This is a genomic window from Prauserella endophytica, assembly GCF_005146945.1.
GTDB lineage: Bacteria > Actinomycetota > Actinomycetes > Mycobacteriales > Pseudonocardiaceae > Prauserella_A > Prauserella_A endophytica.
Genome location: NZ_SWMS01000003.1, coordinates 337,709 through 392,463, shown reverse-complemented (window position 1 = coordinate 392,463; position 54,755 = coordinate 337,709). Strand labels below are relative to the sequence as shown.

Annotated in this window: 57 protein-coding genes (2 of these 57 running past the window's edge); 31 read left to right on the top strand and 26 right to left on the bottom strand. The window is 71.4% G+C overall.

The features are described from left to right. Nucleotides 1-52, bottom strand: the beginning of a protein-coding gene (locus FCN18_RS08980; RefSeq protein WP_228713780.1) for a 5'-3' exonuclease. It extends 896 nt beyond the left edge of the window; only the first 52 of its 948 coding nucleotides appear in the window; it begins with the start codon at nucleotides 50-52; the stop codon falls past the left edge of the window. 25 nt (nucleotides 53-77) lie between these two features. Between FCN18_RS08980 and FCN18_RS08975 the strand changes: the two genes are divergently transcribed. From FCN18_RS08975 to FCN18_RS08955, 5 genes are read left to right on the top strand one after another with little or no spacing between them, the layout of a single operon-like run. Further along, on the top strand, nucleotides 78-710 hold the full coding sequence (locus FCN18_RS08975; RefSeq protein WP_137094364.1) for a class I SAM-dependent methyltransferase: 633 nt from the start codon (nucleotides 78-80) through the stop codon (nucleotides 708-710). Nucleotides 711-748: 38 nt separating this feature from the next. Next, the gene (locus FCN18_RS08970) at nucleotides 749-1,897 is read left to right on the top strand and encodes a M24 family metallopeptidase (protein ID WP_137094362.1); all 1,149 of its coding nucleotides are present in this window, start codon (nucleotides 749-751) and stop codon (nucleotides 1,895-1,897) included. After that, complete coding sequence (locus FCN18_RS08965; protein WP_110336054.1) at nucleotides 1,894-2,349, top strand: Lrp/AsnC family transcriptional regulator; 456 nt, start codon at nucleotides 1,894-1,896, stop codon at nucleotides 2,347-2,349. The genes FCN18_RS08970 and FCN18_RS08965 overlap by 4 nt, the downstream gene beginning before the upstream one ends. 50 nt (nucleotides 2,350-2,399) lie before the next feature. Further along, complete coding sequence (locus FCN18_RS08960) at nucleotides 2,400-2,630, top strand: hypothetical protein (protein ID WP_110336053.1); 231 nt, start codon at nucleotides 2,400-2,402, stop codon at nucleotides 2,628-2,630. Continuing rightward, nucleotides 2,617-2,916: a hypothetical protein gene (locus FCN18_RS08955; protein ID WP_112270413.1), complete on the top strand. Its 300-nt coding sequence runs from the start codon at nucleotides 2,617-2,619 to the stop codon at nucleotides 2,914-2,916. Before FCN18_RS08960 ends, FCN18_RS08955 begins: the two co-directional genes overlap by 14 nt. 132 nt (nucleotides 2,917-3,048) lie before the next feature. On the opposite strand, the gene FCN18_RS08950 is transcribed toward FCN18_RS08955, so the two are convergent. Next, nucleotides 3,049-4,131, bottom strand: a complete 1,083-nt coding sequence (locus FCN18_RS08950; protein WP_137094360.1) for a GDSL-type esterase/lipase family protein — start codon at nucleotides 4,129-4,131, stop codon at nucleotides 3,049-3,051. Between the two features lie 62 nt (nucleotides 4,132-4,193). On the opposite strand from FCN18_RS08950, the gene FCN18_RS08945 reads away from it, so the two are divergent. Then, the gene (locus FCN18_RS08945) at nucleotides 4,194-4,892 is read left to right on the top strand and encodes an HAD family hydrolase (protein WP_137094358.1); all 699 of its coding nucleotides are present in this window, start codon (nucleotides 4,194-4,196) and stop codon (nucleotides 4,890-4,892) included. Nucleotides 4,893-4,898: 6 nt separating this feature from the next. Here FCN18_RS08945 and FCN18_RS08940 read toward each other — a convergent pair whose 3' ends face one another. Beyond that, the gene (locus FCN18_RS08940; protein WP_137094355.1) at nucleotides 4,899-6,284 is read right to left on the bottom strand and encodes a KamA family radical SAM protein; all 1,386 of its coding nucleotides are present in this window, start codon (nucleotides 6,282-6,284) and stop codon (nucleotides 4,899-4,901) included. Between the two features lie 99 nt (nucleotides 6,285-6,383). On the opposite strand from FCN18_RS08940, the gene FCN18_RS08935 reads away from it, so the two are divergent. Then, entirely contained in the window at nucleotides 6,384-7,982 is a 1,599-nt protein-coding gene (locus tag FCN18_RS08935) for an amidohydrolase (protein WP_137094353.1), read from the top strand. On the opposite strand, the gene FCN18_RS08930 is transcribed toward FCN18_RS08935, so the two are convergent. Beyond that, nucleotides 7,967-8,371 (bottom strand): hypothetical protein, encoded by a 405-nt coding sequence (locus FCN18_RS08930; protein WP_228713778.1) that lies wholly within the window; start codon nucleotides 8,369-8,371, stop codon nucleotides 7,967-7,969. The genes FCN18_RS08935 and FCN18_RS08930 overlap by 16 nt on opposite strands. Before the next feature lie 248 nt (nucleotides 8,372-8,619). Here FCN18_RS08930 and FCN18_RS08925 point away from each other — a divergent pair, with 248 nt between their 5' ends. Genes FCN18_RS08925 through FCN18_RS08915 form a run of 3 tightly spaced genes read left to right on the top strand, consistent with a single transcriptional unit; the run spans nucleotide 8,620 to nucleotide 11,847 of the window. Beyond that, the gene (locus FCN18_RS08925; RefSeq protein ID WP_137094351.1) at nucleotides 8,620-9,447 is read left to right on the top strand and encodes a helix-turn-helix transcriptional regulator; all 828 of its coding nucleotides are present in this window, start codon (nucleotides 8,620-8,622) and stop codon (nucleotides 9,445-9,447) included. 30 nt (nucleotides 9,448-9,477) lie between these two features. Then, nucleotides 9,478-11,070 (top strand): apolipoprotein N-acyltransferase, encoded by a 1,593-nt coding sequence (lnt, locus tag FCN18_RS08920; RefSeq protein ID WP_113642553.1) that lies wholly within the window; start codon nucleotides 9,478-9,480, stop codon nucleotides 11,068-11,070. Nucleotides 11,071-11,082: 12 nt separating this feature from the next. Further along, nucleotides 11,083-11,847: a polyprenol monophosphomannose synthase gene (locus tag FCN18_RS08915; RefSeq protein WP_112270426.1), complete on the top strand. Its 765-nt coding sequence runs from the start codon at nucleotides 11,083-11,085 to the stop codon at nucleotides 11,845-11,847. Nucleotides 11,848-11,934: 87 nt separating this feature from the next. Here FCN18_RS08915 and FCN18_RS08910 read toward each other — a convergent pair whose 3' ends face one another. From FCN18_RS08910 to FCN18_RS08900, 3 genes are all read right to left on the bottom strand, one after another. Continuing rightward, nucleotides 11,935-12,279, bottom strand: a complete 345-nt coding sequence (locus FCN18_RS08910) for an RNA polymerase-binding protein RbpA (protein WP_110336043.1) — start codon at nucleotides 12,277-12,279, stop codon at nucleotides 11,935-11,937. A 227-nt stretch (nucleotides 12,280-12,506) separates the two neighbouring features. Continuing rightward, nucleotides 12,507-13,277, bottom strand: coding sequence for a thymidine kinase (locus FCN18_RS08905; RefSeq protein ID WP_112270428.1), 771 nt, complete (start codon nucleotides 13,275-13,277; stop codon nucleotides 12,507-12,509). Between the two features lie 27 nt (nucleotides 13,278-13,304). Then, nucleotides 13,305-14,729 carry an MFS transporter gene (locus FCN18_RS08900; RefSeq protein ID WP_112270430.1) on the bottom strand — a complete coding sequence of 475 codons (1,425 nt, stop codon included), beginning with the start codon at nucleotides 14,727-14,729 and terminating at the stop codon, nucleotides 13,305-13,307. Between the two features lie 176 nt (nucleotides 14,730-14,905). Here FCN18_RS08900 and FCN18_RS08895 point away from each other — a divergent pair, with 176 nt between their 5' ends. Next, a complete protein-coding gene (locus tag FCN18_RS08895) occupies nucleotides 14,906-15,574 on the top strand; it encodes a transglycosylase family protein (RefSeq protein WP_112270432.1) in 669 nt (222 codons plus the stop codon). Here FCN18_RS08895 and FCN18_RS08890 read toward each other — a convergent pair. After that, nucleotides 15,571-16,371 (bottom strand): glycerophosphodiester phosphodiesterase, encoded by an 801-nt coding sequence (locus FCN18_RS08890; protein WP_112270434.1) that lies wholly within the window; start codon nucleotides 16,369-16,371, stop codon nucleotides 15,571-15,573. The two genes, FCN18_RS08895 and FCN18_RS08890, sit on opposite strands and share 4 nt — an antisense overlap. A gap of 66 nt (nucleotides 16,372-16,437) precedes the next feature. On the opposite strand from FCN18_RS08890, the gene FCN18_RS08885 reads away from it, so the two are divergent. From FCN18_RS08885 to FCN18_RS08870, 4 genes are all read left to right on the top strand, one after another. Then, nucleotides 16,438-16,818: a hypothetical protein gene (locus FCN18_RS08885; protein ID WP_199542812.1), complete on the top strand. Its 381-nt coding sequence runs from the start codon at nucleotides 16,438-16,440 to the stop codon at nucleotides 16,816-16,818. A gap of 148 nt (nucleotides 16,819-16,966) precedes the next feature. Continuing rightward, nucleotides 16,967-17,377 carry a VOC family protein gene (locus FCN18_RS08880; RefSeq protein ID WP_112270436.1) on the top strand — a complete coding sequence of 137 codons (411 nt, stop codon included), beginning with the start codon at nucleotides 16,967-16,969 and terminating at the stop codon, nucleotides 17,375-17,377. A 71-nt stretch (nucleotides 17,378-17,448) separates the two neighbouring features. Continuing rightward, on the top strand, nucleotides 17,449-19,863 hold the full coding sequence (locus FCN18_RS08875) for an ATP-binding cassette domain-containing protein (RefSeq protein WP_112270438.1): 2,415 nt from the start codon (nucleotides 17,449-17,451) through the stop codon (nucleotides 19,861-19,863). A 159-nt stretch (nucleotides 19,864-20,022) separates the two neighbouring features. Next, a complete protein-coding gene (locus FCN18_RS08870) occupies nucleotides 20,023-20,790 on the top strand; it encodes a putative protein N(5)-glutamine methyltransferase (protein ID WP_137094349.1) in 768 nt (255 codons plus the stop codon). Nucleotides 20,791-20,800: 10 nt separating this feature from the next. On the opposite strand, the gene FCN18_RS08865 is transcribed toward FCN18_RS08870, so the two are convergent. After that, nucleotides 20,801-21,445 (bottom strand): dihydrofolate reductase family protein, encoded by a 645-nt coding sequence (locus tag FCN18_RS08865; RefSeq protein WP_137094346.1) that lies wholly within the window; start codon nucleotides 21,443-21,445, stop codon nucleotides 20,801-20,803. Nucleotides 21,446-21,623: 178 nt separating this feature from the next. Between FCN18_RS08865 and FCN18_RS08860 the strand changes: the two genes are divergently transcribed. The 3 genes from FCN18_RS08860 (at nucleotide 21,624) to FCN18_RS08850 (ending at nucleotide 24,631) form a co-directional block, all read left to right on the top strand. After that, nucleotides 21,624-22,256, top strand: a complete 633-nt coding sequence (locus FCN18_RS08860) for an NAD(P)-dependent oxidoreductase (RefSeq protein ID WP_137094344.1) — start codon at nucleotides 21,624-21,626, stop codon at nucleotides 22,254-22,256. 81 nt (nucleotides 22,257-22,337) lie between these two features. After that, complete coding sequence (locus FCN18_RS08855; protein WP_113641555.1) at nucleotides 22,338-23,225, top strand: AAA family ATPase; 888 nt, start codon at nucleotides 22,338-22,340, stop codon at nucleotides 23,223-23,225. Beyond that, complete coding sequence (locus FCN18_RS08850) at nucleotides 23,222-24,631, top strand: vWA domain-containing protein (RefSeq protein WP_137094342.1); 1,410 nt, start codon at nucleotides 23,222-23,224, stop codon at nucleotides 24,629-24,631. Before FCN18_RS08855 ends, FCN18_RS08850 begins: the two co-directional genes overlap by 4 nt. 224 nt (nucleotides 24,632-24,855) lie before the next feature. Here the strand turns inward: FCN18_RS08850 and FCN18_RS08845 are convergent, their stop codons facing one another. Further along, entirely contained in the window at nucleotides 24,856-25,728 is an 873-nt protein-coding gene (locus tag FCN18_RS08845; protein ID WP_112270450.1) for an NAD(P)-dependent oxidoreductase, read from the bottom strand. Further along, nucleotides 25,725-26,612 (bottom strand): NAD(P)-dependent oxidoreductase, encoded by an 888-nt coding sequence (locus FCN18_RS08840; protein WP_137094340.1) that lies wholly within the window; start codon nucleotides 26,610-26,612, stop codon nucleotides 25,725-25,727. The genes FCN18_RS08845 and FCN18_RS08840 overlap by 4 nt, the downstream gene beginning before the upstream one ends. An 88-nt stretch (nucleotides 26,613-26,700) precedes the next feature. On the opposite strand from FCN18_RS08840, the gene FCN18_RS08835 reads away from it, so the two are divergent. After that, the gene (locus tag FCN18_RS08835) at nucleotides 26,701-29,940 is read left to right on the top strand and encodes an AfsR/SARP family transcriptional regulator (protein ID WP_137094338.1); all 3,240 of its coding nucleotides are present in this window, start codon (nucleotides 26,701-26,703) and stop codon (nucleotides 29,938-29,940) included. 103 nt (nucleotides 29,941-30,043) lie between these two features. Then, complete coding sequence (locus FCN18_RS08830; RefSeq protein WP_137094336.1) at nucleotides 30,044-32,359, top strand: MFS transporter; 2,316 nt, start codon at nucleotides 30,044-30,046, stop codon at nucleotides 32,357-32,359. A gap of 162 nt (nucleotides 32,360-32,521) precedes the next feature. Here the strand turns inward: FCN18_RS08830 and FCN18_RS08825 are convergent, their stop codons facing one another. Genes FCN18_RS08825 through FCN18_RS08815 form a run of 3 tightly spaced genes read right to left on the bottom strand, consistent with a single transcriptional unit; the run spans nucleotide 32,522 to nucleotide 34,447 of the window. Further along, nucleotides 32,522-33,016: an SRPBCC family protein gene (locus FCN18_RS08825; RefSeq protein ID WP_137094333.1), complete on the bottom strand. Its 495-nt coding sequence runs from the start codon at nucleotides 33,014-33,016 to the stop codon at nucleotides 32,522-32,524. Beyond that, nucleotides 33,003-33,332 carry an ArsR/SmtB family transcription factor gene (locus FCN18_RS08820; protein WP_137094331.1) on the bottom strand — a complete coding sequence of 110 codons (330 nt, stop codon included), beginning with the start codon at nucleotides 33,330-33,332 and terminating at the stop codon, nucleotides 33,003-33,005. The genes FCN18_RS08825 and FCN18_RS08820 overlap by 14 nt, the downstream gene beginning before the upstream one ends. A gap of 50 nt (nucleotides 33,333-33,382) precedes the next feature. Continuing rightward, a complete protein-coding gene (locus FCN18_RS08815) occupies nucleotides 33,383-34,447 on the bottom strand; it encodes a coiled-coil domain-containing protein (RefSeq protein ID WP_137094329.1) in 1,065 nt (354 codons plus the stop codon). Between the two features lie 155 nt (nucleotides 34,448-34,602). Between FCN18_RS08815 and FCN18_RS08810 the strand changes: the two genes are divergently transcribed. Continuing rightward, the gene (locus FCN18_RS08810; RefSeq protein ID WP_137094327.1) at nucleotides 34,603-35,406 is read left to right on the top strand and encodes an aminotransferase class IV family protein; all 804 of its coding nucleotides are present in this window, start codon (nucleotides 34,603-34,605) and stop codon (nucleotides 35,404-35,406) included. A 36-nt stretch (nucleotides 35,407-35,442) separates the two neighbouring features. Here the strand turns inward: FCN18_RS08810 and FCN18_RS08805 are convergent, their stop codons facing one another. Continuing rightward, on the bottom strand, nucleotides 35,443-36,606 hold the full coding sequence (locus FCN18_RS08805; RefSeq protein ID WP_112270464.1) for a Cmx/CmrA family chloramphenicol efflux MFS transporter: 1,164 nt from the start codon (nucleotides 36,604-36,606) through the stop codon (nucleotides 35,443-35,445). Nucleotides 36,607-36,928: 322 nt separating this feature from the next. Between FCN18_RS08805 and FCN18_RS08800 the strand changes: the two genes are divergently transcribed. Both FCN18_RS08800 and FCN18_RS08795 read left to right on the top strand, forming a co-directional pair. After that, on the top strand, nucleotides 36,929-38,356 hold the full coding sequence (locus FCN18_RS08800; RefSeq protein ID WP_228713776.1) for an MFS transporter: 1,428 nt from the start codon (nucleotides 36,929-36,931) through the stop codon (nucleotides 38,354-38,356). Beyond that, a complete protein-coding gene (locus FCN18_RS08795) occupies nucleotides 38,353-38,895 on the top strand; it encodes a TetR/AcrR family transcriptional regulator (RefSeq protein ID WP_112270466.1) in 543 nt (180 codons plus the stop codon). Before FCN18_RS08800 ends, FCN18_RS08795 begins: the two co-directional genes overlap by 4 nt. Here the strand turns inward: FCN18_RS08795 and FCN18_RS08790 are convergent. Next, on the bottom strand, nucleotides 38,859-39,482 hold the full coding sequence (locus FCN18_RS08790) for a DedA family protein (protein ID WP_112270468.1): 624 nt from the start codon (nucleotides 39,480-39,482) through the stop codon (nucleotides 38,859-38,861). The two genes, FCN18_RS08795 and FCN18_RS08790, sit on opposite strands and share 37 nt — an antisense overlap. After that, nucleotides 39,475-40,095, bottom strand: coding sequence for a class I SAM-dependent methyltransferase (locus FCN18_RS08785; protein ID WP_112270470.1), 621 nt, complete (start codon nucleotides 40,093-40,095; stop codon nucleotides 39,475-39,477). Before FCN18_RS08785 ends, FCN18_RS08790 begins: the two co-directional genes overlap by 8 nt. Before the next feature lie 129 nt (nucleotides 40,096-40,224). On the opposite strand from FCN18_RS08785, the gene FCN18_RS08780 reads away from it, so the two are divergent. The 3 genes from FCN18_RS08780 (at nucleotide 40,225) to FCN18_RS08770 (ending at nucleotide 43,182) form a co-directional block, all read left to right on the top strand. Continuing rightward, on the top strand, nucleotides 40,225-41,388 hold the full coding sequence (locus FCN18_RS08780; protein WP_113642056.1) for a sensor histidine kinase: 1,164 nt from the start codon (nucleotides 40,225-40,227) through the stop codon (nucleotides 41,386-41,388). Then, nucleotides 41,385-42,038, top strand: coding sequence for a response regulator (locus tag FCN18_RS08775; protein WP_112270474.1), 654 nt, complete (start codon nucleotides 41,385-41,387; stop codon nucleotides 42,036-42,038). Before FCN18_RS08780 ends, FCN18_RS08775 begins: the two co-directional genes overlap by 4 nt. 154 nt (nucleotides 42,039-42,192) lie before the next feature. After that, complete coding sequence (locus FCN18_RS08770; protein WP_137094324.1) at nucleotides 42,193-43,182, top strand: BtrH N-terminal domain-containing protein; 990 nt, start codon at nucleotides 42,193-42,195, stop codon at nucleotides 43,180-43,182. Here FCN18_RS08770 and FCN18_RS08765 read toward each other — a convergent pair. Further along, nucleotides 43,163-44,446 (bottom strand): RNA polymerase sigma factor, encoded by a 1,284-nt coding sequence (locus tag FCN18_RS08765; protein WP_112270478.1) that lies wholly within the window; start codon nucleotides 44,444-44,446, stop codon nucleotides 43,163-43,165. The genes FCN18_RS08770 and FCN18_RS08765 overlap by 20 nt on opposite strands. Before the next feature lie 34 nt (nucleotides 44,447-44,480). Next, complete coding sequence (locus FCN18_RS08760; RefSeq protein ID WP_137094322.1) at nucleotides 44,481-44,900, bottom strand: YciI family protein; 420 nt, start codon at nucleotides 44,898-44,900, stop codon at nucleotides 44,481-44,483. A 140-nt stretch (nucleotides 44,901-45,040) separates the two neighbouring features. Here FCN18_RS08760 and FCN18_RS08755 point away from each other — a divergent pair, with 140 nt between their 5' ends. Beyond that, nucleotides 45,041-46,138 carry a tyrosine-type recombinase/integrase gene (locus FCN18_RS08755; protein WP_137094319.1) on the top strand — a complete coding sequence of 366 codons (1,098 nt, stop codon included), beginning with the start codon at nucleotides 45,041-45,043 and terminating at the stop codon, nucleotides 46,136-46,138. Nucleotides 46,139-46,228: 90 nt separating this feature from the next. Here the strand turns inward: FCN18_RS08755 and FCN18_RS39465 are convergent, their stop codons facing one another. Continuing rightward, nucleotides 46,229-46,402: a hypothetical protein gene (locus FCN18_RS39465; protein WP_170200523.1), complete on the bottom strand. Its 174-nt coding sequence runs from the start codon at nucleotides 46,400-46,402 to the stop codon at nucleotides 46,229-46,231. Nucleotides 46,403-46,427: 25 nt separating this feature from the next. Between FCN18_RS39465 and FCN18_RS08750 the strand changes: the two genes are divergently transcribed. After that, on the top strand, nucleotides 46,428-46,943 hold the full coding sequence (locus FCN18_RS08750; protein WP_137094317.1) for a CGNR zinc finger domain-containing protein: 516 nt from the start codon (nucleotides 46,428-46,430) through the stop codon (nucleotides 46,941-46,943). Nucleotides 46,944-46,978: 35 nt separating this feature from the next. After that, nucleotides 46,979-47,749 (top strand): SGNH/GDSL hydrolase family protein, encoded by a 771-nt coding sequence (locus FCN18_RS08745; protein ID WP_112270688.1) that lies wholly within the window; start codon nucleotides 46,979-46,981, stop codon nucleotides 47,747-47,749. Nucleotides 47,750-47,950: 201 nt separating this feature from the next. Here the strand turns inward: FCN18_RS08745 and FCN18_RS08740 are convergent, their stop codons facing one another. The 4 genes from FCN18_RS08740 to FCN18_RS08725 form a co-directional block, all read right to left on the bottom strand. Next, complete coding sequence (locus FCN18_RS08740) at nucleotides 47,951-49,285, bottom strand: SPFH domain-containing protein (RefSeq protein WP_228713798.1); 1,335 nt, start codon at nucleotides 49,283-49,285, stop codon at nucleotides 47,951-47,953. 124 nt (nucleotides 49,286-49,409) lie between these two features. After that, a complete protein-coding gene (locus FCN18_RS08735) occupies nucleotides 49,410-49,841 on the bottom strand; it encodes an NfeD family protein (protein WP_112270690.1) in 432 nt (143 codons plus the stop codon). A gap of 81 nt (nucleotides 49,842-49,922) precedes the next feature. After that, the gene (locus tag FCN18_RS08730) at nucleotides 49,923-50,729 is read right to left on the bottom strand and encodes a DUF3097 domain-containing protein (RefSeq protein WP_112270487.1); all 807 of its coding nucleotides are present in this window, start codon (nucleotides 50,727-50,729) and stop codon (nucleotides 49,923-49,925) included. A gap of 49 nt (nucleotides 50,730-50,778) precedes the next feature. Further along, entirely contained in the window at nucleotides 50,779-51,522 is a 744-nt protein-coding gene (locus FCN18_RS08725; RefSeq protein WP_112270692.1) for a TetR/AcrR family transcriptional regulator, read from the bottom strand. 85 nt (nucleotides 51,523-51,607) lie between these two features. Here FCN18_RS08725 and FCN18_RS08720 point away from each other — a divergent pair, with 85 nt between their 5' ends. Next, nucleotides 51,608-52,432 (top strand): NAD(P)H-binding protein, encoded by an 825-nt coding sequence (locus tag FCN18_RS08720; RefSeq protein ID WP_137094312.1) that lies wholly within the window; start codon nucleotides 51,608-51,610, stop codon nucleotides 52,430-52,432. On the opposite strand, the gene FCN18_RS08715 is transcribed toward FCN18_RS08720, so the two are convergent. Continuing rightward, complete coding sequence (locus FCN18_RS08715) at nucleotides 52,433-53,239, bottom strand: SCO1664 family protein (protein ID WP_137094310.1); 807 nt, start codon at nucleotides 53,237-53,239, stop codon at nucleotides 52,433-52,435. Nucleotides 53,240-53,246: 7 nt separating this feature from the next. After that, on the bottom strand, nucleotides 53,247-53,828 hold the full coding sequence (locus FCN18_RS08710) for a DUF3090 domain-containing protein (protein ID WP_110336007.1): 582 nt from the start codon (nucleotides 53,826-53,828) through the stop codon (nucleotides 53,247-53,249). Between the two features lie 85 nt (nucleotides 53,829-53,913). Here FCN18_RS08710 and FCN18_RS08705 point away from each other — a divergent pair, with 85 nt between their 5' ends. Continuing rightward, on the top strand, nucleotides 53,914-54,755 hold the 5' portion of the coding sequence (locus FCN18_RS08705; protein WP_137094308.1) for a dipeptidyl-peptidase 5. It continues 1,087 nt past the right edge of the window; only the first 842 of its 1,929 coding nucleotides appear in the window; its start codon is at nucleotides 53,914-53,916; the stop codon falls past the right edge of the window.

Below are 54,755 nucleotides of genomic sequence, written 5' to 3'. Positions count from 1 at the left end.
AACGGAAGTACAGGCTTGCCGCGTCGAGCAGCGCCAAAGGAGCGGTCGTCACCCGCACAGCGTGCCATGCTCGGGGGATGGGACTCGTCGAGAACCCGTTCTTCGCGAGGCTGTTCATCCGCATCGGCGCGCGCAACGAGGCGCGAGGGCAGGCGCAGCTGCGCCGGGAGCTGATCGCCGGGCTCGCCGGCCACGTGATCGAGGTGGGCGCGGGCACCGGCCTGAACTTCCCGCACTACCCGCCGACGGTCGAGCGGGTCACCGCCGTGGAGCCGGAGCCGACACTGCGGGCGCGGGCGGCCGACGCGGCCTGTCGCGCACCGGTGCCCATCGACGTCGTGGACGGCCTCGCCGACGCGCTGCCGTCCGGCGACGGTTCAGCCGATGCGGTGGTCGTGTCGGGCGTGCTGTGCTCGGTCGCCGACCCGCCCGCCGCGCTCACCGAGTTCCGGCGGGTGCTGCGGCCCGGCGGCGAGCTGCGCTTCTTCGAGCACGTCCGCTCGAGCGGTGCCGGGCGGGGCCGCTGGCAGGACTTCGCGAACCTGGTGTGGCCCCACCTGATGGGCGGCTGCCACCCCAACCGCGACACCGTGTCGGCTGTGCGAGGTGCGGGCTTCGACCTGGTCCGGCTTCGCGAGTTGACCTTCCCGCCCGGCGCGAAGGTGTCGGTGGTGGCCACGCGCGTGCTCGGCGTGGCGCGGCCAAGGTAGCCAGGACGACGACCGGAGGGCCGACTAGGCTCAGCGCCATGTCGCGCCGATCGCTGCACAACCCCGCCCCCGACGCCGCCAGCCTCCGCGCCCGCCTCGACAGGGCTCGCGGCGCCGCCGCCGACGCGAACACCGACGCGCTGCTCATCGCGCCCGGCTCCGACCTGCGCTACCTGATCGGCCAGGCGGGCGGGTCGTTCGAGCGGCTCACCACGCTCGTGATCCCCGCGGCCGGGGACGGGCCACCCGCGCTGGTGGTGCCGAAGCTGGAGGCCCCCGGCTACTCCGACGTCCCGCTCGACGAGCTGGGCGTGGAGCTGGTGACGTGGGTCGACGGCGACGACCCGTACCAGCTCGTGGCCGGCCGCCTCGGCAAGCCCGGTCGCGTCGCCGTGAGCGACATGATGGCCGCGCTGCACGTGCTGGCCCTGCGGGCCGCCGTCGGCGACGCCGAGCAGTGCCTGGCCGGGCCGGTGCTGCGGGAACTGCGCATGCGCAAGGACGCCACCGAGATCGCCGCACTGCGCAAGGCCGGGGAGGCCATCGATCGCGTGCACGCGCGCATGGGCGAGTGGCTGCGTCCGGGCCGCACCGAGGCCGAGGTGGGCACCGACATCACCGCCGCGATCGTCGAGGAGGGTCACACCGCGGCCGATTTCGTGATCGTCGGCTCGGGGCCGAACGGCGCGAGCCCGCACCACGACGTGTCGGACCGCGTCATCGAGAGGGGCGACGTGGTGGTGGTGGACATCGGCGGCCCGATCGCCGAGGGCTACAACTCCGACTCCACCCGTACCTACGCGGTCGGTGAGCCCCGCGACGCCGACGTGGCCGAGACCTACGCCGTGCTGCGGCGCGCGCAGCAGGCCGCCGTCGAGGCGGTGTGCCCCGGTGCCACGGCGCAGGAGGTGGACGCGGCAGCGCGCGACATCATCACCGACGCCGGGTACGGCGAGTACTTCATCCACCGCACCGGGCACGGCATCGGTCTCGACGTGCACGAGGAGCCCTACATCGTCGGCGGCAACGACCTCCCGCTCGAACCAGGCATGGCGTTCAGCGTCGAGCCCGGTATCTACCAGGCCGGCCGCTGGGGAGCGCGGATCGAGGACATCGTCGTGGTCACCTCCGCGGGCGCCGAGTCGCTCAACAAGCGGCCGCACGAGCTGGTCGTGCTCGACTCATGACCGGCGCCGGGCTCGAACCGCTGGACCAGGCGATCGTGCGGGAGCTGGCCGCCGACGGCAGGCGCAGCTTCACCGACCTCGCCGAGCGGGTCGGACTGTCGGTGTCGGCCGTGCACCAGCGGGTGCGCAGGCTGGAGCAGCGCGGGGTGATCCGCGGCTACACGGCCCGGCTCGACGGCGAGCAGATCGGCCTGCCGCTCACGGCGCTGATCTCCCTGACACCGAACGACCCAGCCGCGCCCGACGACTACCCGCAGCGGCTGGAGCACATCACCGAGATCGAGTCCTGCTACTCCGTGGCGGGCGACGAGTCCTACATCCTGCTCGTGCGGGTGGCCTCGCCGCTGGCGCTGGAGGACCTGCTGCGCAAGATCCGGGAGGCCGCGAAGGTGTCCACGCGCACCACGGTGGTGCTTTCCACGCCGTTCGAGGGCCGCTCGCCGAACCTCTAGCCCGCACGCGGCCCTGTCCGTCGCGGGCGCACGGGAGTACGGTAAAAGGTATGGCAACACGTAAGGTGACCTTGTCGCTGGACGCGGGTGCGCTCGAGTTCGCCGAACGGGCCGCCAAGGCGCACGGCATCTCGGTGTCGTCCTGGCTGTCCAAGGCCGCCCGCAGGGAGGCCGTCCGCACCGGTTACCACCCGCACGCAGCCCAGTCGGCCGAATCCGCGGCGAAGACGGACGAAGCGGAGATCGCGGCCGCGCTGGAGGACCTGCGTGCGGAGGGGTGAAGTCTGGACCTACCACCCACCCACGCGACCTGCCCGCCCCCGCGCGATCCTGCTGCTCTCCTCGGACGGCGTGAACGAGTCCGAGCGGCCCTGGCTGCTGGGCACCGAACTGCTGGAGAAGGACCCGCAGGACATCCTCGGTGTCGCGATCGACGGCCGGTTCTGGATCTCGACCCTGCAGCTCACCCGGATCTACCGGCCTTGGCTCGACCGCCGCATCGCCGCGATCGGCACCGACGTGCAGGAGCAGATCGACAGCGCGCTGCGCGCCGCCCTCGATCTCTAGGAGCGCGCTGAACTCGCTGCGTTGTCGGGTCACCCACGTGCGGCCCAGTGCGAGGGCGATCCTCCGCCTTGCGAGGTCACCGTCTGGATCGCCGCTCGCCACGGGCGGGGTCGTTCAGGACGCTCCTGGCGGTCAGCCTCGGCTCTGTGCGAGCACCGACGGCGCGGCGTGCAGGTTCCCGTCCTCGCCCTCCAGACAGGCCGCCGACTCGTCATTGGTGGTCAGGAACTCGCTCAGGCACCGGCCGAACTGCTCGTGCCCCGCGGCGTTGGGGTGGAACGACTCCTGGATGGCGTGGGTCGCGCGTTCGGCGTCGGAGAGGTCGTCCCATTGGACCGTGAACCGCGTGAACCACTCGCTGCTCGCGTCGCGACCACCGGAGCACGCCTCGTGGCCGTCCCCGGCGCGGGAGAGGTCGAGGAACCGCGCGCCGGCCTCCGACGCCGCCTGCCGCAGGCCCGCCGACAGCGAAGTCGCGCCGGTTTCCTTGACCCAGCGCAGATCCTCGGTGCGGAACGGGCAGCCGTTGAGGTTGCGCAGGTTCTCCGGGATGTCCGGCCCGATCGGCGCCGCATAGGACTGCAGCACCAGCTGGTAGTCGTCGCGGTCGTAGCCCGCGGTGCGGAGCACCTTCTTGATGTCCTCCAGCGCGCCGACGACCTTCGGCACCATCTTGTCGATCCGCGACTGCCAGTCGTTCTTGATCCGCTCGCTGCACGGATCGCCGTTGTCCATGAACCACGAGGTGAAGCACTCGGAGATCAGCCGCGAGAACCGAGGGTCGTCGTTGGCGCCGACGGCCACGACCACGGCCGACACGCGATGGCTCTTCACCAGCTCCGCCAGCTGCTGCGCCTGCGAGGGCTCCGTCCACTGCCGCACGTCGCCCAGCGCCACGTGGCCCGAGGGAGCACCGGAGCACGCGAGGTTCACCGACTTCACGATGCTCGTCACATCCACGTGGTGCACCGAGGCGTTGGGGGAGCGGTGACACCAGTTGCCGTCGCGGCCGTTGGTGTCGGCGGTGTAGTCGCCGGCGCCCTCGCCGGACATCGTGCTGTCGCCGAGCCCCACCACGGTCAACGGACCACGGCCGGGCGGGCCAGGCCTCTCGGTGGGCTGCTGCTCGTCCTTGCCGATGAGAACGAAGACTCCAACGAGGAGGGCGACCCCGACGAGTGCGAACGCGGCGAGCCACCAGCGAGATCTGGCCATCGCGGTCGAGTCTAGAAGAAAACGAGTGGCGGCCGTCGGGGCCCGCCGCCGATACTCGCGCCGTGCGCGCACGACACGAGAAGCAGGTACTGATCTTCGACGCCGACGACACGCTCTGGGAGAACAACGTCCTCTTCGAGCGGGTCATCGACGACTTCCTCGACTGGCTCGCGCACCCCACCCTCGACCGCGCCGAGCTGCGCGAGATCCTCGACGACATCGAGCGCGCGAACTCCGCCGCGCACGGCTACGGCAGCAAGGTGTTCCTGCGCAGCCTCGGCGACTGCGTGTCGCGGCTGCGGGAGCGGCCGGCCACGCGCGAGGAGCTGCGGCGGATCGACGAGCTGGCCGTCGCGCTCGTCGAAGGCCGGATCGAGCTGATCCCGGGAGTCACGGACACCCTGGACGCGCTGGGCGAGCGCCACGACCTGTTGCTGCTCACCAAGGGCGACACGGAGGAGCAGCAACGGAAGCTGGCCGTCTCCGGGCTGGAGCGGCATTTCGGCGGGATCCACATCGTCGCCGAGAAGGACGCCGGCACCTACCACGAACTCGCCCGCCAGTACGCGCTCGCGCCCGAGGCGACGTGGATGATCGGCAACTCACCGAAGTCCGACATCCTGCCCGCGAGGCAGGCCGGGCTCGGCGCCGTGTTCATCCCCAACGAGAACACGTGGGTGCTGGAGCACAGCGAGCTGGACCCCAACGATCCCGGCGTGCTGCGCCTGAGCGCGTTTCCCGAGCTGCTGCGGCACTTCTGAGGCGCGTCATCGCCCCGCGTTGTCGGCCCACCACGCGCGCCCGGACTCGGGCAGGGTCGAGATCGGGTCGTAGTACGGGTAGCGGCGGCGCAGCGCCTCGGGGTCGTGGTGCTCGATGCCGGTGCGGTAGTTCTTGGTCCAGTAGGAGATCCCGCGCTCGCGGTCGTACTCGGCGAGCTGGTGCACCCAGCGCTTGCCGACGTACGGGACGTCGCACACGATCCGCGGCGTCGCGTACCCGGGCAGGTAGCCCATGATCGCGTGCTGCAGCTCCTGCGCCTCCCACACGGCGAGCCGCCAGTGCTCGGCGTTCGGGATCATGTCGCACAGGTAGAAGTAGTAGGGCAGGATGTTCGCCTCGCCCTGCAACGCGAAGCACAGGTCCAGCAGTTGTGCCGGAGTGTCGTTGACGCCGCGCAGCAGCACGCCCTGGTTGCGCACGTCCCGCACCCCGACCTCGAGCGCCGTGCGCGCCGCCTCCGCGACGAGCGGGGTCACCGACTGCGCGTGGTTGACGTGGGTGTGGATGGCGAGGTTCACCCCCCGCCGCCGCGCCGTGCCCGCGACCCGCGCGAGGCCCTCCACGACCTTCGGCTGCAGCCAGTGTTGCGGCAGGCCCGCGAGCGCCTTGGTGGCCAGGCGGATGTCGCGCACGGTCTCGACGTCGAGCAGCCGCATGAGAAACGCCTCGAGCTGGTGCCACGGCACGTTGGCCACGTCGCCGCCCGACACCACGACATCCCGCACGCCAGGGGTGCGCTGGAGATAGCCGATGATGGCGTCCTGCCGGTCGACGGGCTTGAGGGTCAGCTTGTGCTTGTCGATGAGCTCGGTGGAGTTGCCGACGAGGTCCATCCGCGTGCAGTGCCCGCAGTACTGCGGGCAGGTGGAGAGCAGCTCCGCGAGCACCTTGGTGGGGTAGCGGTGCGTGAGGCCCTCCACCACCCACATCTCGGCCTCGTGCAGCGAATCGCGCTCGGAGTGCGGGTGGCTCGGCCAGACGTCGTCGCGGTCGCTGCGCACGGGAAGCATGTAACGCCGGACCGGATCCGCGTAGAAGGCGTCGGTGACCGTCTCCGGGTCCGTGCCCGCCTGCGGCGCCATGGTGTTGAGCATCTGCGGCGGCAGCAGCATCGACATCGTCGCCAGCTCGCGCTGGTCGGCGGCGAGGTCGTCGTAGAACCGGTCCGCCACCAGATTGCCCAGCACGCCGCGCAGCTGCCGGAGATTGCGGACGCAATGCACCCGCTGCCACTGGGCGTCGCGCCATTCGGCCTCGGTGACGTCCCGCCAGCCCGGAAAGCGACGCCAGTCGGGTTCGGCCAGCTCGGCACGCCGGTAGGTGTACGGCTGGTCGCCGGCATCGATGGCAGGTTCCTGGATCGCAGTCACATCTGCTCCTCATGTCGGTTCACGCGTTAAAATATCCTGCCATACAATCAATATGATGCAAATCTTCTCGTCGCGAGGTGGCCTGGCAGACTGCTCGCCGTGAGTACCAGCAAGACCACGCTCCTGCTCGGCGGGCGGATCCACACACCCGGCTCGACCGACGCCACGGCCATGGCGGTCACCGACGGCACGGTCGTCTGGGTGGGCCAGGACGGACCCGGTCGCGCCCTGCACCCCGGCGCCGAGGAGGTGCCACTCGATGGCGCGTTCGTGGCGCCCGCATTCGTCGACGCGCATGTCCACGCCACCGCGACCGGCCTGCACCTGACCGGAGTCGATCTGACCGAGGTCCGCGACGCGGGCGAGCTGCTCGCCGCCGTGCGCGCCGCCGTCACCCCCGGCGAGGTCCTCTGCGCCCACGGCTGGGACGAGTCCGCGTGGACCAACCCCCGGTTACCAAGCCGCGCCGAGCTCGACGAGGCGGCCGGCGGCGCGCCGGTGTACCTGAGCCGGGTCGACGTGCACTCCGCGCTCGTGTCGAGCGCGCTGATCGAACTGGCACCGACTGCCCGCGACGCCGACGGCTGGTCACCCGACGGACCCCTCACGCGCGACGCCCACCACCTCGTCCGCGCCGCCATGCGCGCCGCGATCACCCCCGGCCAGCGCCACCGCGCCCAGCGGGCCTTCCTGCACGCCGCGGCGGCAGCCGGGATCGTCAGCGTCCACGAATGCGCGGGCCCCGACATCTCCGGCGAGGCGGACCTCTCCGACCTCCTGCGCCTGGCGGAAGAGTCCGGCCTCCCCGAGGTCGTCGCCTACTGGGGCGAGCTCGGCGCGGCCGACACCGCGGCGCGGCTCGGCGCCCGCGGCCTCGCCGGTGACCTCTTCGTCGACGGCGCGCTCGGCTCGCACACCGCCGCACTGCACGAGCCGTACGCCGACCAGCCGGACAACCGCGGTGCCCGCTACCTCGACGCCGAGACCATCGCCGGGCATCTCGCCGCCTGCACCGAAGCGGGGCTGCAGGCCGGTTTCCACGTCATCGGCGACGCAGCCGTGGCCGAGGTCGTCGAGGGCTTCCGGCTGGCGGAGAAGACCGTCGGCCAGCGCGCCCTCGCCGGGAGGCGCCATCGTCTCGAACACGTCGAGATGATCGATGCCGAACAGGCCCGGGCGCTGGCGGGCTGGGGCGTAACGGCGTCCGTGCAGCCGCAGTTCGACGCCGCCTGGGGTGGTCACGACGGCATGTACGCCACCCGGCTCGGCGCCGAGCGCGCCGCCGAGCTCAACCCCTTCGCGACGCTCGCGAGCGAGGGTGTGCTGCTCGCGTTCGGCTCCGACGCCCCCGTGACGCCGCTCGAACCGTGGGCGAGCGTCCGCGCGGCCGTGCACCACCACACGCCGGGCGCCGGGGTATCCGCCCGCGCCGCCTTCAACGCGCACACCCGGGGCGGGCACCGCGCCGCCGGGGTCAACGACGGCGTCACCGGCAGCCTCGTGCCCGGCGCGCCCGCGCACTACGCCGTCTGGGAGTCCGACGCCCTCGTCGTCGCCACGCCCGACTCTCGCGTGCAGCGCTGGTCCACCGACCCCAGGGCACAGGTGCCCGGGCTGCCGCCGCTCGAACCGGGCGCGCCGTTGCCCCGCTGCCTGCGCACCGTCCGCGCCGGTGAGGTGATCTACGAGCGCCCGTAGGCGGGCCGAGCCCACCGGCGCAACGCGTCGATGGTCGTCTCCGGTGAGGTGTTGAAGCAGAACCTGATCCCGGGCACGAGCTGCACCAGCAGATTCACGACGCGCTCGAACAGCAGGGTGTACTCCTCGGCCATCCGCAGCCCGGCGCCGATCACCACCACCTGCACCGGCCGCGCGGCGACGGCCTCGCGGATCTTCTTCTCCGCGTCGTCCGCGTCGTCGGAGGTGAGGCGGCACGGCACGATGTCGAACCCGGCCTCGCGCAGAGCCGCCTCACCGGCCTCGATGCGGGCCATCAGCATCTCCTCCGTGATCTCGGGGTAGCGGCTGAAGTCGATCGCGCTCGGATGCATCCCGAGCGACAGGACGGTGTCTCCCTTGCTGGTCACCACGAAAGGTCCCCTCTTTCGAAACAGTGCTCATGTCCACCGCCGCCAGCGACGCCGGGCAGCCCGTACAGCAACTGCAGTGAAGGCCACCATCACTGCGTTCAACGCAGTGATGGTGGCCTTCACTGCGGTCGGTCGGAATGCTTCGTGCCCCAGCGTCGCCGAGCTCGCCGCCGCGCACCAGGACCTCTCCGGCATGGGTCTGCGAGTACCACCCCGAACCCTGTGCCGCCCGGCATGATGGGGTCGTGGACAGAGCCGAATTGGCCGCCGTGCTGCGGACCGCGCGGGCGCGGGTCAAGCCCGCCGATGTCGGCCTGCCGGCGGGCACCCGCAGGCAGGTGCCCGGGCTGCGCCGCGAGGAGGTCGCCCAGCTCGCCGGACTCGGCGTCGACTACGTGACCCGGCTCGAACAGGGCAGAGGCCCCCGGCCCTCGGTGCAGGTGCTCACCGCGCTCGCCAGGGCCCTGCGGCTGTCCGACGACGACCGCGACACGCTGTTCCGGCTCGGCGGCGCCGCTCCGCCGCAGGACGGCCGCGTTCCGATGCTGGTCCGGCCCAGCGTGCTGCGGCTGCTCGACCGCATGTCGGACCTGCCCGCCCTCGTGCTGTCGGCCAAGTCCGACGTACTCGCCTGGAACCCGCTCGCCGCCGCGCTGCTCGGGGACCTCTCCGAATGGCCGCCCGCCCGGCGCAACCTCATCTGGCAGCGGTTCCTCGGTCCTACCCCGAACCCGGACGCCGAGTCGGCCGCCGACTGCGTCGGCTGCCTGCGCACCGCCCACGCCCGGTACCCCGGCGACCCCGACCTCGCCCGCCTCGTCACCGAGCTGCGCACCGGCAGCGCCACGTTCGACCGGCTCTGGCGGGCCGCCCGCTCCGGACGCCTGCGCTCCGGCAGCGTGACCGTCCAGCACCACGAACTCGGCACGCTCACCCTCGACTGCGACATACTCTCGGTCCCGGAGGACGACCAGTTCGTGCTCGTCTACTCCGCCGCGCCCGGCACCCGCACGGCGTCGGCTCTTGAACTCCTCCGGGTCACCGGCCTCCAACGATTCACCCACTCACAGTGACGTGATCTGCCCGCGCGTTACGCTGTCGAGGTGACTGCCGCGGCCGAAGCGCCCCTCTCCACCGAGCGTCACGAGCCAGTCCCGAGGAGCCGTCGGCTCCTGCCGGTGCTCGCCCGGCTCGCGCTGACCGTCGCTTCCGGACTGATCCTCTTCGCCAGCTTCGCGCCGCGCCCGTTGTGGTGGCTCGCTCCGCTCGCATTCACGGGTTTCGGGCTCGTGCTCCATGGCAGGAGGATGTGGGGCAGCGCCGGCTACGGCACCGTGTTCGGGCTCGCGTTCTTCCTGCCGCACCTGCTGTGGATCCAGGACTTCCTCGGCGACGACTTCGGCTCCGCCCCGTGGCTCGGCCTCTCCACCGTGCTGGCCGTCTACATCGGCCTCGCCTGCGCGCTCATGCCGTTCGCCGCCCGGTTGCCCGGCGCTCCGGTGTGGCTCGCGATGGTGTTCCTGCTCCAGGAGTTCGCCCGCTCCCGCTGGCCCGCCAACGGCTTCCCCTGGGGCCGCGTCGGCTTCAGCCAGCCCGAAGGCGCCTACCTCTCCCTGGCCTCGATCGGCGGGGTTCCGCTCGTCGGCTTCGCCGTGGTGGTCACCGGATTCGGGCTCGCGTGGCTCATCATGGGGATCCGCGAGCACGGCGCGCGCCCCGGCCGCCTGCTCGTTCCCGGCCTCGCCGCGATCCTGCCCGTGACCGTTGGCCTGGCGGTGTGGCCGACCGTCGGCACCGGCCCCGAGGCGGGCACCCGCACCGTCGCCATCGTGCAGGGCAACGCCCCCGACATCGGCCTCGACCTGCTCGGCCGCCGCGACGTCATCCGCGCCAACCACCTGGCCGAGAGCGAGCGGCTCGCCGAGCGCATCAGGACGGGCGAGCTGCCGCGCCCGGACCTCGTGGTGTGGCCAGAGACCGCAACCGAGGTCGACGGCCCCGATCCGGCGCTCGACGCCATGGTCGACGAATTCGGCGTGCCCGCGCTCATCGGCGGCGCCTATCGCGCGCCCGACGGCAGGACCGAGAACGCCGTCATCGCGTGGCGGCCCGGCGAGGGCGAGGGGGAGCGCTACGTCAAGCAGGAGCTCGTGCCCTTCGCCGAGTACATCCCGCTACGCCCCATAGCGAGCTGGTTCACCCCGTTCCTCGACGACACGGTGGACATGCGCTGGGGCACCGAACCCGGCGCACTCGACGTCGCGGGCACCCGGGCCGGGCCCGTCATCTGCTACGAGGTGGCCTACGACTACGTTTCCCGGGAGGCGACGACGGCGGGGGCGCAGTTGCTCGTCGTGCCCACCAACAACGCCTGGTACGGCCCGGGGGAGATGAGCTACCAGCAGCTGGCGATGTCGCGTGTGCGTGCCGTCGAGCACGGCCGCGCCGCGGTGGTGGCGGCGACCAGCGGGGTCAGCGCCATCGTCCAGCCGGACGGTAGCGTGACGCAGCAGACCGGTCTGTTCACCGCGGGGTCACTGGTGGCCGACGTGCCATTACGGCAGCAGACTACGCTGTCGGATCGACTCGGTGCGTCGACCGAGTACGTGCTGGTCGGGGCCGCGCTCATCGCGGTGGTCGCCGGGTTCGTGCTCCGGTCGCGCACGCGCCGCGCCAGCGCGGACCACACGCGATAGAAGGGGAGAAGCATGGCGGAGGGCACGCAGCACAGGGAGGAGATCGACCCCGTGCTGGTGATCATCCCGACCTACAACGAGCGGGAGAACCTCACGCCACTCCTGCAGCGGCTGCACGCGACGCTGCCGCAGGTGCACGCGCTCGTGGTCGACGACGGCAGCCCCGACGGCACCGGCGAGCTCGCCGACAAGCTCGCGGCCGCCGACGACCGCGTTCACGTCCTGCACCGCACCGAGAAGGCGGGCCTCGGGGCCGCCTACATCGCCGGCTTCCGCTGGGGACTCGCCCGCGACTACCGCACGCTGGTGGAGATGGACGCCGACGGCTCCCACGCGCCGGAGGACCTGCCTCGCATCCTCGACGCGCTCGCGGGCGCGGACCTCGTGATCGGCTCCCGGTACGTGCCGGGCGGAGCGGTCGTCAACTGGCCGCTGTCCAGGCAGTTCATCTCGCGCGGCGCCAACCTCTACTCCCGGCTCGCCCTCGGCATGGGCGTCAATGACAACACCGCCGGCTTCCGCGCGTACCGCCGTGAGGTGCTCGAGAAGCTCGCGCTCGACGAGGTCGCCTCGACGGGCTACTGCTTCCAGATCGACCTCACGTGGCGCACCGTGCAACAGGGCTTCGAGGTGGTCGAGGTGCCTATCACGTTCACCGACCGCGAGGTCGGCGAGTCGAAGATGAGCGGCGCGATCATGGGGGAGGCCGCGCTCAAGGTCGCCCAGTGGGGCCTCCAGCGCAGGCTGGGCCAGCTGCGCAGGCTCCTCGGCCGCTGACGACGGGTCCAGCACAGGGCAGAGCCCCCGCGGCGAGAGGTCGCGGGGGCTCTGCTGTTGGTGGGAGCGGTGCGTGGCCGGTGGCCGTCAGGCGCGCGTGCCCCTTCGACCCTTCAGCTCGGCGAGCCGCTCGTTGAGCAGCTCCTCGAGCTCGGGGATGGAGCGTCGCTCGAGCAGCATGTCCCAGTGCGTGCGCGGCGGCTTGGTTTCCTTGGGCTCGGGCTGCCCGCCGTCCACGATCTCCGACTCGGTGCCGTGCAGGCGGCACTCCCACACGGAAGGGATCTCGGCGTCGTCCGAGAACGGCACTTCGAACTCGTGGTTCTTCGGGCACGAGTAACGCACGGTGCGCCGGGGGGCGAGGTCGTGATTGCGGTCGGTTTCGTAACTGACCGCTCCCAACCGGCTTCCACGGAGAACACGGTCGGCCATGAGTGGGTCCTTTCAGTCGGCTCCCAGCCAGGGAGCCAGGGCGGTGCTCACCCTGTGCAACGAGGTTACGGGTCGTTGAATTCCCAACCGACCATGTCGTTACTCATGATGAGCTGCATCACCCTCGGGAACAGCTTTCTCTAGTGGGAGACGTTCACCGTCTCCGCGTGACGCGCAAATGCCTCTCTTCTTGGGGATATCCCCCACTTGGGCTAGGTAGCAGCCACTCAGGTCAACCGCAGCTGCCCCTGGTGGGACACCGTTGGCCCCAAATCGCCTCGGCGAAAGTGGCGACGACAAAGTACCTGGTAACGGACTGTAGCCGTTTCGGCCTGCGCGCGTGTCGTTACCGAATTCACCTCAGCGGTGGACCTCGCCGTACCGCCGGTGTCGGCCACGACCACCGTGTCACCCTCGCGCACCACCCGGCCGTCCCGCACGCGCGCGTTGAACCGGCCGGGCAGCCCGCACCAGCACAGCACCTCCACCTGCACGGGCTGCAACTCGTCGGCCAGCTCGAACAGCCGCCGCGCGCCGGGGAACAGCTCGCTGCGGAAGTCCGTCGCGATCCCGAAGCAGTAGACGTCCACGTGAGCGTCGTCTGCCAGCTCACCGAGCTGCTCGACCTGGGCGGGGGAGAGGAACTGCGCCTCGTCCACGATGAGGTAGTCCACGTGCCGCCCGCTCGCCCACGCCTCCCGCACCAGCGCGCGCAGGTCGGTGTCCGACTCGACCTCGACCGCAGTGCGCGTGATCCCGATCCGGCTGGTGATCCGCGGCGCGCCGGAGCGGTCGTGCCGCACCAGCAACAGGCCCTGCCGCCCCTGCCGGGCGAGGTTGTGGTCGATCTGAAGAGCGAGCGTCGACTTCCCGCAGTCCATCGGGCCGTAGCAGAACTTCACTTTGCCCGCGATCGGCAGCTCCCTGCGGGCACCCCACGCCGGGGCGGACGAGAGCGCGTCGGTCGGGTCGGAATTCTCGTTCTCCACGGCGGTCACGTCGAGCGACCCTATCCGGCCCGGCGGCTACAGCACGGCAGGCTCCCGGTTACCCGCCGCCGCGATGGCCCTTCTCACAGGAACCAGCGCCACGAGCACGAACCCGACCACGAAGAAGACCACCAGCGCGATGATCGCGTACCGGAACGAGCCCGTGGCGTGCCCGACACCGGCGAACAGCAGCGGACCCAGCCACGACGTGCCGCGCTCGCCGATCTCGTAGAGCGAGTAGTACTGGGCCTCCTTGCCCGCGGGGATCATCTGGCTGTACAGCGAGCGCGACAGCGCGTTGGTGCCGCCGAGCACGAGCCCGATGCCCACCGCCACGGCGTAGAACTGCAGCGCCTGGCCCTCCTGCACGAAGTACGCGGACGCGATCACGGCGATCCAGACGACGAGGCTGCCGAGGATCGTCTTCTTGGCACCGAAGTGGCGTGCGGCCAGCCCGTGGGCCATACCGCCGAAGTACGCGACGAACTGGATCACCAGGATCGTCGCGATGAGCACCTCGTCGCTGAAGCGCAGCTCCTCGGTCCCGTACTGGGCGGACACCGTCACCACGGTCGAGATGCCGTCGGTGTAGATCAGGTACGCGCCTAGGAACGCGAGCGTGAGCGGGAACGCCCGCGCCGCCCGGATCGTGTCGCGCAGCTCCCTGAAGCCGGCCCGTACGACGCCGAGGCCGCGCTCGGTGCCATGCGGGGCCTGCCGCTCCCGTAGCCTGCGCAGGGGGATGATCGTGAACACCGCCCACCACACGCCGGAGCTGAGGAAGCAGATCCGCACCGCGGTGGACTGCGTGATGCCGAACGACTCGTGGCTCAGGTAGAACGCCAGCTGCAGGGCCAGCGCCACGCCTCCACCAAGGTAGCCGAACGCCCAGCCGCGCGCCGATACCGCGTCCCGCTCGTCGGGCGTGGCGATGTCGGGCAGGAACGAGTAGTAGGTGACGATCGACGCGCCGTATCCGATGTTGCCGAGGATGTAGAGGGCGACGCCGAGCTGCCAGCGGCCGTCCGCGACGAAGAACAGCAGCGCCGAGGCCGTCGCGCCGAGGAGTGCGAACCCGCCGAGGATGCGCTTCTTGTACTGGCTGCGGTCGGCGATCGCTCCGGTGATCGGCAGCACGAGCACCTGGATGATCGTGGCCACCGAGAGCAGGTAGCCCCACAGGGAGCCGGCCGGGAACTCGAGGCCGAACATCGAGACGTCGCAGTTCTGAAGGTTGTTCTCGTCGCCCTGCGCGTCGACGCACGGGTTGGGGCCGTTGCGCGCGAGATCGCGCTTCGCGTCGTCGGCTGCCACCGAGCTCATGTACAACGCGCCGAAGACCGTGATGACCGACGTGTAGAACGTCGAGTTCGCCCAGTCGTAGAAGTACCAGCCGCGCTGCTCCCGCTTGCGTTCCCCGGCGTCGGCGGCCGGCGCTGGGCCCTGCGGGGTGACGGTCATGCGGTGCTCCCTGCAGTGCGAGTCGGCGAGTGAGCGGAGAGTACTGCCTGGCCATAGCACGGCAGAAGCCGGTGCGACGGCGTGTCGGTCATCGCATCCCCCGTCTGTGGTATGAGATACTGTTGTTTTTGGTGTGACTCTTGTGGCTCATTGTCCGGTTTGCTTAGTGTGCTGTCATGGACAGGCACTGGGCGGGTACGGCGAAACGACTGGTAGTGCGCTTTCTGCTCGTGGCGGGGGTGGCACTCGGCCTGCCGGTGGCGCTGAGCGTGCCGGCCGCGGGAGATCCGTCGCCGGACACGTGGGCCAAGCTGCGCATGTGTGAGTCGACGGACCGCTACACCGTCAACACCGGCAACGGGTACTACGGCGCCTACCAGTTCGACCTGCCCACCTGGCGCAGCGTCGGCGGTACGGGCAGGCCCGACCAGGCCACGCGCGCCGAGCAGGACTACCGCGCGCTTTACCTGTACCGGATGCGCGGCTGGCAGCCCTGGGAGTGCGCCGGCATGCTTGGCCTCGTCAACGACCGCGATGCGCGCAGCAAGGTCAAGCCGAGCTACTCCGACTCCGCCTACATCAGCGGCAGCAAGCCCGCGCCCGCGAAGCCGGTGAAGCCGGCCTGGCCGGGCGTCGTCTACGCGTACGGCGACTGCGCGCCGGAACTGCGCGCGTTCCAGCTGCGGATGAACGCGTTCGGCTACGGCTTCCAGGGCACCGGCTGCTACTACGAGAAGACCCGCAAGGCCGTGCTCGAGCTGCAGCGCGCCAACGGCATCAACGACTCGGGACGTCTCGGCCCGAAGACCTGGAAGGCGGCCTGGAGCGGCAAGGCGCCGCGCTAGGGGTTGTGGCCGTTGACCGAGGGCCAGGCGCCGCGCTCGATCAGCAGCTCCCGCAGGAGGTCCGGGCGGTCGGTGACGATGCCGTCCACGCCGAGATCCAGCAGCGAGCGCATGTGCTCCTTGTCGTTGATCGTCCACGTGTGCACCTCGACGCCCGCCTTCCGCGCCGAGCGCAGGAAAGCCTTGTCCACAATGGTCATCCGTCCCTGCCGTACCGGCACCTGCGCGAGCGCGCCCCGGCTCAGGAAACCGAGGCGCAGGAACGGCAGCCAGCCGTTGGCCCAGAGGATGGCGGCCGAACGCGGGCCGAGCGAGGTGATGAGCCGCGGCCCGGCGAGCTTGCGCAGCCGGGAGAGTCGGGCGTCGGAGAAGGACGCCCCGGCGACCCGGTCGAAGGCGTCGAGTCGTTCGAGCACACGGACGAACGGCTCCACCGCGCCGGCCGCCTTGACGTCGACGTTGAAAAACGCGCCGGGGAGCTCTTCAAGGACGTCCTCCAGGCGCGAGATCGGTGCCCTGCCCCCGACTTTCGCTCTGCTCACGGTGCGCCAGCTCTGCCGTGCGATCGGTCCGGTGCCGTCGGTGGTGCGGTCGAGCAGCGCGTCGTGATGCACCACGACGACGCCGTCCGAGGTGGCGTGGACGTCGGTTTCGACGTACCGGAAGCCTTCCGCGACGGCACGCTGGAACGCGGGGAGGGAGTTTTCCATTTCGGACATTTCGTCCAGATGCCAGCCCCGGTGTGCGAACGCGCGGGGGCGCGGCTCGGCGAGATAGGGATGCGGTGGCGTCGGCACGCTTCAAGTGTGCCGCCCCGGCGTGGCCTCGGCATGAGCAATTGGTGGCGAGCTAGGGTCTGACACGTGAGCGATCTGGCTGGACCCGCTGTTGCGTCACGTGACGAATTGCGGGAGTTGCGCGCCCCGGTGCCGAAGCACTGTGGCTGGTGCGGCCGCAGGCTCGAGCAGAGCGGGACGGTCGGTCGCAGGAGGCGCTACTGCGGTCAGTCGTGCCGCCAGCGAGCCTACGAACGACGGGCGGCCGTCCAGCGCACGGGCCTGCCCGAGGATGCCGTAGTGCTGTCCGACACCGAGATCGCCACACTTCAGGACCGGCTGTTCCAGCTGCGGTGCGCCGCCGAGGACGTCGTCACGGCCGCCGAGGACGGCGCGTCCACCGACGAGATCCGCCGCATGGCCGCGGAACTGGCCAGCGCCGCCCACGAACTCGAACAGCTCCGCTGACCCGGCATCCAGCCTGCCGCTCCCAATACGTCACGGTGACGTTTTGAGGGCGCGCCGGGGAGGCGACAGGGGAGTACACCCGAACGGGCAGCGGACCGATCAGGAATCGAGAAGCGCGGGCTCAGCGGCCACGGATAGCGTGACCGGCATGGACATCACCATTCACTCGAGCTTCCTCCCACACGACGACCCGGACGCCGCGCTGAAGTTCTACCGCGACATCCTCGGCTTCGAGGTCCGCAACGACGTCGGGTACGAGGGCATGCGCTGGATCACCGTCGGCCCACCCGGCCAGCCCGGCACGTCGATCGTCCTGCACCCACCGGGTGTGGACCCCGGCATCACCGACGAGGAGCGCCGCACCATCGCCGAGATGATGGCCAAGGGCACCTACGGAGGCGTCAATCTGGCGACCAAGGATGTCGACGCCACGTTCGACCGGCTGCAGGCCGCCGGCGCCGAGGTGGTCCAGGAGCCGATCGACCAGCCATACGGGGTTCGTGACTGCGCCTTCCGCGACCCCTCCGGCAACATGATCCGCATCCAGCAGCTGCCCTGACGTTCACGTAACAGTCCAGAATCGCAGCTCGACGTACTGCTCGACACCGCTCGACCCCGATGGAGACACCGATGACCAAGGCCACGAGAGCCAAGGCGGCCAGATCGAAGGCACCGAAGGCGCAGCAGGCCGAACCGCACGCCGCCGACAGTCACGAGATGATCCGCGTGCACGGCGCGCGCGAGAACAACCTCAAGGACGTCAACGTCGAGCTGCCGAAGCGCCGGCTGACGGTCTTCACCGGGGTCTCCGGGTCGGGCAAGAGCTCGCTGGTCTTCAGCACGATCGCCGCGGAGTCGCAGCGCCTGATCAACGAGACCTACAGCGCGTTCATCCAGGGCTTCATGCCGACGCTCGCGCGGCCCGAGGTCGACGTCCTGGACGGGCTCACCACGGCGATCATCGTCGACCAGGAGCGGATGGGTGCCGACCCCCGGTCCACGGTCGGCACCGCCACCGACGCCAACGCGATGCTGCGCATCCTCTTCAGCCGGCTGGGGAAGCCGCACATCGGCTCGCCACAGGCGTTCTCCTTCAACGTCGCCTCGATCAGCGGCGCGGGTGCGGTCACCTTCGAGAAGGGTGGCCGCACCACGAAGGAACGGCGCAGCTTCAACATCGTCGGCGGCATGTGCCCGCGCTGCGAGGGCCGGGGTCAGGTCAACGACATCGACCTGACCCAGATCTACGACGAGAACAAGTCGCTCAACGAGGGCGCGGTCACCATTCCCGGCTACAGCATGGAGGGCTGGTACGGCCGCATCTTCCGGGGCAGCGGCTTCTTCGACCCTGACAAGCCGATCAAGAAGTACACCAAGAAACAGCTCAACGACCTGCTCTACAAGGAAGCGACCAAGATCAAGGTTGAGGGCATCAACCTGACCTACATGGGTCTCGTCCCGCAGATCCAGAAGTCGTTCCTTTCCAAGGACGTCGACGCGATGCAACCGCACATCCGCGCGTTCGTGGAGCGCGTGGTGACGTTCCAGACGTGCCCGGAGTGCGATGGCACCAGGCTGTCCGCGGAAGCCCGATCCTCGAAGATCAAGGGGATCAGCATCGCCGACGCCTGCGCCATGCAGATCACCGACCTCGCGGAGTGGGTGAGTGGTCTCGACGAACCGTCCGTCGCGCCACTGCTGGCGGCGCTGCGCCACACGCTCGACTCGTTCGTCGAGATCGGGCTGGGCTACCTCTCGCTCAACCGCCCTTCGGGCACGCTGTCGGGCGGCGAGGCGCAGCGCACGAAGATGATCCGCCACCTCGGGTCGTCGCTGACCGACGTGACCTACGTCTTCGACGAGCCGACGATCGGGCTGCACCCGCACGACATCCGGAGGATGAACAACCTGCTGCTGCAGCTGCGGGACAAGGGCAACACCGTGCTCGTGGTGGAGCACAAGCCGGAGGCGATCGAGATCGCCGACCACGTCGTGGACCTCGGCCCCGGCGCGGGCACCAACGGTGGTCAGGTGGTGTTCGAGGGCACCGTCGAGGGTCTGCGGGCCAGCGACACGCTCACCGGGCGGCACCTGGACGACCGCGCCTCGCTCAAGCCGTCCGTGCGGACGCCGTCGGGGAAGCTCGAGGTGCGCGGGGCGGATACCCACAACCTGCAGAACGTCGACGTGGACATCCCGCTCGGCGTGCTGGTGGTCGTCACCGGCGTCGCGGGCTCGGGCAAGAGCTCGCTGATCCACGGCTCGGTGTCCGGGCGGGATGGTGTGGTATCGGTCGATCAGACCGCCATCCGCGGCTCGCGGCGCAGCAACCCGGCGACGTACACGGGGCTGCTGGAGCCGATCCGCAAGGCGTTCGCCAAGGCCAACGGTGTGAAGCCCGCGCTGTTCAGCGCCAACTCCGAGGGCGCCTGCCCCAACTGCAACGGCGCCGGTGTCGTCTTCACCGACCTGGGGATCATGGCCAGCGTCTCCGCGCCGTGTGAGGTGTGCGAGGGCAAGCGGTTCCAGGCGGAGGTGTTGGAGTACAAGTTCGGTGGCCGCGACATCAGCGAGGTGCTCGGCATGTCGGTCGCCGAGGCCGAGGCGTTCTTCGGCGACGGCGAGGCCAAGACGCCCGCGGCGCACAAGATCCTGACCCACCTGTCCGACGTCGGCCTCGGCTACCTCACGCTGGGCCAACCGCTCACCACGCTGTCCGGCGGTGAGCGCCAGCGGATCAAGCTTGCGACTCGCATGGGCGAGAAGGGCGGCGTGTACGTGCTGGACGAGCCGACGAGCGGCCTGCACCTGGCCGATGTCGAGCAGCTGCTGGGCCTGCTGGACCGGCTCGTGGACTCGGGCAAGTCGGTGATCGTGATCGAGCATCACCAGGCCGTGATGGCACACGCGGACTGGATCATCGATCTGGGTCCGGGCGCGGGTCACGACGGCGGGCGGATCGTCTTCGAAGGCACGCCTGCCGACCTCGTCGCCAAGCGTTCGACGCTCACCGGCGAACACCTCGCGGACTACGTGGGCGCCTGACTGATCGCCCCCCAAGGCCACCTTTGTTGCGTTGAACGCAACAAAGGTGGCCTTGGGGGCCTCTCTCCCACCCACTCATAGAACGCCGATAAGCTACATTATGTTAAGTAGCTGAGTTGAGGGCTGCCCCGCTCCGCGCTCCGGTAGCGTTTCCAGGTAGTGAAGCTTCCCGCAGTCGTTGCCGCTCTCCGCGCCGCCGGATGTGTGTTCGCAGAGGACGAGGCCGAACTGCTCACGGCGGCCGCGCGGACGCCCGCGGAGCTCGCCGCGCTGGTTCGCAGGCGCAGTCATGGCGAACCGCTGGAGATCCTCGTCGGCTGGGCCGAGTTCTGCGGTCTGCGCATCGCGCTCGAGCCCGGCGTGTTCGTGCCCCGCAGGCGCACCGAGTTCCTCGCCAGGCAGGCCGCCGCCCACGCTCGCCCCGGCTCGGTCGTCGTCGACCTCTGCTGTGGTTCCGGCGCGGTCGGTGCTGCCATCGCCGCGGCTGCCGGGCCGATCTCGCTCACGGCCGCCGACGTCGACCCGGTCGCGGTCCGCTGTGCGCGTCGCAACGTTCCCGCAGGCGCACAGGTGCACGAGGGCGACCTCTACGAGGCATTGCCCACTCCCCTGCGCCGCAGTGTGGACGTCCTCGTCGCCAACGTCCCGTACGTGCCGACCGCGGCGGTGGCCCTGCTGCCACCCGAGGCGAGGTTGCACGAGCCGAGGGGCGCGCTCGACGGCGGCACCGACGGCCTCGATGTCCTGCGCCGAGTCACCGCAGGTGCTCCCCCGTGGCTGACACCCGGTGGTCACCTGCTGATCGAGACGAGTGTGCGGCAGGCGCCCGCGGCCGTCGAGGCGTTCGCGGCCGCGGGCCTGGCCCCGCGAGTGGTCACCTCCGACGGCACCGCCGTCGTGCTCGGCAGATGCGGCCGGCCGGGCTGAGGCCGTTGCGTCACCTTCGCCAGAACAGGTGGTGGATCACGCCGCTCGGGCTGGGCACGACCTCGAGGTGGAACCGGTCAAGCAGCTCATCGGGTGACTCCCAGAGCCGGACTCCGGATCCGAGCTCCACCTGCGAGACCGCCACGTGCATGGTGTCGACGAGGTCTGCGTCGAGAAACCGCCGGATGGTGGTGGGCCCGCCGCCGAGCCGGACGTCCTTGCCCCCCGCCGCCTTCCGTGCCAGATCGAGGACCGTGGCCGGATCGCCGTCGACGAAGTGGAATGTCGTGTCGGAGAGGGTGAACGAAGGACGCGTGTGGTGGGTCAGCACGAACACGGGGGTCCGGAACGGGGGCTCGTTGCCCCACCAGCCGCGCCATTCGTGATCGCGCCAGGGGCCGCGTTGCGGGCCGAACTTGTTGCGGCCCATGATCTCGGCGCCGATGTTGCGGGCGAAGTCTCGCGTGAAGTAGTCGTCGAGGCCGCGGCTGCCGCCGGGATCGGCGCGCATGGGCCAACTCGCCGTGGCACCGGCCCAGGCGAACATGTCGCCAGGGTCGGCGTGGCCGAACGGCTGCTCGAGGCTCTGGTGTTCACCGGCGCCGTATCCGTCCCGCGAGACGTTGAAGTTCTGGACTCTCAGCAGTTGATTCACGTGGCTCCTCCTGTGCTGTGTGCTGATGGGGAGACTTCGCGGGCCGGACAGACTCATCGGCAGAACTGACCGGTCAGCGAGACGCCGCTCACGCCAAGAGGGGCCGCGCCAGCCCTGCCCTGGCCGCGCGAACGGGCGCTACTCTGGTGAGTAAATACTCACCCACCTAGGAGCGGCGATGAAGCTGACGATCTTCGGCGCGACCGGCGGCACGGGAAAGCAGCTCGTGCGGCAGGCGCTCGACGCGGGCCACGCGGTCACGGCAGTGGTTCGCGATCCGGCCCGGCTGCCGATCAGCCACGCCTCACTGGAGGTCGTGACCGCGGACGTGACCGACGCCGGCGCGCTGCGGCCGCTGGTGGAGGGCCGCGACGCGGTGCTGTCCTCGCTCGGCGCCGGCAGTCGCAGCGGCGCCGGGATCGCCACGGCGGGGACCACCGCGATCCTCACCGCGATGGCGGAGTCGGGCGTCCGGCGGTTCGTGGCCGTGAGCGCGATGCCGGTGGGGCCCGTTCCACCCGGAGAAAGCCTCTTCTTCCGCGGTGTCCGGCGCGTGCTGCTGACGGCGCTGAAGGACGTCTACGCGGACCTCGCCCGCATGGAGGCCGAGATCGCCCGCAGCGACACCGACTGGACCGTGTTGTGGCCGCCGCAGCTCACCGACGGCCCCCTCACCGGCGCCTACGCTCGCGAGATCGGCGCCAACGTGGCGAAGAGGCACAAGATCTCGCGCGCCGACCTCGCCCACGCCATGCTGGCCGCCCTCGACGATCCGGCCACCGTCCGCAGGCCGGTCGGCGTCGGCAGCTGACGTGACTTGGGACACCAACAGGGCGCGGCGATCTCTTGGCGTGACGACAATGAGCGGATCCACTCGTCCCCGGGAGGACTCGTGCAAGATCCGTTGTTCGCCTCGGTCGACGAGGTCGTCGAGCGCCTGGCCGGGGCCGGCTACCTGGCTTCGACGGCTGTGGCCACCACCGTGTTCCTGGCCGACCGGCTCGGCAAGCCCCTGCTGGTCGAGGGGCCCGCGGGTGTCGGCAAGACCGAGCTGGCCCGCGCGCTCGCCACTGCCACGGGCAGCGAGCTGGTCCGGCTCCAGTGCTACGAGGGCATCGACGAGTCGAGGGCGCTGTACGAGTGGAACCACGCCAAGCAGCTGCTGCGCATCACCGCGGCGCGGGACGAAGGCTGGCAGGAGACCCGCGACCACGTGTTCAGCGAGGAGTTCCTCCTCCCCCGGCCCCTGCTCACGGCGATCCGCAACCCAGATCCGACGGTGCTGCTGATCGACGAGACCGACAAGGCCGACGTCGAGATGGAAGGCTTGCTGCTGGAGGTGCTCGGCGACTTCCAGGTCACGGTGCCGGAGCTGGGCACGATCACCGCGGCGCGCAGGCCGTTCGTGCTGCTGACGTCCAACGCCACCCGCGAGCTTTCGGAGGCGCTCAAGCGGCGCTGCCTGTTCCTGCACCTGGACTTCCCCACGCCAGAGCTCGAGCGGGACATCGTGACCATGCAGGTGCCCGGTCTCGACGCGACGCTCGCCGAGTCGCTCGTACGCGTCGTGGGCGCGTTGCGGGACATGGACCTGCGTAAGGCGCCGTCGATAGCGGAGTCCGTGGACTGGGCCCGGACGCTGCTCGCGCTCGGCGCCGACAGCCTTGACGAGCAGATCGTCGAGAGCAGCCTCGGCGTGATCCTCAAGTACCAGTCCGACCATCGCAAGGCGGCCGCCGAGCTGCGGCTCGACCAGTTGCTGGACCCGGCCTCGCCATGACCACCGAGGTGCTGCCGGCGCGGCTGGTCGACTTCGTCGGTGCGCTGCGCGAGCGTGGGGTCGAGGTGGGGCCCGGTGAGACCGTCGACGCGGCGGCCGCGGTGGGCGTGCTCGGGCTCGCCGACCGGGCGCGGCTGCGGGAGGCGCTTGCCTCGACGGTGCTGCGGCGGTCCGGGCAGCGGGGCGTGTTCGACGCGGTGTTCGACCTCTACTTCCCCATGGCCGTCGGGTCCGCGGAGTCGGCCGCCGACCGACCGTCCGATGTGTACGAGCTGCGGGACGCGCTCGTCGCCGCGCTCGCGGAGGGAGACGAGGCGCGGCTGCGGGCGCTCGCGGCGGCCGGGGTGGAGGCCTTCGGACAGTACGGCGACGTGGGCAGCGGCGGTGAGGGAGCCAACGGCACCGGCTCGAAGCGGCTCAGCGGCTGGTCGGCCTACCAGACGCTCGGCGAGGTGCGACCGGAGGCGCTGCTCAGCCGGGTACTGGCGGCGATGCGGGCGGCCCGGCCCGGCGACGGAGACGCAGGGCTCGGTGCGGCGCTCGCCGAGCGCGAGGCCCGCTCGCGTCTCACGGCGTTCCGTGAGCACGTACAGGCGGAGGCTCGCCGCCGGACGGCCGAGCTGCGCGGCCGGGAGCGCATCGCGCGGCACGCCGTGGCGTCGCAGACCGATCTGGTGACGTTCACGAGCGCGACCAAGGAGCAGCTCGCGGCGATGCGGCGCACGATCCAGCCGTTGTCGCGCAAGCTCGCGACGCGGCTCGCGGCACGCAGGCGGCGGGCCCGCCGAGGGCAGATCGACCTGCGCCGGACGCTACGGCGGTCGCTGGCGACGGGCGGGGTGCCGATGCGGCCGGTGCTGCGCGAGCGGCGGCCCGGCAGGCCCGAGCTGGTGGTGCTCTGCGACATGTCCGGGTCGGTGGCCGGGTTCGCGCAGTTCACGCTCTTGCTCACGCAGGCACTGGCCGACCAGTTCAGCAAGATCCGCAGCTTCGCGTTCGTGGGCCTCACCGACGAGATCACCGATCTGGTGAGCGCGGGCCGCGACGAGCCGGAGGGGCTGGCCACGCGGATCCTGTCGCAGGCCAGGGTCACCAGGTGGGGCATGAGCAGCGACTACGGCGAGTCGCTCGGCAGCTTCGTCGAAAGGTTCGCCGACGCGCTCGGCCCGCGCACGAGCGTGCTGATCCTCGGTGACGGCCGCACCAACTACGGCGATCCCAACCTCGGCGCGCTGCGCCTGATCGTCGAGCGCGCGCGGCACGTGTACTGGCTCAACCCCGAGGGCGAGACGTTCTGGGGCACCGGGGACTCGGCCGCGCTGCGCTACGCGAAGGTGGTGCCGATGTACGAGTGCCGCAACATCCGCCAGCTGTCGCGGCTGGTGACGGAGCTGCTGCCCGGGTGAGCGCCCAGCCCCCGGTGCGCTCGCAGGCGAGGTGACCGCGGCGAGCTCGCGTGGTGTGCCGAACGCGAGCGCGCCGCGGTCATGGCCAGGATCTTCAACTGGCACGCCGCCCTCCACCAAAACAAGTGGCAGGCCCTCTCCACGCGGCCAAGAAGACCACGTCGCGCAGCGGACCTGCTCAGCGCGGAGGTGTTCCAGCGCGAGCCGGGCGGTCCCGCACGTGTTCAGCCCCGTGCCCTGACGACCTCCCACAGGCTCGTCCAGTTGTCGTTGCCGTGCCCGGCGGCGATGGCACGGTCGTAGTGCGACCTGATCGCCTCCGGCAGCGCGACGTCGACGCCGGCCTCCTTGCTCGCCGCGACGATGTGGTCGGCGGTCGCGCCCATCATGGTCGCCGTGCTGAGGTGACCCGGGTAGCTGCGCTTCTCCAGCTCCTCCACGGTCTCGGCCAGGAACGGGGAGATCGTGTCGAAGTTGTCCACCGCATAGCGCAGGAACTCCCGCGGTGGCACGCCTTCCGCCTCCATCAGCGCGGCGGCCTGCAGGTACGCCGACAGCGACGTGAGGAAGATCGTCAGCTGTGCCTGGTAGTAGAGCTGCGCGAGGATCGGGTCCTCGCCGAGGTAGTCGGGCCTGCCCAGCAGCCGCAGCACCGGCTCGTGGGTGGTGAAGACCTCTTTCGGGCCGCTGTAGAACACGTAGGCGTTCTCGGTGCCCACCAGCGGCGCGGGCACCATCACGCCACCGGCGATCAGGGCGGCGCCGTGCCCGGCCAGCCACGCCGATGCCTCCCGCGTTCTGGCCGGAGTGTCGGAGCTGAGGTTCACCACCACTCGCCCGGCGAGCGCGTCGGTCGCGGAGCCGAGGATGTCGTACATGGCCCGGTAGTCGGTCAGGCTCAGCACCACCAGTTCGCTCGCCGCGAGCGCCGCTGCCGGGCTGTCCGCGCGGACCGCTCCGGCGGCGACCACGTCGTCGGCCCGGTTCGCCGTGCGGTTCCAGACCGTCACGGAGTGGCCGTGCCGGAGGAAGGTGTGGACCATCGCCTGGCCCATCGGTCCCAGGCCGATCAGGGTCACGTCGGTTGTCGTGGTCATGCGGGGTTTCCTTTCCTGAGCAGTTCGATGACTCCGGTGATGTCCTCGCGCGCGTGGCCGGCCTCGGCGCGCCGCCGCAGGAGCGAGCCGAACGGGGCGAGCAGTTCGGGGCTGAGGCCCTGTTCCTCGGCGGTGCGGATCAGGTTGGCGAAGCCCGCCGCCTGCATGCCGAGGTTGGACACGACGCCGGTGGTGTAGTCGCCACTGTCGATCTGCCCTGCCGCGGCGTGCGCCCAGCCCCCCATCGCGCTCAGCCAGCGCGTGAGCAGTGGGGCGAACTCCGCTGCGGGCGTGCCCTCCGCGCGGACGACGGCGAACGCGTGGACGATCCCGGCGAACATGCCGTACATGCCGCTGAGCAGGGCGATGTCGTGCAGCGCGGCCAGTCCCGCCGCCTCACCGAGGTAGTGCGACTCGCCGAGAACGGCGAGTGTGCCGCGGTGGGTGTCGAACGCCGCCCTGGATCCGCTGTAGAGCAGGAACGCTTCCGGGGTGGCGATCTGCGGTGGGACGGCCATGATGCCGCCGTCGAGGTAGTCGGCGCCGTGGCAGGCTGCCCACTCGGCGAACCTCCGCGCCTGCGCCGGGGTTCCGTTGGTGAGGTTGGCGAGCACGCGGCCGCGTAGCGCGTCACCGTGTTCGTCGAGAACCTCGTGTACGGAGGCGTAGTCGAGCAGGCAGGTGAGCACGAGCGAGCTGGCCGCGATCGCCTCGCCGGGGGTCGCCGCACGGGCCGCGCCGCGCTCCACGAGCGGGTCCGCCCTTGTCGCGGTTCGGTTCCACACCGTCACCGGGTGGCCCTCCGCCAGCAGCGCCTCGGCGAGCGCCGTGCCCATCGCGCCGAGCCCGAGCACGGTCACCGCCGGTCTGTCGGTTTCGGTCATGCTCCGACGGTGCCGGTCCCCGCGCACGATCGGCTGCGGGTTCGCGCACGGCCCGGTTTCGTCGGTGGCCTTGGCTAGTGTCGGTTTCGTGCGATTCGGCGTGCTGGGGCCGCTTGCGGTCTGGACCGACGACGGCACGGCCGTCCGCGTGCCCGAGGTGAAGGTCAGGGCGCTGCTGGCGAACCTGCTCGTGCACGAGGGGCGGCCCGTCTCGGTCGACCGGCTGGCCAACGACCTCTGGGGCGATCGGCTTCCCGGCAATCCGGGCAACACACTGCAGACCAAGGTGTCGCAGCTGCGCCGCGCACTGGAGGCGGCGGAGCCGGGCGCGAAGGCGCTGGTGGTCCGCCACGACGCCGGATATCGGCTCCGGCTCGACGGCGACCTGCTGGACGTTCAGCGGTTCCGCGCGCTGACCGGGCAGGCACGCCGGAGCGCCGACCCCAAGCAGAAGGCGTCCCTGCTCGCCGACGCGCTCGCGCTGTGGCGGGGTCCCGCGCTCGCCGAGTTCGCCGACGAGCCGTTCGCGGCTCCGGTGATCCAGCGCCTCGAACAGGAGCGGCTGGCGGCGCTGGAGGACCACGCCGACGCGCGGCTGGCCCTCGGCGAGCACGCGGCGCTGGCGGGCGAGCTGGGCGACGTGGTCGCGAGGCACCCGCTGCGCGAGCGGCTCAGGGCGCTGCACCTGCGTGCGCTCTACGGCGCTGGGCGGCAGAGCGAGGCACTGGAGAGCTACGCGGAGCTGCGGCGGCGCCTTGCCGGGGAGCTGGGCCTGGAACCGGGCCCCGAGCTGGTCGCGTTGCACCAGGCGATCCTGAATCAGGACCCCACGCTGCACCTCCCGCCGCCCGCCGTGCCGAGGGCCGCGTTGCCGGTGCCGCTGACCGAGCTGCTGGGCCGGGAGAACGCGGTACGTGACGTGCGGGCGGCGCTGGGCTCCGCGCGCCTGGTCACCCTCACCGGACCCGGCGGGGTCGGCAAGACCCGGCTCGCCCTCGAGACGGCCACCAGGATCGCGGAGTCCACTTCGGACGACGTCAGGTTCGTCGAGCTGGCCGGTCTGGACCGCCACCCCTGCCAGGGCGCGGGTGGCGGCGAGTGGGTGCCCGAGGCGGTCGCGGCGGTGCTCGGCGTCCGGCAGGACTCCGGCCCGGGCCCCGACCTCACCGGGAGGATCGCCGACGCGGTGCGGGACCGGGACGTCCTGCTCGTGCTCGACAACTGCGAGCTGCTCGTCGAGCCCGTCGCGGAGCTGGCGGCGCGCCTGCTGCGGGCCGCGCCCCGGCTGCGGATCCTCGCGACCAGCCAGCAGGCGCTCGGGGTGGGCGGTGAGGTGCTGTGGGCGGTTCCGCCACTCGGCATCCCCGCGAAGGGGCACCTCGACCCGGCTCGTCCTGCCGAGGAGGTGCTCCCGTCGGTGCGCGAGTTCAGCGCCGTGCGGCTGTTCGTCGACCGGGCCGCGGCCGGAGCACCCGGGTTCGCGCTCACCCCGGCGAACGTGCACGCGGTCGCCACCATCTGCCGCAGGCTCGACGGCCTGCCGCTCGCGCTGGAACTGGCCGCCACGCGCGTGCGCGCGCTTGGCGTGGACGAGCTGCTGGCAAGGCTCGACGACCGGTTCCGGCTCCTGTCCGGCGGCCCTCGCGACGCACCGGCCAGGCAGCGAACGCTGCGCGCGATGATCGACTGGAGCTGGGAGCTGCTCACCGAGCCGGAGCGGGTGGTGTTGCGCAGGCTCGCGGTGCACGCCGAAAGCTGCGGGCTCGACGCGGCCGAGGCGGTGTGCGCGGGCGACGGGGTGGAGCCGGGTTCGGTGCTCGACCTGCTGGCGAAGCTCGTCGAGAAGTCACTGGTGGTCGCCGAACAGGGCGTGGTGGGCCCCCGCTACCGGCTGCTCGAATCGGTGCTGGCGTACTGCCTCGACCGGCTGGACGACGCGGGCGAGGCTGACCGGGTACGGCTGCGGCACGCGCGGTTCCACGCCGCGCTGGCCGCGCGCGCCGATCCCCTGCTGCGGGGTCGTGACCAGCAGCGGTGGCTGCACCGGCTAGACGCCGAGTCGGCCAACCTCCGGGCCGCGCTCGACACGTTCGTCCGGCTCGGCGAGGCCGAGGCCGCGCTGCGGCTGGTGAACGCGATGACGTGGTACTGGTTCCTGCGCGGACGCATCGGCGAGGCGCGGCGGTCGCTGCGCATGACGCTGGCCCTGGCGGGCGGGGCCGATCACTCGTCGCGCGGCGGCGCGGCGGCCTGGGCGGCGGGACTGGCTGTGCTCGCGGGTGAGCGTGCGGACCAGGCGGCGTTCGCGGCGGCCGAGGCGATTCCCGACGCCGCGGTGCGGGCGCGGGCGCTCTGGTTCCTCGGCTATGTGCTGGGCACGGTGGGCGATCTGCACGCGGGCAGGCGTGGCAACCGAGCCGCTCTCGCGGGGTTTCGCGCGCTCGGGGACCGCTGGGGCACGGCGGCGGCGCTGGCCGACAGCGCGGGGCACCTGCTCTCGCTCGGCCACCTGGACGAGTCGGAGCGGGCTGCCCAGGAGTCCGCGGAGCTGTTCGGTGAGCTGGGCGAGCGCTGGGGCCGGTTGCAGGCGTCGTTCGCGCTCGGCGCGCTTGCGCAGATCCGCGGCGACTACGACGCGGCGCGGAGCCGGTTCCGCGAGAGCCTGCGCGACGCCGAGGAGCTCGGGCTGTGGCCCGAGTTGTCGTACCAGCTGTCGTGGCTGGGCCGGACGGCGCTGCTGACCGGGGACCTGCGGGAGGCCCGTGAGCTGCACGAGCGGGCAATGCGGCTGGCGGCGGAGCAGGGCTTCGCGCCGGGCGAGATGTACGCCAGGACCGGGCTCGCCCTCGGCGCCAGGAAGGCGGGCGATCTCGACGAGGCCGACCGGCACCTGCACGTCCTGCTGGACTGGCACCGGCTGGTGGAGTTCGAGCCCGGCAGCACGCTCGTGCTCGCGGAGCTGGGTTTCGTCGCCGAGCAGCGCGGTGACGTCGCGCTGGCCGGGTCGCGACACCGGGCCGCGCTGACGGTGGCCCGGCGGGTGGGCGATCCCCGAGCCATCGCGCTGGCGCTGGAGGGGCTGGCCGGCGCCGCCGTCCTCGGCGGGGAGCCCGCGCGCGCGGCGTCGCTGCTCGGCATGGCCGAGGCCGCGCGCACCTCGGTGGGCGCACCCCTGCCCGTTGCGGAGCGTCACGACGTCGACCGGATCACGGCCTCGGCCACCGCCGCGCTCGGCGCGGAAGGGTTCGCCCGCAAGCACCGGCAGGGCGCTGAGCTGGGCTTGAGCGGAGTGGACGAGGTGCTGGACAGCGACGGGCCGAATATGTAGTTGCAGCACACAAGTTTTCTGAGTTACCCTCGAGAGAACCCCGAAGTCTCTCGACAAGGAGCTCACTACGTCCGCGCCCGCACACGCCCCGGCCACCGAGCCGATGACACACCGGCAGATCCTGGAAGCCTTCACCGGTCTGCTGCTCGCCCTGCTGGTGGCGATCCTCTCCTCCACGATCGTCTCCAACGCGCTGCCGACGATCCTCGCCGATCTCGACGGCACCCAGAACCAGTACACGTGGGTCGTCACCGCGATGCTGCTGACCTCCACGGCCACCACGCCGATCTGGGGCAAGCTCTCCGACCTGTTCAGCAAGAAGCTGCTGTACCAGCTCGCCATCGTGATCTTCACCGTCGGTTCCGTGCTCGGCGGGTTCGCGCAGTCGATGCCCGAGCTGATCGCCTACCGCGCGCTGCAGGGCGTCGGCATGGGTGGCTTGCAGGCGCTCATCCAGGCCGTCATGGCCGCGATGATCGCGCCCCGTGACCGCGGCAAGTACTCCGGCTACATCGGCGGGGTGTTCGCGGTCGCCACCGTGTCGGGCCCACTGCTCGGCGGCGTGATCGTCGACTCTGCGCTCGGCTGGCGCTGGTGCTTCTGGGTGTGCGTGCCGATCGCGATCCTCGCGTTCATCGTCCTGGGCAGGACACTGCACCTGCCCGTCATCAAGCGCGACGTCAAGATCGACTGGCTGGGCGCGACCCTGATCGTCGGTGGCGTGGCACTGCTGCTGATCTGGGTGTCACTGGCGGGCAAGAACTTCGCGTGGTGGTCGCCGGAGACGCTGTGGTTCATCGGCGGCGCGGCGGTGGCGCTGGCGCTGGCCCTCGTCGTCGAGACGAAGGTCCGCGAGCCGGTGGTGCCCCTGCGGCTGTTCCGCGACAGCACCTTCTCGCTGTCGGTGCTGGGCACGCTCGCCGTGGGCACAGCGATGTTCGGCGGTGCGGTCTTCCTCGCGCAGTACTACCAGATCGCCCGCGGCTACTCCCCCACACACGCCGGCCTCATGACGTTGCCGATGGTGCTCGGGCTGTTCCTCTCCTCGACGATCAGCGGCCAGATCGTGTCCCGCATCGGACGGACCAAGCCGTTCCTGATCGGCGGCTCGGTGCTGCTCGTGACCGCCCTGTTCCTGCTGAGCACCATCGACCACACCACCAACCTCACCCTCATGGGCTGCTACCTCGCGCTGATGGGCATCGGCGTGGGCGCGCTCATGCAGAACCTCGTGCTCGTCGCGCAGAACACCGTGGGCATGCGCGACATGGGCTCCTCGACAGCGGTCGTGACGTTCTTCCGGACGCTGGGCGGCTCGGCCGGCGTGTCGGCGCTCGGAGCGGTGCTCGCCAACGAGGTCAGCGGCGGTAACGGCGGGGCAGGCGGAGGTTCGCTCGACCTCGCTTCCCTGCCTCCCGCGGCCAGGGAAGCGCTCCGTGCGGCCTACGGCGACGGCACCGGCACGATCTTCCTCATCTCCGCGATCGTCGCCGTGGTGACGCTGCTCGCGGTGCTGTTCCTCAAGGAGACCCCGCTGCGCAGCACCCTCGACACCGGCGCGGAACCCTCGCCGGAAGCGGAACCGGAAGCAGGGCGCGAACCTGCGCCGAGGTCCACCGTGCTCGCCGAGCGCGCGCCGCTCGCCATGTACGGCGTGGTTACCGCGGGCGGCGAGCCCGTCGACGGCGTGTCGCTCACGCTGACCGACGGCAGCGGCGCCCAGGTCGACCTCCAGCGCAGCGACCCCACCGGCAGCTACCTGGTCACCGCGCCAGCGCCGGGCCGCTACGTCCTCATCGCCGCCGCCGAGCACCTCCAGCCCGTGGCCCACACCGTCGAGCTGACCGGATCACCGGCGCGCCGGGACCTCGCCCTGTCCGGGGCCGGTGCCGTGAGCGGCCGGATCCGCGGTGCGGGTCACCGCGCGGTCGGAGGGGCGACCGTCGTGCTCACCGACGCACGCGGCGACGTTCTCAGCTCCGGGCTCAGCGGCGGCGACGGCTGGTACCAGTTCCCGGACGTCATCGGCGGCAGCTACACCCTCGCCGTCACCGCGCGGGGCTACCGGCCGCAGGCCGTGCCGGTCTCCCTCGTCGACGGCGATCAGCTCTCCCGTGACGTCGAGCTGGCCCCGGCGGGCCAGGTGCTCGGCACGGTCCGCTCCGGCCTGAGCGGGCAGGCCGTGGCCGAGGCGCAGGTGACCCTGCTCGACGTGGACGGCCAGGTGGTGGGCGTGACGCTCACCGACGCCGAGGGCGGCTACCGATTCGGTGACCTCGACGTCGGCGCGTACACGATCATCGCCACCGGCTACGCCCCCGCCACGGCGCAGCTGACCGTCGCGGGCGAGGGCAGTGAGCGGCAGGACGTCGAACTCGGCTACACCATCGACTTCGACCGCCACGACACCGGACGCTAGTGCCCTCCGCCGGGAGTCTGTTGCTTGAGTCGGTGGATCCGGGTTTCCGCTGGCAAGGCGCCGGTTCGTCCTCGTACTGGGCTGTACTTGGGCGGACCGGCAACGCCCCCCGCCGGAAGTTCGCCACATAATTCGGCGGCCCAGCTTCCCGCCGGCTGCGTTCTAGGCGTAGAGCGACGCGAGGTGGTCGTAGTCGGGCTCGGCCGGCTCGCCACCGCCCAGGTGCGCGTCGAGGGCATCGAGCATGACGTGCCAGCCGAGGCAGTAGTGGACGGCGGGCTCGGGCCGGACCGGGCGGTGCAACAGCACGAGCACCGTGGCGTCGTCCTCGGCTCGCAGCTCCCACCGCACGACCGAGTCCTCCTCGCCCGGCCACGACCACGAGTGCTCCAGCACCGACGGCGGCTCCACCGCCCGCACCGTGCCCTCCGCGCGGCCCTCCTCGCCGAAGTCGTACACCGCGACGCCGCCCACCCGCGCGTCGATGGTCACGCCCGGCAGCCAGCGCCCCTGCTCGTCCGGGTCGACGAGGGCCTGCCACACCCGCTCGGGCGAGTGCCGCAGCCGCCGTTCGAACCGGATCTGCCAGGCGCCGTCCGGCCCGAGACCGATGGTGCCTTTCAGGTCGTCGAGCGGGGCTCTGTCAACGGGACGCATTCGGTACCTCCGGGTTCGCGTCGAGATGGTCTTCCAGTGCGTCGAGCCGGCCAGCCCAGTACCCGCGCATGCGGTCGACCCAGCCCGCGACCTCCGTCAGCGGGCCCGGGTCGAGCCGGTAGATCCGGCGCTGGGCGTCCTGCCTGCAGGTGACCAGGCCCGCTTCCTTGAGCACGCGGAGATGCCGCGACACGGCAGGCCTGCTCACGTCGAACTCGGCGGCCAGCTCCCCCGCCGTGCGCTCGCGCGCCGCGACGAGCTCCAACACCCGCCGACGATGCGGATCCGCCAGTACCGCGAAAACGTCCGTGGTCACGACGCCTATGTAACCATAGGTTTACGTAACCTGCAACTGACACAAGCTCGTCACGTCTCCGGCGGCCCGTCCTCCGCAGGCGCGGGATCGGCCCGCTCCGCGAGCAGCCGGTCGACCCTGGCGTGGGCCTGGGCGAGCTGCTCCCCCAGCTCGGCCAGCCGCGCCTCGTGGGCGGCGAGCGACCGCTCGGCCGTCTGCGCACTGGCCTCCGCCAGCCGCGTGGCGGTGCGTTGCTCGGCGAGCTCGCCACGGACGTGGTCGAGCTGCTCGCGCTGGGCCGCGTTCTCCTGCCGCGACTCGGCGAGATCCCGCCGGGCGTGCTCGAGCGATGCCTCGGCGGCCGTGAGCCGGGCGGTCGCGGCCTCCAGCCGTTCGCTGGCCAGGGTGTGGGCGCTGGTCAGGTCGCGCAGCTCAGCACGCGCCACCTCCAGCTGGTCGGCGAGCGCGGCCCGGTCGTCGCGCGCCTCGTCGAGCTGCTGCCGAGTGGCCCGGAGCTGGTGAGCCAGCTCGTCACGGGCCTGCGCGCTCGCCGTGGCGGCCGACTCGGCCGCACCCCGCGCGCGTTCGTGCTGCGCGATACGCGCCCACGCGTCGCGCTGGACCTGCTCGGCCTCGGCCGCCGCCCGCTGTGCCGCCTTCTCCGCCTCCGCTCGCGCGGCCCTGTCGTCCCTGGCCTGGGCCAGTGCCCGGTCTCTCGCCCGTTCCGCCTGTTCGGCGCGACGCAGAGCGTCCTCAGCCTGGGTCCGTGCCGCCACCGCCTGCTCCTCGGCCTGCCGCACCTGGGCGATCGCACCCTGCTCGGCGGCCTCCAGCCGGGCCGTCATGTCCCGGAGAGCGTCGAATACGGGTCCCGTAGCGGGTCCAAACACCTCGGCGGCCCTCCGCAGCTCCACCAGCGGGTCCACCACTGCGGCCGTCTGGGCCGCCCTGCGCTGCCGCGACGCCGCGTCGGCATGGGCCTTGCAGCAGTACGACGACGGCCGCCCACCCTTGCGCCGCCCGTTCTCGTCCACCGACGGAGGCGGCAGCGGGTTGTCGCAGCCTTCCAGCGCGCACACCGGCTCCGGTTGCGCGTCTTCCTCGGTCTCCTCGGCGGTCACCAGCCCGTTCTCCACGTCAAATAGTTTCGCGGACGCGATACTCAAACCTGTAACGCGACACGCGAATCAGCGAAACTGATCTAAAGCATGGCTCCGTGATAATGCCCCTTATCACGGAGCCAGCCGCAGAACTTGACCTTCACACCGGTGTGAGCGCTTAGCGTGCGGCCATGACCTCGTTCGTCGCCCACCGCAACGGCCGGACCGCGACCGCCTCGGACCTGACCCCGCTGGCCTTCGCCGGCTACGCCCACTTCACCGCCCTTCAGGTGCGCGGAGGCCGGGTCCGCGGCCTCGACCTCCACCTGTCGCGACTGCGCCGCGCGTCGATCCGGCTTTTCGGGCAGGCGCTGCCCGACGACATCGTGCGGTCCCGGCTGCGATCGGCCGTGGAGAACGGTCCCGCCGACGCGTCGGCGACGGCCACGGTGTTCTCGCCGGAGGGCGAGTTCACCCTTGGCGACCCGGATGTCGCCCCCGAACTGCTGGTGCGCACAGGCCCACCCGCCTCAGGGCCGGCCGGGCCGCTGGCGCTGCTGACCGTCGAACACGAACGGGTGCTGCCCGGGATCAAGCACGTCGGCGAGGTGGCCAAGACGTACTTCCTCCGCCAGGCCGTCGCGGAGGGCTTCGACGACGCCGCGTTCGTCGATCGCCGGGGACGGCTGAGCGAGGCCACGATCTGGAACCTCGCCTTCTGGGACGGCGACGCCGTGGTGTGGCCGGAGGCGGACGTACTCGGCGGCACCACGATGGGCATCGTCCGCAGGCAGCTCGACCGGCTGGGCGTGCCGCAGCGAACGGCGGCCGTCACGCCCGCGGACGTTCGCGCACTGGAGGGAGCCGTGGTGATGAACTCCTGGACGCCCGGGGTCGCCGTGAACCGGATCGGACCCGTGGCGCTGCCCGAGGCTCCGCGGTTGCTGGAGCTGCTCCACCAGGCGTACGCCGCGGAGCCGCTGACCGGCCTGTGAGACGGTCCCCGGCTCGGCGGCCGGGGACCGTCCGCGCTACGCCGTTGGCACGGTGGCAGGCCGCCGCAACCCCACGGCGAGCGCGCCGCACAGCAGCGCCGTCGCCACCAGTGCCGCGCTGACCCAGATCGGTGACCGGTAACCGAGACCGCCACCGATCGCGACGCCGCCGAGCCACGGCCCGAGGGCCGCTCCGACGTTGAAAGCCGCCGTGGCGAACCCGCCGCCGAGCGTGGGCGCCTCCGGTGCCGCGTAGAGCACCTGGGAGATCAGGGTCGAGCCGACCGCGAACGACAGCGTCGCCTGGGCGAACAGGAGCACGACGGCCGCCGCCGGGTTGGCGGCCACGATGGCGAACGCAATCCAGCCGGTCAGCAGGGCGAGCCCTCCCGCCACCAGCAACGGCAGCGGGTGCGTGTCGGCGAACCGGCCGCTGAGGGTCACCCCCGCGAACGAGCCGATGCCGAACACCGCCAGCAGCGCCGGAACCCAGCCCGGCGCGAATCCGGTGACGTCGGTCGCCAGCGGCGCGAGGTAGGTGAACGCGCAGAACGTCGCGCCGTTCACCAGCGCGCCGAGCAGCAGGGTCACCGGCAACCGGGGACGGCGCAGCGCCCGCAGCTCGCGCCGCGCGCTGGGCGGCGCGTCCTCGCCTCGGTCGCCGGGAACCGACCGCAGGATGGCGAACACCGCGGGCACCGACACGAGGGCCACCGCCCAGAACGCGGAGCGCCAGCCCCACAGTTGACCGAGCAGCGCACCGGCCGGCACCCCCGCCACACACGCCAGGGTCACCCCGCCGAGCAATGCCGACGTGGCCCGCCCCTTGGCGTCCGGACCGACGAGCCTGGTCGCCACGGCGAGCGCGACGGCGAGGAACCCCGCATTGGCGAGTGCCGCGAGCACACGGGTCGCGAGCAGAACCCCGAAGCTAGGGGTGACCGCGCCGACCACGTGCACGAGCACGAAGGCGATCAGGAATGTCAGCAGCGCTCGCCGTGGCGACCAGCGCAGGCTCGCGATCGCCAGCAGCGGTGCGCCGGCGATCATGCCGACGGCGAACACCGAGGTCAGCGATCCCGCCGCCGGAACCGACACCCGCAGGTCGGCGGCGATGTCCGGCAGCAGTCCGGACAGCATGAACTCGGACGTGCCCTGGGCGAACACCGCAAGTCCGAGCAGGTAGATGACAAGAGGCACAGCAAGACTCCGGAAAACCACGTCGTGGGTCGACAGGGACGCGGCAGAGCTGCGGGCACCAAGGGGCCCGCTACCGCGGAAAAGGGATCAGTCCGATGTCGAGCGCGAATCGATGGCGGCGGTCGCTGACAGCGACGGCACGAGAAAGGCCACCGGCGCGCCGGTGGCTAGAGTCTTGACGCCTCGGGACTGGACATGATCGCAAGGTAGCAACGCCCGCCGAGCCGAGTCCACCGACTATCCGGACGCACCCGCCTTGGCCGGCGCGGTGAACACACGTTTACCATCGTGCGGGTAAACACCGGTTCACCCCTGGAGCGACGTGACCGCCCAGCCCGTCCCCCGCCCGCGCCTGTTCGTCGCCACGCTCGCGTTCGGCGGTGTCGTCGTCGCACTGATGCAGACGCTCGTCGTGCCGCTGCTGCCCCTGTTACCGGGCCTCACCGGCGCCTCCCGATCGGACGTGAGCTGGCTCGTCACCGCCACGCTGCTGACGGGCGCGGTGTGCACGCCGCTGCTCGGCCGTGCCGGCGACATGTACGGCAAGCGCCGGATGCTGCTACTCAACCTCGGGTTCATGGTCACCGGGTCAGCGCTGTGCGCGGTCAGCTCGCAGCTGCCGGTGCTCATCGCGGGCAGGGCGCTGCAGGGCACGGCGATCGCCTTCGTGCCGCTGGGGATCAGCATCATGCGCGACGAGCTGCCACCGGAGCGCGTGGTGTCCGCGATCGCCGTCATGAGCTCCACCATCGGCGTGGGAGCGGCGTTCGGCATGCCGTTCTCGGCTCTCGTGGTGCGCTACGCCGACTGGCACACGATGTTCTGGGTCTGCGTGGCACTCGGGGTCGCCGAGGCGCTGCTGGTGCTGCTCCTCGTGCCCGAGTCACCGGTGCGCACCAGCGGCCGGTTCGACATCGCCGGCGCGCTGGGACTCACCGCGATCCTGGTGTGCGGGCTGCTGGCCGTGTCGAAGGGCGGCACGTGGGGCTGGACGGGGCCGCTCACGCTCGGGCTGTTCGCCGCGGCCGCCGCGCTCGCACCGGTGTGGGGCCTGCATCAGCTGCGCGCGCGGCGCCCGCTGGTCGACCTCCGGGTCAGCGCACGCCCTCCGGTGCTGTTCACCAACCTCGCCGCCCTGCTCGTCGGGTTCGCCTACTACGCCAACTCGCTGGCCACCGCCCAGCTCGTGCAGGAACCCACATCGACCGGCTACGGGCTCGGCGAGTCCGTGGTGGTCAGCGGGCTGTGCCTGCTGCCTGCCGGGGTCACGATGGTGCTGTTGTCCCCGGTCTCGGCCAGGTTGTCGGCCGCCCGCGGGCCCCGCTGGACCCTCGCGGTCGCGTGCACGCTGCTCGCCTTCGGCTATGTCGTGCGCCTGTTCACGAGCGAGAACCTCGCGACGATCATCGCGGGTGCGACGGTGGTCGCGGCGGGTACCGCCGTGGCGTACTCCGCCCTGCCCGCCCTGATCGTGCATGCTGTGCCCGTGACCGAGACCGCCGCGGCCAACGGGCTCAACGTCCTCATGCGCTCCATCGGCCAGTCCGGGTGTAGTGCCGTGGTCGGCGCCGTGCTGGCCGGTGTCACCGCCACCCACGCCGGGCACACCGCGCCCACGCTGAACGCCTATCTCCTCGTGTTCGTCCTCGCCGGCGCCGCTGCGCTCGCCGCGCTGGTGTGCACCCTGCTGATCCCTGGGCGGGCACGGGCGGGGAAGGCCAAGCCGGCTTTCGCGGAGGCGGCCGCGTGACCGCCTCCGACTCAGGGCGGGGCGCGATCCTGCGGGCCGCGCGCAAGGCGTTCGCCCGGCAGCCCTACGCCGCCGTGACCCTGCGCGACATCGCCGCGGAGGCCGGGGTCAGCGCGTCACTGATCGTCAAGCACTTCGGCAGCAAGGAGGGTCTGTTCGACACGGTCGCCGACTTCACCGGAGCGGCCGACGCCCTGCTCGCCGTGCCCAACGCCGAACTGGGCAGGCACCTGGTGCTCACGCTCGTGCGGTACCGCCGGGAACAGGGCAGCGACCTCCTGGTGCGCGTGGTGTTCGCGGCGGGAAGCGGCGACGAACGCGCCCTGCTGCGGGAGCGGTTCCGCCAGCAGGTGACCGACCGGATCGCGACCCGGTTGGAAGGCCCCGACGCCGGCCTGCGCGCCGAGCTGGTGGTCGCGCACCTGCTCGGGCTGGGCGCGGTGCTGGCCGTCGACCGCGAGGGCCTGGCAGCGACCGTGAACCCGGAGCGCGTCGCCGACCACTACGCGCCCGGCTTGCAGGCGCTCATCGACGGATAGCCCCGCCGGGCCCTCGCCAGCGCCCTGCGCACCAGCCACCCCACCACGGCCACGGCCGCGAGCACGGCCACGGCGGACAAGCCGAACCACTGGGCGAGCGAGTCGTAGGCCGACGCCGCCACGTAGCCGAGCGTCGTGAGCGTCGCGCCCCACAGCGCCGCCACCGGCACGCTCACGGCGGCGAAGCGGCGGTAGGTCATCCCTCCGTACCCGGCGAGCCGGGGAGTGAGCGTCCGCGTCACCGCGAACCACTGCGCCACGCCGAGCGCCGCCACTCCCCTGCGTTCCAGCAGCCCGAGCGCGCGACCGCGCGGACCGTGCAGCCGCCTCGGCGTCGGCAGGGCACCCTGTCTGCCTCGCAGGTACGCCAGCTGGGTGCCCACCACGGCGGCCAGCGCCACGGTCGCCGCCGCGAGCGCCGGCTCGGCCAGCCCGCCCCTGGCCAGCACCCCGATCGCGATCACCGCGCTCGCCCCCGGCAACGCCACACCGATCAGCAACCCGGCCTCGGCGGTGACCAACAGGCCGGCGACGACGAGCAGCAGGGGCCGTGGCAGGCCGGCCAGCCACGGCAGGACGTCAGGCATGGGCGCCCGGCCCGACCGGTCGCCTGCACACGTAGACGAGCGCGGGCGGCAGGTTCCGCCACACCGTACGCGTGACGATCACCTCGTCGAAGAAGATGTCCAGCAGCGCGCGGAACCGCTGCGCACCGGCGAGGCGCGAGGCATGCCGGTAGGCGAACGTGCTGAAACCCCCGCCCGGCCCGAGCGCCCCACACACCTGTGCCAGCACCCGGCGCTGGAGGTCCTCACCGAACAGCGACCACGGCAGGCCGCTCACCACGGCCTCCACGCGCGCCGCGCCGACGCCGGCGAGCAGCGTGTCCAGCTCGGCGGCGTCGCCGCACAGCACCGACATCGCGGGATGCCTGCGCCGGAGGTGCTCGGCCATCCTCGGGTTGATCTCCACCGCGAGATGCCTGCCACCGGGAGGCAGCCGACGGTCGATCACCTCGCTGACAGCGCCCGTGCCGGGGCCCAGCTCCACGACCACGGGGCTGCCCTGCCGGGGCACCACCGTGGCCAGTTGCCGACCGAGATCACGCGAGCTGGGGACGACGGCGCCGACGAGATGCGGTTGCCGCAGCGCCGCCGCGAGAAAGACGGGCAAGCCGCGCGCGGGTGTCCTGGTGGTCATGATCCCCACGGTTTCAGTGATCAAGCCCGTTTCCCTCGGCCAGCGGGCCGCACCTCGCGGCCGGGTGAAGGATCCCGCCTCCTCCCCCGGTAGGAGGCGCGGATCCGGCGACCTCCCTAAGGTCGAGTTGTGCTGTCGCGGTTTCTGAGCCGGTTTCCCACGCTCGTGTGGGCACCGGTCCGATTCCTGCCGCTGGTGTGCGCGCTGGCGTACCTCTTCTTGCTCTGCCGCCCGCTGAACCCCGGCACGGCGGACTGGGTGCTCGGCCTGACGTCGGCCACGGCCACGATCGCGGGCGGGCGGTTCCCGCTGGCCGTCACGGTCGCGCAGTCCGTGCTGCTCGTCGTCGGCACGCGGGTCGCCTCGGCGACGGCGGCCGAGGCGCTGCTTTTCGTGTTCGCGGCCATCGCGGTCGGCGAGCTGACGATGCGCCGCGCGGGCAGGCAGTGCTGGGTCGGCGGCATCGTCTACGTGGCGGCGCAGCTCGCGGTGTACACCCAGAACTTCGACCCGCTGCTGACCCCGCCGACGATCGCCGTCGCCACTCTGCCGCCGATCATGATCGGCTACTACATCCGTTCGGTGCTCAACGTCGCGATGGAGGCCGAGCGCAGGCGGCAGGCCGCCGTGCGGGAGGCGAGGGCGGGCGAGCGGACCGCGATCGCACGGGAGCTGCACGACCTCGTGGCCCACTACATGGCGTCGGTCGCGATGCGCGTCGGCGCGGCCAGGGTCGCGCTGGGCGACCGGGAACCCGAGGTCGCACAGGCGCTGACCGACGTCCACGGCACTGCCCGCACGGCGCTGAACGACCTGCGACGGCTGGTCTCGACGCTGCGCGACCCGGCGACCGTCAACGACGAGGCCGGTGCGGCCCTCGCGGAACCCGACGGGCTCGCGGGCGCCCTCGTCGCTGCGGTCGAACGCGCGCGCGGCACCGGCCTGATACTGGACGCGGAGATCGATCCCGCCGTCGCCGCACTGGATGCCATGCGGCGGCTCGCGGTCCTGCGAGTGGTGCAAGAGGGCCTGACGAACGTGATCAAACATGCCGGTACCCGGGCGCGCGCGAGCCTGCGCGTGCACGCCCGCGACGACGAGGTGCGGGTCGAGGTACGCGACGACGGCGGCGGCACGGGCGGCCACGAACTCCGCCCCGGCACCGGTTTCGGCCTGGTGGGCATCCGCGAACGGGTGGAGCTGCTGGGCGGGCACATGCGGGCGGGTGCGCTGGCGTCGGGCTGGGAGCTGACCGTCGCCGTGCCCACCGGCGTCCCGGAGGCGGTGCGGTGATCCGGGTCCTGCTCGTCGACGACCAGCAGCTGGTGCGGGCGGGCCTGCGCATGCTGTGCGGCACCACCGAGGACCTCGAAGTGGTCGGCGAGGCCGACAACGGGCACCAGGCCACCCAGCTGGTGGAGCGGACCACGCCCGACGTCGTGGTGATGGACCTGCGGATGCCCGGTGTGGACGGGATCTCGGCCACCGCCCGCATCCTGGCGTCGCGGCCTGCCACCCGGATCCTCGTGCTCACCACGTTCGACGACGACGAGCACCTGTACCCCGCGCTCGCGGCAGGGGCCCACGGCTTCCTCGCCAAGGACGCGGCGCCGGAGGAGGTACTGGAGTCGATCAGGCGCGTCGCGGCCGGGGACGCCCCGTTCAGCCGCACCGTGCTGCACCGGCTCGTCCGGACCGCCGTCACCGCGCGGGAGTCGGACCCGGCGCGCCCGCTGCCGGAGCTGGCGCAACTCACCGACCGCGAACGCGACGTGCTCGCGCTGATCGGCGACGGGCTGTCGAACGGCGAGATCGCCCAGCGCCTGCACATCGGGGTCACCACGGTGAAGACCCACGTGGCGAGCCTGATGACCAAGACCGGCATCCCGAACCGCGTCCGGCTGGCCGTGCTGGCGGCGCGGGCCGACCTCACGCTCGGCTGAGTGGACCATCCCACCATGGGAGAGTCCACCATGGTGGTGTGCAGCACGAACTTCTCACCATCGGCAGCTTCGCGCCGAAGCCGCTCGCCCCGGTCCACGTGGACGCGAGCTCGGGCTACCGCTGCTACGCCGTCCACGTCGAGGAGCACAGCGCATGACCATGGTGAACGGCGTCGACACCCGCGGCGGGCAGCACTGCGAGACCACGGCACTGGGCGTGCTGCTGCGCCACGAGGGGCTCGACCTTTCGGAGCCCATGCTCTTCGGCCTCGGCTCGGGTCTGTCGTTCCTCTACTGGGACGGCAAGAACCTGGACTTTCCCTTCCTCGGCGGCCGGGTGAAACCGTTCGAGCTGACCAGGAAGCTGGCCACGACGCTCGGGCTGGAGCTGCGCGTCCGGGAGACCGGCTCGGCCCGCAGGGCGTGGGAGAACGTCGCGGGACCACTCGAAGCGGGGCACCCCGTCGGCCTGCAGCTCGACAGCTACCACCTGGACTACTTCACCGCGAAGGTCCACTTCGGCGGGCACGTCGTGGCGATGTACGGATACGACGACCACGCCGCCTACCTCGTGGACACCGAACAGCAGGGCGGAGCGGTGTCCACGAGCCTGCCCAGCCTCGCCGAGGCCAGGGCCGCACGTGGCCCCATGACGGCACGGCACCGTTCGTTCACCCTCACCGTGCCGAGCGGCGCGCCTTCGCCGTGGACCCGGCTCGTACCCGCCATCACCGCCTGCGCCGACGCCTTCCTCGACCCGCCCATCGCCAACGTCGGCCACCGGGGCATCGCGAAGGCGGGCAAGCTGGTGCGAACCTGGCTCGAACGCGCCGACGACCCGCGGCGGGACCTGCCGCAGGCCGCGCGTCTCATGGAGCAGGCGGGCACCGGCGGTGCCCTGTTCCGTAACCTCTACCGTGACTTCCTAGCCGAGGCCACCGGGGTGCTCGACAGCGCGCACCTGCGCACCGGTCACCGTCTGTACGCCGAGGCGGCCCTGTTGTGGACGGAGACCGCGGCGCTGATCGCGAGGGCCGGCGAGTCCGGCGACGCGGACCGGCTCGTGCAGGCGAGCGCCGTGCTGGGCGAGCTGGCCCGCATCGAACGGGACGCCATGCAGTCGCTCAGCCGCCTCGGGAGTTGAGTCCGGCTGCCCCGGCCGCGCGCTCGGCCCGCGCCAGCAGCAGCGTCCGTTCGCGCTCGTTGCGGGTCAGCCCGGCCGCCGAGGTGAACTCCTCGTGTGCCTCGGCGTGCCTGCCGAGCTTGGCGAGCAGGTCGCCGCGCACGCTCGGCAGCAGGTGGTACTTCGCGAGCGCCGGCTCCCCGGTCAGCCGGTCGACGAGCGCGAGCCCGGCGTCCGGACCGTCCGCCATGGACACCGCGACCGCCCGGTTGAGCTCCACGATCGGCGACGGGTTCACCCGGTTCAGCTCGCCGTACAGCGCGGCGATGCGGGACCAGTCCGTCTCCTGCGGCGTGCGGGCACGGGCGTGGCAGGCCACGATCGCGGCCTGCAGCGCGTACGGGCCGAGCGAGTCGGTGAGCGCCTCGGCGCGTTGCAACGCGGCGAGCCCCCTGCGGATGAGCAACCGGTCCCAGCGGCCGCGGTCCTGGTCGAGCAGCAGGATCGGCTCCCCGTCGGGCCCAGTGCGGGCTCTGGCGCGGGACGCCTGGATCTCCAGCAGCGCCACCAGCCCGTGCACCTCGGGTTCCTTCGGGGCGAGCTGGGCCAGCACGCGGCCCAGCCGCAGCGCGTCCGTACACAGCTCCGGCCGCATCCAGTCGTCGCCCGCGGTGGCGGAGTAGCCCTCGTTGAAGATCAGGTAGACGACCTCCAGCACGGACGACAGGCGCTCGGCCAGCTCCGCACCCTGCGGCACCTCGAACGGGATCTTCTTCTTCGCGAGCGTCTTCTTGGCGCGCACGATCCGCTGCGCGACGGTGGGTTCGGGCACCAGGAACGCGCGTGCGATCTCGTCGGTGGTCAGGCCGCCGAGCAGGCGGAGCGTCAGCGCGACGCGCGCCTCGGTGGACAGCACCGGATGGCACGCCGTGAACACCAGTCGCAGCAGGTCGTCGCCGATGTCGTCCAGTTCGGGCTCGGGCTCGACCCGCGTCTCCAGGTCACGACCGATCTCCTCGACCTTGCGCTCCAGCCGTTCCTGGCGGCGGAACTGGTCTATCGCCCGCCGTTTGGCCACGGCCATGAGCCAGGCTCCGGGGTTGTCGGGGACGCCTGACTCGGGCCACTGCTCCAGTGCCGCCACGAGCGCGTCCTGCGCGAGCTCCTCCGCGGCCCCGACATCACGCATCATCCGGGCCAGCCCGGCGATGAGCCTTGCGGACTCGATCCGCCAGACGGCCTCGATCGCGCGATGGGTTTCCACGGCAGCCGTCACAGCCGCCAATCACAGCAGGACGGCGGCGTGACGGCAAGCGGGTTCAGGACTTGTGCTGCTCAGCGATCTTCTCGCGCAGCTTGTCCTCGGCCTCCTTGGGTGTGTAGGAGTCGCCGAAGTCCTCGGCCTCGGCGACCTTGCGGATCTCGACCTCGCCCTCGGCGAACGGGATCCGGCGAGCCCATTCGATGGCCTCGTCCTTGGACTTGACGTCGATGATCCAGTAGCCGGCGATGAGCTCCTTGGTCTCGGTGAACGGGCCGTCGACCACCGTGGTCTTGCCCTTGCCGTGGTACTGGACCTTCGCGCCCTTGGCGGTCTCCAGCAGACCGTTGCCGTCCAGCATCACGCCCGCCTTGACCAGCTCCTCGTTGTACCTGCCCATCTCGGCGAGCTCCTGCTCGGACGGCACCGCGCCGGACTCGGATTCCTCGCTGGCCTTGACGATCATCATGAAGCGCATGTCGTTGTCTCCCTCTGTGTCGGTGACCGGCTCCCGTGCCGGTCGTCAACGACGCGTCGAACGGACCCCCGGCGGAATCGACACGGCCCCGACATCTTTTCCGACTTTTTCCTCCGGCGACAGTGCACAATCGCCAGACCATGATCGACCGCGCGAACTCCGGTGAGCTGGCCCTTCGGCAGGCCACCGCGCACGACCTCGCCGAGGCCGTGGCCCTGTTGCCCGCCCTGCCACCCGCCGACCCGTCGGACCGCTACGCCGTCCGGCACGTCACCGTGCTCTGGCTGAGCTCCGACAAGAGCGAGCACACCCGTCGTGCCTACTACGCCGACCTCGCGGCCTGGCTGTCGTGGTGCGACCGCAGCGGGCTCGACCCGCTCCGGGCGCGGCGCGCGGACGTCGACGCGTGGAAGACGACGCTCACGGTGACCGGCCGCGACGGCGTTCCCCGGCCCGCCGCGCCATCGACGGTCGCACGCACCCTTGCCGGCGTGTCGAGCTGGTACCGGTACCTTCAGTCCAACGACGTCACCGACACCAACCCGATCGGTGCCGTGACCAGGCCCAAGCGGGCCAAGGCCTCGCCTCGCTCGGCGCTCGACGAGCGATCCACCGCCGCGCTGCTCGACCATGTCGAGTCCCGCGCGCTGCGCCTCGACACGGAGGCCGCCTGGCGCGACGCCGCACTCGTGGCGCTGCTCTTCTACACGGGGCTGCGCGTCTCCGGCATCACCACCGCGACCGTCGCCGACCTCGACACCGACTCGGGGCACACGATCCTGCGTTACACCGGCAAAGGCGGGCAGCGTGACTTCGTCCCCGTGGTGGCACCGGCGCTGCGCCCGCTCGCGCGCTACCTCGGCCGCCGCGCCGACCGTGTGGGGCTGGCCCCCGAGCGGCTCACCGGGCCGCTGCTCGCAACCACCCCGCATCCGCACGACCCGGCCAAGCCAGGCGGCAAACCGCTGCGGCAGCGGGACGTGTGGCAGGCGCTGCGCCGGTTCGCCGAGGCCGCCGGGCTGCCCGCCGCGGCGACCATCTCGCCGCACACGGCCCGCCGCACCACCGGCACCCTGCTGCTGGCCCACAACGTCCCGGTGCAGAAGGTGCAGGACCTCCTGGGCCACGCCGATATCCGCACCACTCGCGACCGCTACGACGCCCATCGGCACAAGCTCGACAGCTCGCCGGCGCACACCCTCGCGCAGATCCTCGCCGAGCACCGCGGCCAGACCTAGCCAAGCCACCACGGGACCCCGACTGCAGTGAAGGCCACCTTCACTGCGTTCAGCGCAGTGAAGGTGGCCTTCACTGCGGTCGAGCTGGCGTCACGCTGGGGTGCGCGTCGCGCCGAGGACCTCGCCGTTGAGCACCAGTAGCCAGCTGCCGCAGACACAGCGCCGGTAGCTGACCTGGCCGCTCGACATCGGATGGGTCGAGGCCGCGGGAACCGGCAGTTCGCGAATGGGCCACCCGCATCGCGGGCAACGTTGGTCGATCATGCCGCCATCGTGATGTAATGCCTTAGTGGAGTTCAACCCTTACGGCGGCACCGCTGCACGCGTGGCCGTGGTGATCGTCAACGCGGCGGGCGCACCGCCGGAGGAACTGGTGTCCCGGCTGCGGGCCGAGGACATGCGGCTCACGTCGCTGACCACGGCACAGGCTCGTGACGTGGCCGAATGGGCGGAGCGGCTGCGGCAGGTGTTCGCCGAGCCGGACGTCGGCAGGCGCGTGGAGCTGCTGAACACGCTGCTGGCCGACTCCGCGTGCCGCCCGCACATCTCACGGCACCACGGCAAGCCGCCGCACATCCACTACGCCGCCGAGGACGACGGCTGGGTGCGCCGCATCCAGGCCTACACCGCGGGCGGCCTCGCGCACCTGCTCTGCGACGACCCCGCCCGCATGGGCGTGTGCGCGCGTGAGGGCTGCGACGTCGTGTACGTCGACACCTCGCGCAACGGCCGCCGCCGGTTCTGCTCCACCCGCTGCGCCACCCGGGTCCACGTCGCCGACCACCGCGAACGACAGCGCGTGTGACAGGCCACAACGACGGCATCACTACAGTGCGGAGCATGATCGAACGGTTCGTGGTCCTCGGCGACTCGTTCAGCGAAGGCGTCGGCGACGACGACCCGGCCTACCCCAACAACGTGCGCGGCTGGGCCGATCGCACCGCCGAGCAGCTCGCCCGGCACAACCCCGCGCTCGCCTACGCCAACCTGGCGATCCGCGGCAGGCTCCTGCCGCAGGTGCTGGCCGAGCAGCTCGGACCCGCGGTGGAGATGAAGCCCGACCTCGTCAGCCTCTACGCGGGCGGCAACGACCTGATGCGGCCGAAGACCGACATCGACGCGCTCGCCGAGCAGTACGACGCCGCCGTGGGCACGCTCGCCGCAACCGGCGCCACCGTAATGCTCTTCACCGGCGTCGACGGCGTCGAGGACCCGTTGTTCCGCCGGATGCGCGGCCGCACGGCCATCTACAACGAGCATGTGCGCCTCATCGCCGCCCGGCACCGCACGCTGCTCGTGGACATGTGGGCCATGCGCGAGCTGCGCGACCGGAGGCTGTGGTCGGCCGATCGCATCCACCTCAACGCGCTCGGCCACACGCGAATCGCCCGCGCCGTGCTCGACGTCCTCGGCGTGGAGCACACCGTCGCACCGGACGAGCTGGGTCCGCGTGCGGTGCTCAGTCCCCGGCAGGAGCGGGCACAGAACCTGCGGTGGGCTCGCGAGCACGCGCTGCCCTGGATCGGTCGTCGCCTGCGTGGCGAGTCCTCCGGCGACGCCGTCACGCCCAAGCGCCCCGAGCTCTCGCCGGTGTCCGACCTCGGGCGCTGAGAGCCGGCCCGTCCGGCCTGTTGACCGCCCGCTCGTGTCGGTGTCGGCGACGTGGCTACCGCACACCACCGGCACACCGTGGCGGTCACGGTCGTGTGCGGGCCGACCTCAGCGACGACGGCGTCTGCGCCAGAAAGCGCTGAGCACAAAGGAAAGGGCACCCTCGCGAGTGGATCGCGAGGGCGCCCCTTGCCACTGTGGCTACTGCTGCCGAGGCGGCCCGCCGTACGGCGGGTTCTGCGGCGGGTACGGACCACCGCCGCCCTGCGGCGGGTTGAACGGACCCGGCTGCTGCGGGTAGCCCTGCTGTGGGCTCGCACCGAACGGCCCCGAGGGCGGGGTCGGCGGGTTGTTCGCAGGCGGAGCCGGCGGTGGCGGGGTCGGCGGCAGCTGCTGCTGGGGCGGCTCCTGCGCCTCGTCCGCCTCCGGCTCGGGCTCGGTGGGCCGTGGTGTGCCACCGAGCGGGGACAGCGCCGACGGCCTCGGCCCCGGAGTGGAGGTCAGCGGACCGGGAACTTCCTGCCGCGCAACGGCTTCCGCCTCCCGCACGGCCTCGGCGACCTTCGGGTCGGTCGAGGTGTCGAACCAGCTGGCGACCTCGTCGTCGTCCAGCGCGGGCATCTCCACCCGCTCCTCCTTCGGCGGCTCGTAGCGGAACACGCCGTCCTCACCGGGCGCACCGAGCGAACGCGCGAAGCCCTCGAGCGCCTTGCCGTAGTCGCTGGGCACGAGCCACACCTTGTTGGCGTCGCCCTGCGCCATCTGCGGCAGAGTCTGCAGGTACTGGTACGCCAGGACCTCCGGTGTCGGCCTGCTCGCCTTGATGGCGGCGAACACCTTCTCGATCGCCTTGGCCTGACCCTGCGCCTGCAGGTAGCGGGCGGCCCGCTCACCCTGTGCGCGCAGGATCCGCGACTGCCGTTCCGCCTCGGCGGCGAGAATCGCGGCCTGCTTGGAACCCTCGGCCGCGAGGATCTGGCTCTGCTTCTGACCTTCCGCCGTCTTGATCGCGGACTCCCGCTGACCCTCGGCGGTGAGGATCATCGCGCGCTTCTCCCGGTCGGCGCGCATCTGCTTCTCCATCGAGTCCTGAATGGAGGGTGGCGGGTCGATCGCCTTCAGCTCCACGCGGGCGACACGGATGCCCCACCGGCCGGTCGCCTCGTCGAGCACACCGCGCAGCTGCTGGTTGATCGAGTCACGCGAGGTCAGTGTGTCCTCGAGGCTCATGCCACCGACCACGTTGCGCAAGGTGGTGGTGGTGAGCTGCTCCACACCCACGATGTAGTTGGAGATCTCGTAGACCGCGGCACGGGAGTCGGTGACCTGGAAGTACACCACCGTGTCGATCGAGACGGTCAGGTTGTCCTGCGTGATGACCGGCTGCGGAGGGAACGAGACGACCTGCTCGCGCAGGTCGACCCTGGCCCGTACCTTGTCGAGGAACGGGACCAGGAAGTTCAGGCCGGGAGAGGCAACGGTCTTGAACCGGCCGAGGCGCTCGATCACCGCCGATTGCGCTTGAGGCACCACCATCAGCGCCTTCGCGACCGTGACGATCACGAACAGTGCGAGGATGGCGACAACGATTATCGCTGCCGTCGACAAAACGTACTTCCCTTCGTCTTTCTATCGTTTTCCGCGCTGGCGCCGACGGCCATCACGGTTCCGCCGAAACCACGGCGGTCGCCCCGGAGATCTCGACGACCGTGACCGTCGTGCCTGGATCGATCACTTGCCCCTCGGCGATGCTGCGGGCCGACCACACGTCACCGGCGAGTTTCACCTGACCACTGTGCGCATCCACAGTAGACACTGTCAGCGCCTGGGCTCCCACCAGGGCGTCGGCGTTCGTCTTGACTCCAGGGCCGGAGAGGAACCGGCGTTTCAGCGCCGGTCTGGCGAGCACAATAAGGCCGAGCGAGGCGACCGCGAACACCGCGACGTCGATGAACACGTTCCCGGACAACGCCGCCGAGCCCGCGCCGAACAAGGCGCCGAGCCCGAGCATGAGCAGAACGAAATCGCCGGAAAGCACTTCCGCCACGATCAGGCCGACTCCGACAATGAGCCAGATGAGTGCCGCTGTCATGCCGCCATGCTCCCAGATCGTCACCATTTCCACCGAGAAGATCACGGGAAGTGATCTACGCGTGACCTTGCCGGAGGATGCTCACGCCTCCGGATCGGTGACGAAGTCGATCAAGCGTTCGACCGCACCGATGAGTGGGGTCTCGAGATCGCGGAAGCTGCTCACCCCGGCGAGCACGCGCTGCCAGCCCTCGTAGGGTTCGCCCCAGCCGAGCGCGGTGCAGATGCCTTCCTTCCACTCCACGCCCTTGGGCACCGACGGCCACTGCCGGATCCCCACCGACGCGGGCTTCACCGCCTGCCAGACGTCGACGTAGGGATGGCCGGTGACCAGCACGTTCTCGTCGTCGATCGCCGCGACGAGCCGGGACTCCTTGCTGCCGGGCACGAGGTGGTCCACGAGAACCCCGAGCCTGCGGCCCGGCCCGGTGCCGAACTCCGCGATGCGCTCGGCGAGCACGTCGACGCCGTCCAGAGCTTCGACGACGACGCCCTCCACGCGCAGGTCGTGTCCCCAGACCCGTTCTACGAGTTCGGCGTCGTGCTTGCCCTCGACCCAGATGCGCGAGTCGCGCGCGACGCGGGCCTTGAGCCCCTCGACCCGCACCGACCCCGACGCCGACATCGTGCGCGCGGGTGTGGCGGTCTGGCGGGCGGGTACCAGGGTCACCGGTTTGCCCTCCAGCAGGAACGCGGCCGGTCCCAGCGGGAAAACGCGGTGGTTGCCGTGCCGGTCCTCGAGCACGGCGCTGCCGTACTCGAGCTTCACGAGCGCCCCGCAGTAGCCGCTCGCGGGGTCCTCCAGCACCAGACCCGGCTCGGCGGGCACCTCCGGCACCTTCCGCCTGCGCGGCCCGCTCAGGATGTCGTCGTAGGAATGGGAGCGCACGGAGCCGAACCTAGCGGGAGGCCGTCGCCCGGCGCTCCCCGCCACGCCGTCAGCCCGCCGCCTCGATGCGACCCTCGACGCCGTCGAGGATCCGCTGCAGCCCGTACTCGAAGCTGTCGAGGTCGCTTTCGAACGCCCCTGCGGCCCTGACCTCGCGCACGGCGGGGAACGCATCGCCGGCCAGGTACTCGTCGAGCATCGGTCCGTGCTCGGCCCACCACTGCGCCTCGCTGACGCCGGTGCGCTGCTCGCGGTCCCGCATCTCGACCGAGCGGCGCGCCATCCCGCGGATGTAGGTGTCGATCACGTCGGCGACGGCCACGATCTCGGCCTCCGGCAGTCCGGTGCCGGCCAGCGACCGCAGCGCCGAGTCGAAGCGGCGCATCGTGTTCGGTCCGAGCGGGTGGCGGCCGGAGGCGTGCAGCGTCCACTCGTGCCGGTGGTAGAGCCTCCAGTCCTCGCGCGCCCACGACTCGGTCTTGGCCCGCCACGAGCCCTCGACCGTGTGCGGCAGCACGCCCTCGGCGTCCACGGCGTCGAGCATCAGGCTCACCAGCTCGGCCTTCGCGGGCACGTAGGTGTAGAGCGACATCGTCCCGACGCCGAGCCGGTCGGCCACCTTGCGCATCGATAGGCCCATGAGGCCGTCGGCGTCGGCGATCTCGATGGCGGCCTGGACGATCCGGTCGAGGTCGAGCGCCGGTTTGGGGCCGCGGCGGGCGCCGTTCTCGGCGCGCCAGAGCAGTCGCATGCCCCGCGTGAGGTCGGGCGAACCGTCGTTGTCGTGCGTCATCGGGGCCATCCTATGACTCCGTGCGCTGTACGGGGTAAGCTGGCACCTTCACTTCGTACACCGTACTGAGTTGGGGGCTGTCCAGATGACGATCCTGGTGACCGGCGCGACGGGCAACATCGGCCGCATGGTGGTCGACGAGCTGTCCGGCCGCGGCCACACGATTCGCGCACTCACCACCAACCCCGCCAAGGCCGCGCTACCCGCCGAGGTGGAGGTGTTCACCGGCTACGTGCGCAAGCCGGAGACACTCACCGCCGCTCTCGACGGCGTCGAGAAGCTCTACCTCCCGCCCACCGCGGAGACGATCGAGACCGTGGCGGAGATGGCGAAGCGGGCCGGCGTCCGCCACGTCGTCGCGCTCACGTCGATCCTCGCCACCGACGACGCCGAGGACGAGTACGCGCTGTCGTTCGTCGCCATCGAGCGCACGCTGCGCGAGTCGGGCCTGGACTGGACCTTCCTGCGTCCGGGAGCCTTCATGGAGAACACGACCAACTGGGCGGAGAGCATCCGCACCGAGAGCGTCGTGCTTGCTCCGTTCCCGCAGTCCTCCGACACGGCCATCGCGATGTCGGACATCGCCGCCATCGCGGCCACCGCGCTCGCCGGCGACGGCCACGAGAACAAGGTCTACCGCCTCAGCGGTCCCGAGCAGATCACGATCCCGGAGCAGGTGCGGGCGTTCGGGGACGCGCTCGGCCGGGACATCCGCTACATCGAGCAGACCAGGGACGAGGCCAAACAGGCCTGGTTGGCCTCCGGGATCGACGAGGACACCGCCGAGTGGCTGCTGGCGGGAGGCCCGGACCTGCGGGTATCCGTCGAGCACGACTTCGAGCGGGCCACCGGCCGACCGCCCATCACCTACGCCGAGTGGGCCCGGCGCAACGCCGACTTGTTCCGCTGATCAGAACAGCGGCCACGGTATCGCACGCCAGTCGTCGCCCGGCGCCGGGAAGACGGGCTCCGCGAGGAGCTGGTCGGCGCGCCGGGCCACCGCGCGGATCTCCGCGCGGGTGAGGTGCGCGGCGAGCGTCTCCCCCAGCTCGTGGTCCAGCGCCCAGCGCAGCTTCTGCAGCTTGTCCACCGACTCGCCGGGCAGCGGGTCACCCACCCAGCCCCACAGCACGGTCCGCAGCTTCGGGTCGGTGTGCAGGCAGATGCCGTGGTCGACGCCGTAGATCCGCCCGTCGCCACCGGCCAGAACGTGCCCGCCCTTGCGGTCGGTGTTGTTCACGACGATGTCGAGCACGGCCAGGTCCCGCAGGCCCTGATGGTCCGCGTGGGCGAGCACCGCGGGCTCGCCCAGCCGGTCGTGGGCGTGCAACACCACACGCCAGCCCTCCGGCAGGTCCTCGGGCGCGCAGACGTCGACGAGCTCCTCGTCGGTCGTCTCGATCCAGAGCTGCACCATGCCCTCGCCGAACGGCCCGTCACGCAGCACCGTCGGCGGCACGCTCCCCAGCTCGGCGGCCTCCGCGACCAGGTACGTCGCCACCTCGCGGCCCGCGAGCGTGCCGTCGGGGAAATCCCACAGCGGGCGTTCGCCGTTCACCGGCTTGTACACCGCGTTGGCGCTCACGCCGTCGAGCTCGATGTTGCAGAACAGCGTGACGTTCGAGGCGTCGACGAGCCTGCCCTCGACGTCGATGCGGCCGCGCGCGACCAGCTCCCTGGCCGCGGGGTCGGCCGGGTCCACGTGTTCTGCTGCCAACTCGCTGTCAGCTTTCGTCGTCGGTGAGTTCCGAATCCCGACGATAGCCGTTCTGGCGCGGGCAGATGTGTCCCGCGGGGTCGAGGGGTTCACCACACAGCGGGCACGGCTTGCGGCCCGCGTTGACGACGCGGTCGGCCCGCGCGGCGAACGCGCGCGCGGCGGCGGGGCTCAGGAAGACCCGCACCGCGTCGGGGCCTTCCTCGGTGTCGTCGAGCACCACCGTCTCGTCCACCTCGCCCTCGGTGATGGCGAGCAGCTCTATGACCACCGCCTTGCTCTCGGCGTCCCAGCCGAGGCCCATCGTGCCGACCCGGAACTCCTCCTCGACGGGAACGTCGAGCGGTTCGGTGTCGACCAGCTCGTCGGGGACCTCCTCCGGCACGTCGGCGCCGAAGCGGCTGGCGATCTCCTCGAGCAGCGAGCCGAGCCGTTCGGCCAGCACGGCGACCTGTTGCTTCTCGATCGTCACGCTGATCGTGCGGGTGGTCTCCGACGCCTGCAGGAAGAACGTGCGGTCGCCGGGTTCCCCGACGGTTCCCGCGACGAAGCGGTCGGGTTGACGGAAGACGTGTATGACGCGAGCCATGGCACTTACGACCCTAAGCCAACTTCCAAGATCAAGCTCGTCCGGGGCGAGCACTCGCGTCCCGCGAGTCACCTAAGGTGGGCGAATGCCGAAGATCGCGCCGTACGGTAGCTGGTCATCGCCCATCCAGGCCGCCGACGTCGCCTCCGCCGGGGTCGTCCCGCAGTGGCTCGACGTCGTCGACGGCGCCGTGTGGTGGGCCGAGGCGCGCCCCGCCGAGGGCGGCCGGGTGTCGCTGGTCAGGTCGGTGGACGGAGACGTGGAGGAGCTGCTCCCCGCACCGTGGAACGCCCGCAACCGGGTCCACGAGTACGGCGGCAGGCCGTGGCTCTCCGACGGCACCACCCTCGTCTTCACCAACTGGACCGACCAGCGCGTCCACGTCCGCGACCTGATCTCCGGCGAGGTCACACCGATCACACCGGAGCCCCACGAGCACCACGGCATCCGCTACGGTGACCTGCGGCCCGGCCGCAAGGGCGAGGTGTGGGCGGTTCGGGAGCGCACCACCGGCCCCCGGCGCACCGACATCGCCCGCGACCTCGTCGCCATCCCACTGACCGGGGGTGAGCCGCGTTCGCTCTCGGCGAGCCACCATTTCCTCACCGCACCCCAGCTCTCGCCCGACGGCCGGCACGCCGCGTGGCTTGGCTGGAACCACCCGGCGATGCCGTGGGACGGCACCGAGCTGTGCGTGGCCGAGGTCCACGAGGACGGGACGTTCGGCGCCCACCACGTGCTGGCGGGCGGTCCGGACGTCTCGGTGTGCCAGCTGGAGTGGGAGGAATCGGGCACGCTGCTGGCGCTGCTCGATCCGGACGGCTGGTGGAACCTGCATCGCGTCACACTCGACGGCGAGCTCACCAACCTCGCGCCCGCCGAGGCCGAGCTCGGCGGGGCGCTGTGGAAGCTCGGTGCCCGCTGGAC

Excerpts from the sequence above, each read along its gene's own strand:
- FCN18_RS08740 (WP_228713798.1), bottom strand. The coding sequence starts at position 49,285 with ATGGTGGTGCCTCAAGCGCAATCGGCGGTGATCGAGCGCCTCGGCCGG.
- FCN18_RS08950 (WP_137094360.1), bottom strand. The coding sequence starts at position 4,131 with ATGGCCAGATCTCGCTGGTGGCTCGCCGCGTTCGCACTCGTCGGGGTC.
- FCN18_RS08755 (WP_137094319.1), top strand. The coding sequence starts at position 45,041 with ATGATCGACCGCGCGAACTCCGGTGAGCTGGCCCTTCGGCAGGCCACC.
- FCN18_RS08965 (WP_110336054.1), top strand. The coding sequence starts at position 1,894 with ATGACCGGCGCCGGGCTCGAACCGCTGGACCAGGCGATCGTGCGGGAG.
- FCN18_RS08880 (WP_112270436.1), top strand. The coding sequence starts at position 16,967 with ATGGACATCACCATTCACTCGAGCTTCCTCCCACACGACGACCCGGAC.
- FCN18_RS08830 (WP_137094336.1), top strand. The coding sequence starts at position 30,044 with ATGACACACCGGCAGATCCTGGAAGCCTTCACCGGTCTGCTGCTCGCC.
- FCN18_RS08725 (WP_112270692.1), bottom strand. The coding sequence starts at position 51,522 with ATGACGCACGACAACGACGGTTCGCCCGACCTCACGCGGGGCATGCGA.
- FCN18_RS08810 (WP_137094327.1), top strand. The coding sequence starts at position 34,603 with ATGACCTCGTTCGTCGCCCACCGCAACGGCCGGACCGCGACCGCCTCG.
- FCN18_RS08850 (WP_137094342.1), top strand. The coding sequence starts at position 23,222 with ATGACCACCGAGGTGCTGCCGGCGCGGCTGGTCGACTTCGTCGGTGCG.
- FCN18_RS08790 (WP_112270468.1), bottom strand. The coding sequence starts at position 39,482 with ATGCCTGACGTCCTGCCGTGGCTGGCCGGCCTGCCACGGCCCCTGCTG.
- FCN18_RS08770 (WP_137094324.1), top strand. The coding sequence starts at position 42,193 with ATGACCATGGTGAACGGCGTCGACACCCGCGGCGGGCAGCACTGCGAG.
- FCN18_RS08960 (WP_110336053.1), top strand. The coding sequence starts at position 2,400 with ATGGCAACACGTAAGGTGACCTTGTCGCTGGACGCGGGTGCGCTCGAG.
- FCN18_RS08825 (WP_137094333.1), bottom strand. The coding sequence starts at position 33,016 with ATGCGTCCCGTTGACAGAGCCCCGCTCGACGACCTGAAAGGCACCATC.
- FCN18_RS08845 (WP_112270450.1), bottom strand. The coding sequence starts at position 25,728 with ATGACCACGACAACCGACGTGACCCTGATCGGCCTGGGACCGATGGGC.
- FCN18_RS08710 (WP_110336007.1), bottom strand. The coding sequence starts at position 53,828 with ATGGCTCGCGTCATACACGTCTTCCGTCAACCCGACCGCTTCGTCGCG.
- FCN18_RS39465 (WP_170200523.1), bottom strand. The coding sequence starts at position 46,402 with ATGATCGACCAACGTTGCCCGCGATGCGGGTGGCCCATTCGCGAACTG.
- FCN18_RS08975 (WP_137094364.1), top strand. The coding sequence starts at position 78 with ATGGGACTCGTCGAGAACCCGTTCTTCGCGAGGCTGTTCATCCGCATC.
- FCN18_RS08720 (WP_137094312.1), top strand. The coding sequence starts at position 51,608 with ATGACGATCCTGGTGACCGGCGCGACGGGCAACATCGGCCGCATGGTG.
- FCN18_RS08970 (WP_137094362.1), top strand. The coding sequence starts at position 749 with ATGTCGCGCCGATCGCTGCACAACCCCGCCCCCGACGCCGCCAGCCTC.
- FCN18_RS08840 (WP_137094340.1), bottom strand. The coding sequence starts at position 26,612 with ATGACCGAAACCGACAGACCGGCGGTGACCGTGCTCGGGCTCGGCGCG.
- FCN18_RS08735 (WP_112270690.1), bottom strand. The coding sequence starts at position 49,841 with ATGACAGCGGCACTCATCTGGCTCATTGTCGGAGTCGGCCTGATCGTG.
- FCN18_RS08895 (WP_112270432.1), top strand. The coding sequence starts at position 14,906 with ATGGACAGGCACTGGGCGGGTACGGCGAAACGACTGGTAGTGCGCTTT.
- FCN18_RS08910 (WP_110336043.1), bottom strand. The coding sequence starts at position 12,279 with ATGGCCGACCGTGTTCTCCGTGGAAGCCGGTTGGGAGCGGTCAGTTAC.
- FCN18_RS08900 (WP_112270430.1), bottom strand. The coding sequence starts at position 14,729 with ATGACCGTCACCCCGCAGGGCCCAGCGCCGGCCGCCGACGCCGGGGAA.
- FCN18_RS08915 (WP_112270426.1), top strand. The coding sequence starts at position 11,083 with ATGGCGGAGGGCACGCAGCACAGGGAGGAGATCGACCCCGTGCTGGTG.
- FCN18_RS08860 (WP_137094344.1), top strand. The coding sequence starts at position 21,624 with ATGAAGCTGACGATCTTCGGCGCGACCGGCGGCACGGGAAAGCAGCTC.
- FCN18_RS08785 (WP_112270470.1), bottom strand. The coding sequence starts at position 40,095 with ATGACCACCAGGACACCCGCGCGCGGCTTGCCCGTCTTTCTCGCGGCG.
- FCN18_RS08875 (WP_112270438.1), top strand. The coding sequence starts at position 17,449 with ATGACCAAGGCCACGAGAGCCAAGGCGGCCAGATCGAAGGCACCGAAG.
- FCN18_RS08745 (WP_112270688.1), top strand. The coding sequence starts at position 46,979 with ATGATCGAACGGTTCGTGGTCCTCGGCGACTCGTTCAGCGAAGGCGTC.
- FCN18_RS08760 (WP_137094322.1), bottom strand. The coding sequence starts at position 44,900 with ATGCGCTTCATGATGATCGTCAAGGCCAGCGAGGAATCCGAGTCCGGC.